At 32.8% G+C, this 57,671-nt stretch carries 53 protein-coding genes, 1 pseudogene and 2 riboswitches (2 of these 56 running past the window's edge); of the genes and pseudogenes, 11 read left to right on the top strand and 43 right to left on the bottom strand.

Translation table 11 applies throughout. The annotated features are described in order from the left end of the window. The 5 genes from LIX58_RS05990 to LIX58_RS05970 all read right to left on the bottom strand — a co-directional run. Nucleotides 1-455: the 5' portion of a zinc ribbon domain-containing protein gene (locus tag LIX58_RS05990; RefSeq protein WP_154838126.1), read on the bottom strand. 346 nt of this gene lie to the left of the window's left edge; only the first 455 of its 801 coding nucleotides appear in the window; its start codon is at nt 453-455; the stop codon falls past the left edge of the window. 90 nt (nt 456-545) lie between these two features. Beyond that, entirely contained in the window at nt 546-1,331 is a 786-nt protein-coding gene (locus LIX58_RS05985; protein ID WP_168210244.1) for a zinc-ribbon domain-containing protein, read from the bottom strand. 223 nt (nt 1,332-1,554) lie between these two features. After that, the gene (locus LIX58_RS05980; protein WP_126565695.1) at nt 1,555-2,670 is read right to left on the bottom strand and encodes a 5,10-methylene-tetrahydrofolate dehydrogenase; all 1,116 of its coding nucleotides are present in this window, start codon (nt 2,668-2,670) and stop codon (nt 1,555-1,557) included. Further along, nucleotides 2,667-3,872: a 5,10-methylene-tetrahydrofolate dehydrogenase gene (locus LIX58_RS05975; protein WP_126565696.1), complete on the bottom strand. Its 1,206-nt coding sequence runs from the start codon at nt 3,870-3,872 to the stop codon at nt 2,667-2,669. Before LIX58_RS05975 ends, LIX58_RS05980 begins: the two co-directional genes overlap by 4 nt. A gap of 96 nt (nt 3,873-3,968) precedes the next feature. Then, on the bottom strand, nt 3,969-5,561 hold the full coding sequence (locus LIX58_RS05970; RefSeq protein ID WP_154838128.1) for a solute:sodium symporter family transporter: 1,593 nt from the start codon (nt 5,559-5,561) through the stop codon (nt 3,969-3,971). A 391-nt stretch (nt 5,562-5,952) separates the two neighbouring features. Beyond that, nucleotides 5,953-6,054: riboswitch (TPP riboswitch) on the top strand. Between the two features lie 128 nt (nt 6,055-6,182). Here LIX58_RS05970 and LIX58_RS05965 point away from each other — a divergent pair. Both LIX58_RS05965 and LIX58_RS05960 read left to right on the top strand, forming a co-directional pair. Next, nucleotides 6,183-6,932 (top strand): 3-oxoacyl-ACP reductase, encoded by a 750-nt coding sequence (locus LIX58_RS05965; RefSeq protein ID WP_126565697.1) that lies wholly within the window; start codon nt 6,183-6,185, stop codon nt 6,930-6,932. A gap of 93 nt (nt 6,933-7,025) precedes the next feature. Further along, the gene (locus LIX58_RS05960) at nt 7,026-8,327 is read left to right on the top strand and encodes an LLM class flavin-dependent oxidoreductase (protein WP_154838131.1); all 1,302 of its coding nucleotides are present in this window, start codon (nt 7,026-7,028) and stop codon (nt 8,325-8,327) included. Nucleotides 8,328-8,524: 197 nt separating this feature from the next. On the opposite strand, the gene LIX58_RS05955 is transcribed toward LIX58_RS05960, so the two are convergent. The 7 genes from LIX58_RS05955 to LIX58_RS05925 form a co-directional block, all read right to left on the bottom strand. Continuing rightward, complete coding sequence (locus LIX58_RS05955) at nt 8,525-9,850, bottom strand: DUF4064 domain-containing protein (RefSeq protein WP_126565699.1); 1,326 nt, start codon at nt 9,848-9,850, stop codon at nt 8,525-8,527. A 90-nt stretch (nt 9,851-9,940) separates the two neighbouring features. Next, nucleotides 9,941-11,932 carry an ABC transporter permease gene (locus tag LIX58_RS05950; RefSeq protein ID WP_226386167.1) on the bottom strand — a complete coding sequence of 664 codons (1,992 nt, stop codon included), beginning with the start codon at nt 11,930-11,932 and terminating at the stop codon, nt 9,941-9,943. 1 nt (nt 11,933) lies between these two features. After that, nucleotides 11,934-12,683, bottom strand: a complete 750-nt coding sequence (locus LIX58_RS05945; protein WP_226386166.1) for an ABC transporter ATP-binding protein — start codon at nt 12,681-12,683, stop codon at nt 11,934-11,936. Between the two features lie 421 nt (nt 12,684-13,104). Then, nucleotides 13,105-14,001 (bottom strand): sensor histidine kinase, encoded by an 897-nt coding sequence (locus tag LIX58_RS05940; protein WP_126565702.1) that lies wholly within the window; start codon nt 13,999-14,001, stop codon nt 13,105-13,107. A 5-nt stretch (nt 14,002-14,006) separates the two neighbouring features. Beyond that, on the bottom strand, nt 14,007-14,672 hold the full coding sequence (locus tag LIX58_RS05935) for a response regulator transcription factor (RefSeq protein WP_126565703.1): 666 nt from the start codon (nt 14,670-14,672) through the stop codon (nt 14,007-14,009). Between the two features lie 41 nt (nt 14,673-14,713). After that, entirely contained in the window at nt 14,714-14,878 is a 165-nt protein-coding gene (locus tag LIX58_RS05930; RefSeq protein ID WP_168210243.1) for a hypothetical protein, read from the bottom strand. A 141-nt stretch (nt 14,879-15,019) separates the two neighbouring features. Next, on the bottom strand, nt 15,020-15,190 hold the full coding sequence (locus tag LIX58_RS05925) for a hypothetical protein (protein WP_168210242.1): 171 nt from the start codon (nt 15,188-15,190) through the stop codon (nt 15,020-15,022). A 73-nt stretch (nt 15,191-15,263) separates the two neighbouring features. Next, a riboswitch (SAM riboswitch) is annotated at nt 15,264-15,364 on the bottom strand. A 215-nt stretch (nt 15,365-15,579) separates the two neighbouring features. Here LIX58_RS05925 and LIX58_RS05920 point away from each other — a divergent pair. Further along, nucleotides 15,580-17,049 carry an alkaline phosphatase gene (locus LIX58_RS05920; protein WP_126565704.1) on the top strand — a complete coding sequence of 490 codons (1,470 nt, stop codon included), beginning with the start codon at nt 15,580-15,582 and terminating at the stop codon, nt 17,047-17,049. A gap of 106 nt (nt 17,050-17,155) precedes the next feature. On the opposite strand, the gene LIX58_RS05915 is transcribed toward LIX58_RS05920, so the two are convergent. The 19 genes from LIX58_RS05915 to LIX58_RS05825 form a co-directional block, all read right to left on the bottom strand. Then, a complete protein-coding gene (locus LIX58_RS05915; RefSeq protein WP_126565705.1) occupies nt 17,156-18,100 on the bottom strand; it encodes an LCP family protein in 945 nt (314 codons plus the stop codon). Nucleotides 18,101-18,115: 15 nt separating this feature from the next. Next, nucleotides 18,116-19,246 carry a DegT/DnrJ/EryC1/StrS family aminotransferase gene (locus LIX58_RS05910; protein ID WP_154838133.1) on the bottom strand — a complete coding sequence of 377 codons (1,131 nt, stop codon included), beginning with the start codon at nt 19,244-19,246 and terminating at the stop codon, nt 18,116-18,118. Nucleotides 19,247-19,322: 76 nt separating this feature from the next. Then, nucleotides 19,323-19,946 (bottom strand): acetyltransferase, encoded by a 624-nt coding sequence (locus tag LIX58_RS05905; RefSeq protein ID WP_154838135.1) that lies wholly within the window; start codon nt 19,944-19,946, stop codon nt 19,323-19,325. Beyond that, nucleotides 19,943-20,539, bottom strand: coding sequence for a sugar transferase (locus LIX58_RS05900; RefSeq protein ID WP_126565708.1), 597 nt, complete (start codon nt 20,537-20,539; stop codon nt 19,943-19,945). Before LIX58_RS05900 ends, LIX58_RS05905 begins: the two co-directional genes overlap by 4 nt. A gap of 18 nt (nt 20,540-20,557) precedes the next feature. Further along, nucleotides 20,558-21,763 (bottom strand): glycosyltransferase family 4 protein, encoded by a 1,206-nt coding sequence (locus tag LIX58_RS05895; RefSeq protein WP_168210241.1) that lies wholly within the window; start codon nt 21,761-21,763, stop codon nt 20,558-20,560. 73 nt (nt 21,764-21,836) lie between these two features. Further along, entirely contained in the window at nt 21,837-22,964 is a 1,128-nt protein-coding gene (wecB, locus tag LIX58_RS05890; RefSeq protein WP_126565710.1) for a non-hydrolyzing UDP-N-acetylglucosamine 2-epimerase, read from the bottom strand. Nucleotides 22,965-23,007: 43 nt separating this feature from the next. Further along, on the bottom strand, nt 23,008-24,279 hold the full coding sequence (locus LIX58_RS05885) for a nucleotide sugar dehydrogenase (protein WP_126565711.1): 1,272 nt from the start codon (nt 24,277-24,279) through the stop codon (nt 23,008-23,010). A gap of 68 nt (nt 24,280-24,347) precedes the next feature. Beyond that, the gene (locus LIX58_RS05880) at nt 24,348-25,544 is read right to left on the bottom strand and encodes a capsular biosynthesis protein (protein ID WP_126565712.1); all 1,197 of its coding nucleotides are present in this window, start codon (nt 25,542-25,544) and stop codon (nt 24,348-24,350) included. Then, complete coding sequence (locus LIX58_RS05875; RefSeq protein WP_126565713.1) at nt 25,537-26,697, bottom strand: O-antigen ligase family protein; 1,161 nt, start codon at nt 26,695-26,697, stop codon at nt 25,537-25,539. Before LIX58_RS05875 ends, LIX58_RS05880 begins: the two co-directional genes overlap by 8 nt. A gap of 16 nt (nt 26,698-26,713) precedes the next feature. Continuing rightward, nucleotides 26,714-27,826 carry a glycosyltransferase gene (locus tag LIX58_RS05870; RefSeq protein WP_154838137.1) on the bottom strand — a complete coding sequence of 371 codons (1,113 nt, stop codon included), beginning with the start codon at nt 27,824-27,826 and terminating at the stop codon, nt 26,714-26,716. 10 nt (nt 27,827-27,836) lie between these two features. After that, on the bottom strand, nt 27,837-28,460 hold the full coding sequence (locus LIX58_RS05865) for a CatB-related O-acetyltransferase (protein WP_126565715.1): 624 nt from the start codon (nt 28,458-28,460) through the stop codon (nt 27,837-27,839). Next, nucleotides 28,457-29,584 carry a non-hydrolyzing UDP-N-acetylglucosamine 2-epimerase gene (gene wecB / locus LIX58_RS05860; RefSeq protein WP_154838139.1) on the bottom strand — a complete coding sequence of 376 codons (1,128 nt, stop codon included), beginning with the start codon at nt 29,582-29,584 and terminating at the stop codon, nt 28,457-28,459. The genes LIX58_RS05865 and wecB (LIX58_RS05860) overlap by 4 nt, the downstream gene beginning before the upstream one ends. A gap of 3 nt (nt 29,585-29,587) precedes the next feature. Beyond that, nucleotides 29,588-30,697 (bottom strand): NAD-dependent epimerase/dehydratase family protein, encoded by a 1,110-nt coding sequence (locus LIX58_RS05855; protein ID WP_126565717.1) that lies wholly within the window; start codon nt 30,695-30,697, stop codon nt 29,588-29,590. A gap of 11 nt (nt 30,698-30,708) precedes the next feature. Next, complete coding sequence (locus LIX58_RS05850) at nt 30,709-31,731, bottom strand: nucleoside-diphosphate sugar epimerase/dehydratase (RefSeq protein WP_126565718.1); 1,023 nt, start codon at nt 31,729-31,731, stop codon at nt 30,709-30,711. Between the two features lie 10 nt (nt 31,732-31,741). Then, nucleotides 31,742-33,541, bottom strand: coding sequence for a polysaccharide biosynthesis protein (locus tag LIX58_RS05845; RefSeq protein WP_126565719.1), 1,800 nt, complete (start codon nt 33,539-33,541; stop codon nt 31,742-31,744). A 33-nt stretch (nt 33,542-33,574) separates the two neighbouring features. Further along, nucleotides 33,575-34,342: a tyrosine-protein phosphatase gene (locus tag LIX58_RS05840; protein ID WP_126565720.1), complete on the bottom strand. Its 768-nt coding sequence runs from the start codon at nt 34,340-34,342 to the stop codon at nt 33,575-33,577. Nucleotide 34,343: 1 nt separating this feature from the next. Beyond that, nucleotides 34,344-35,042: a polysaccharide biosynthesis tyrosine autokinase gene (locus tag LIX58_RS05835; protein ID WP_154838141.1), complete on the bottom strand. Its 699-nt coding sequence runs from the start codon at nt 35,040-35,042 to the stop codon at nt 34,344-34,346. 11 nt (nt 35,043-35,053) lie between these two features. Then, nucleotides 35,054-35,716 (bottom strand): Wzz/FepE/Etk N-terminal domain-containing protein, encoded by a 663-nt coding sequence (locus LIX58_RS05830; protein ID WP_154838143.1) that lies wholly within the window; start codon nt 35,714-35,716, stop codon nt 35,054-35,056. A 525-nt stretch (nt 35,717-36,241) separates the two neighbouring features. Continuing rightward, the gene (locus tag LIX58_RS05825; protein WP_126565723.1) at nt 36,242-36,343 is read right to left on the bottom strand and encodes an SE2200 family small protein; all 102 of its coding nucleotides are present in this window, start codon (nt 36,341-36,343) and stop codon (nt 36,242-36,244) included. Nucleotides 36,344-36,564: 221 nt separating this feature from the next. On the opposite strand from LIX58_RS05825, the gene LIX58_RS05820 reads away from it, so the two are divergent. Beyond that, entirely contained in the window at nt 36,565-37,191 is a 627-nt protein-coding gene (locus tag LIX58_RS05820) for an FMN-dependent NADH-azoreductase (protein ID WP_154838145.1), read from the top strand. A 73-nt stretch (nt 37,192-37,264) separates the two neighbouring features. Here LIX58_RS05820 and LIX58_RS05815 read toward each other — a convergent pair whose 3' ends face one another. Continuing rightward, nucleotides 37,265-37,714 carry a MarR family winged helix-turn-helix transcriptional regulator gene (locus LIX58_RS05815; protein ID WP_126565725.1) on the bottom strand — a complete coding sequence of 150 codons (450 nt, stop codon included), beginning with the start codon at nt 37,712-37,714 and terminating at the stop codon, nt 37,265-37,267. Nucleotides 37,715-37,862: 148 nt separating this feature from the next. Here LIX58_RS05815 and LIX58_RS05810 point away from each other — a divergent pair, with 148 nt between their 5' ends. Continuing rightward, a complete protein-coding gene (locus LIX58_RS05810) occupies nt 37,863-39,503 on the top strand; it encodes an alpha-keto acid decarboxylase family protein (protein ID WP_126565726.1) in 1,641 nt (546 codons plus the stop codon). Between the two features lie 118 nt (nt 39,504-39,621). Here the strand turns inward: LIX58_RS05810 and LIX58_RS05805 are convergent, their stop codons facing one another. Next, the gene (locus LIX58_RS05805) at nt 39,622-40,713 is read right to left on the bottom strand and encodes a CapA family protein (RefSeq protein ID WP_413470813.1); all 1,092 of its coding nucleotides are present in this window, start codon (nt 40,711-40,713) and stop codon (nt 39,622-39,624) included. A gap of 235 nt (nt 40,714-40,948) precedes the next feature. Between LIX58_RS05805 and LIX58_RS05800 the strand changes: the two genes are divergently transcribed. Then, nucleotides 40,949-41,248 carry an SdpI family protein gene (locus tag LIX58_RS05800; protein ID WP_126565728.1) on the top strand — a complete coding sequence of 100 codons (300 nt, stop codon included), beginning with the start codon at nt 40,949-40,951 and terminating at the stop codon, nt 41,246-41,248. 48 nt (nt 41,249-41,296) lie between these two features. Here LIX58_RS05800 and LIX58_RS05795 read toward each other — a convergent pair whose 3' ends face one another. From LIX58_RS05795 to LIX58_RS05780, 4 genes are all read right to left on the bottom strand, one after another. Next, nucleotides 41,297-42,112, bottom strand: a complete 816-nt coding sequence (locus tag LIX58_RS05795; protein WP_226386165.1) for a poly-gamma-glutamate hydrolase family protein — start codon at nt 42,110-42,112, stop codon at nt 41,297-41,299. Nucleotides 42,113-42,375: 263 nt separating this feature from the next. After that, the gene (locus LIX58_RS05790; protein WP_168210240.1) at nt 42,376-42,528 is read right to left on the bottom strand and encodes a hypothetical protein; all 153 of its coding nucleotides are present in this window, start codon (nt 42,526-42,528) and stop codon (nt 42,376-42,378) included. Between the two features lie 62 nt (nt 42,529-42,590). Continuing rightward, a complete protein-coding gene (locus LIX58_RS05785; protein ID WP_226386164.1) occupies nt 42,591-43,370 on the bottom strand; it encodes a helix-turn-helix transcriptional regulator in 780 nt (259 codons plus the stop codon). A gap of 21 nt (nt 43,371-43,391) precedes the next feature. Then, the gene (locus LIX58_RS05780) at nt 43,392-43,550 is read right to left on the bottom strand and encodes a hypothetical protein (protein WP_226386163.1); all 159 of its coding nucleotides are present in this window, start codon (nt 43,548-43,550) and stop codon (nt 43,392-43,394) included. Nucleotides 43,551-43,806: 256 nt separating this feature from the next. Here LIX58_RS05780 and LIX58_RS05775 point away from each other — a divergent pair, with 256 nt between their 5' ends. Continuing rightward, on the top strand, nt 43,807-44,088 hold the full coding sequence (locus tag LIX58_RS05775; RefSeq protein ID WP_226386278.1) for a DUF4870 domain-containing protein: 282 nt from the start codon (nt 43,807-43,809) through the stop codon (nt 44,086-44,088). A gap of 55 nt (nt 44,089-44,143) precedes the next feature. On the opposite strand, the gene LIX58_RS05770 is transcribed toward LIX58_RS05775, so the two are convergent. Both LIX58_RS05770 and arcA read right to left on the bottom strand, forming a co-directional pair. Further along, nucleotides 44,144-44,848: an alpha/beta hydrolase gene (locus LIX58_RS05770; RefSeq protein WP_226386162.1), complete on the bottom strand. Its 705-nt coding sequence runs from the start codon at nt 44,846-44,848 to the stop codon at nt 44,144-44,146. 408 nt (nt 44,849-45,256) lie between these two features. Then, entirely contained in the window at nt 45,257-46,492 is a 1,236-nt protein-coding gene (arcA, locus tag LIX58_RS05765; protein WP_226386161.1) for an arginine deiminase, read from the bottom strand. Nucleotides 46,493-47,095: 603 nt separating this feature from the next. On the opposite strand from arcA, the gene LIX58_RS05760 reads away from it, so the two are divergent. Continuing rightward, nucleotides 47,096-47,968 (top strand): hypothetical protein, encoded by an 873-nt coding sequence (locus tag LIX58_RS05760; RefSeq protein WP_154838149.1) that lies wholly within the window; start codon nt 47,096-47,098, stop codon nt 47,966-47,968. A 96-nt stretch (nt 47,969-48,064) separates the two neighbouring features. Here LIX58_RS05760 and isaB (LIX58_RS05755) read toward each other — a convergent pair. After that, a pseudogene (gene isaB / locus LIX58_RS05755) lies at nt 48,065-48,493 on the bottom strand (immunodominant staphylococcal antigen IsaB family protein); the annotation flags it as partial. A gap of 485 nt (nt 48,494-48,978) precedes the next feature. Here isaB (LIX58_RS05755) and LIX58_RS05750 point away from each other — a divergent pair. Continuing rightward, on the top strand, nt 48,979-49,377 hold the full coding sequence (locus tag LIX58_RS05750; protein ID WP_154838181.1) for a YolD-like family protein: 399 nt from the start codon (nt 48,979-48,981) through the stop codon (nt 49,375-49,377). 79 nt (nt 49,378-49,456) lie between these two features. Here the strand turns inward: LIX58_RS05750 and isaB (LIX58_RS05745) are convergent, their stop codons facing one another. Continuing rightward, a complete protein-coding gene (gene isaB, locus LIX58_RS05745) occupies nt 49,457-49,978 on the bottom strand; it encodes an immunodominant staphylococcal antigen IsaB family protein (protein ID WP_126565732.1) in 522 nt (173 codons plus the stop codon). 198 nt (nt 49,979-50,176) lie between these two features. Here isaB (LIX58_RS05745) and LIX58_RS05740 point away from each other — a divergent pair, with 198 nt between their 5' ends. Then, the gene (locus LIX58_RS05740) at nt 50,177-50,716 is read left to right on the top strand and encodes a hypothetical protein (protein WP_154838151.1); all 540 of its coding nucleotides are present in this window, start codon (nt 50,177-50,179) and stop codon (nt 50,714-50,716) included. 115 nt (nt 50,717-50,831) lie between these two features. On the opposite strand, the gene LIX58_RS05735 is transcribed toward LIX58_RS05740, so the two are convergent. Then, nucleotides 50,832-53,648, bottom strand: coding sequence for a YhgE/Pip domain-containing protein (locus LIX58_RS05735; protein ID WP_154838153.1), 2,817 nt, complete (start codon nt 53,646-53,648; stop codon nt 50,832-50,834). 195 nt (nt 53,649-53,843) lie between these two features. Between LIX58_RS05735 and LIX58_RS05730 the strand changes: the two genes are divergently transcribed. Next, nucleotides 53,844-56,072, top strand: a complete 2,229-nt coding sequence (locus LIX58_RS05730; RefSeq protein ID WP_154838155.1) for an amidase domain-containing protein — start codon at nt 53,844-53,846, stop codon at nt 56,070-56,072. A 304-nt stretch (nt 56,073-56,376) separates the two neighbouring features. Here the strand turns inward: LIX58_RS05730 and LIX58_RS05725 are convergent, their stop codons facing one another. Then, nucleotides 56,377-57,671: the 3' portion of a YfcC family protein gene (locus tag LIX58_RS05725; RefSeq protein WP_154838157.1), read on the bottom strand. The gene runs 280 nt beyond the window's last position; 1,295 of the gene's 1,575 nt are visible here — the last part of the coding sequence; its start codon lies off the right edge, out of view; it ends in the stop codon at nt 56,377-56,379.

The raw sequence follows: 57,671 nt of genomic DNA, 5'->3' as shown, positions 1-57,671 counted from the left end.
TCTATATTGTTCTTTTGCATATATGTTGTTTGAAAGTCATCTGATAGGACGTCAATTTTAGGTGGTTGTGGTGCATTATCTTTATCTGTTTTCTCTTCTTTTTCTTGTTCGGCTCTTTGTTTTTCAGCTTTTTTAGGGTCGTTTGAAATTTTATGCTCACCTTGTTTCTCTTCTTCTTTGGCAACGTGTTGAGTAGTAGTTGGTTTACTTTGTGCTTGTTCATTCCCTTTTAAGAAAAAGTGATAATACGTGAAGCAACTACTTACTATAATCGCTATAACAAGTATAGCGATAACCACAAACGGCCAAATATGACGTTTCCGCTTCGGCTCTTGTGGAAAATAATGATTTTCTTGAGTATAGCCGTATTTAAAGTTTTGGATATCACATCCACATCGATTACAAAAATGTTGATTTTCTTTTAACGGGCTACCACATTGAGGACAATATTTCATATATTCATCTACCTTTCACTTTTCATGATTGAAGGACTAAGTTGCTTGTGAAATTTGAATATGAGTGAATTAAAATAGATACGCTATTATTTATTCAGCAAGACATTGAATTTTAGCGATATATCCGTGATCAATATCAACAGCGACTAAATAACCATTACCTTTAAAGTTGTTATAAACAATTTCTGAACCACTGTAATCGTCGTAAGCAGGATAACGATCAAGAAATTCACTTGTAGTGACATGATCTGGAGAAACACCAACTGCTATGACTTTACCATCCTCGCCTTTCGTATCATAATCCACGGTTAAATTACCATACTTTGTAGACTCCCATTTAAAGCCATCTACTTTTAAAGTACCGGTAGATTTTCCGACAAGTTTTTCAACTTCTGAACGTGTCATACCTTTGCGAATACCCATATATCCACCTAGATTATTACTTTGCATATATGTTCTTTCAAAATCTTCACTCATGACATCAATTTTTGGAGATTTAACTTTATTTTCTTTATCTTTTTCTGATTCATGTTTTTCAGATTTTTTATGGTCATTGGATGATTTTTGTTCATCTTTTTGTTTTTCAGTTTTTGAAGTATGTTGTGTAGTAGTAGACTCATTTGACGTTTGATGGTCGTCTTTAATAAAGAAGAAATAATATGTAAGACAGCTTGCTATGATAATAGCAATTATAAGCGCACCTATAACAACCCACGGCCAAACTTTACGCTGTAGTTGTGGTGGTTCTGGTGATTGAGGTTGGAAATAAATTCCGCTATCCCGATACTGTTCAAATGCTTTGATATCATGACCGCATTTGTTACAGAAACGTTGATTAGCGTTGAGTTGACTTCCACATTGAGGACAATATTTCATAAATGACCTTCCTTTCACTTCTTGATGAGAGTAATAACAATGATGAGTGTGAAATAAGGTTTTTCTATTTTTAATGTATACACACATAGTATTTACGCTTAATTTTAAATGACTTTTTTGAAATTTTCTATAATTATTTTCTCGAAAAATAATTATAAAAAATAAAGCCAATTGAAGCACTGACACTTCCACTGGCTTTAGCAAACCTAATCCTACTAAATGCTTATTGATTTCTATCATTATAACGCATTTGTTGACGATAACCATACGTACTTTCTTTAATGAGTTGATCATTCAATAGACCAGCGCCAATTGCACCTGCAACAGTAGAAATTGAAGCAGCGAACCACGGAATACTAAGATATAAATCTATACCTGCAGGTCCTTTCAATCCTATTTGCTGGCCTAAGAAATTAGCCGGTAATAGCACGAGTTCTGCAATTAAGAATAATAAATACAAGATAATATAATAAATAATAATAGCAATCAATAACGTCATAACAGTTGTTAAATTGTATAACCACGTAATACGTTTATTCTTACCTTTCTTTACAGGTTCCCATAAATCATGGGATAACATAATCCATATCAACATACCTAACACCGCAATGATTGATATGCCAAAGAGGCGCCACATTGAGAATTCCATACTCATTTGCCACATAGTTGTAAATATCAAACCAAAGGCGCCCGTAGTAAAAGCAATCGCAACGATATTGCTTAAACTTGCCATCATGTTTAATGGATTGTTCGCAAAAGTCATACCACTGACTAAACGCAACATACCTGTGGTACGTGAGTTAGATAAATAACGTAAATGCTTCGTTTCTGTTTCATCTAAATAAACTTCTGTCTTTTTAATATTTGAAAAAGGAAACTGCTTACCCAACATGTGCTGAATACTATTATCATCATCGTATGATTTGTTTTGTTCTTCTGAACGATGTACTTCATTAATAATAGAGACAATAGCATTTTTAAAACGATTCTTAACTGGTCGCCAGCCAAATGCTGGATATGAAAAAATGGCTGCCCCGTTCTTTTTGTTAATATCTAAAGCGAGTACATGTTGCTGATAAAACATAGGTAAATCGGTAAGCCCTACTACATAATCCCATTGTCTCTCATCATGATAATCATGAATTTTCTTGAAGATTTCTTCTACAGATTCTGCGAAACCAGTCAGAGGATCAACCACGAGATCGATTTTCCAATTGTGTTGGTTGTTAGGTTGTTGCGACAAGATGTTTGGTAAATCATCTATTAAACTTTTGCCTAACGTTTCAGTAACGCCCGGAGCAACTACTAAACCAATCACTTTTTCATCTTTGTTACTCATGAATTATCCTCCTCTCTGTGATCTTGTTTCTTACCTTCGTATTGTTCTTCATCTTTATCTTCATTATTTGAAGCGGATTGTTCTACTTGTTGTTGCGACTCATCTTGAGACGCAGATTGTTGTTTTTCTTCCTCTTCTTGTTGTTCTTGTTCCACTTCTTTATAACGATGGTACTGACGATAAGAATACGTAATACGTCGAATTTTTTCTTCGTCTTCGACTGTAGACCCCATCGCTCCAGCTAATAAACCTAATGATGATACAAACCATAGTAGTCTTAAATAATTTCGAATAGTAAAATCTGGGTTCGCACTTGTCCAATTATTAAATAAGCTTACAGGTACAAATAATGAAATACTAATTGATAATAAGACATATAAAATGACATAGTTCATCAATGTAATTACGATTAATGTAAGCATTGTCGTAGCATTGTAGATATAGCGATAGACACGTTGAGATTTCGATGTTTTACGTTCAAATAGTTGGTGCGCATAAAGTAACCAACCTGCCATACCAATAACAGCAATCATCATTAACACAATAAAACGATAAATAGAATATTGCACACTTAATTCCCATGGCATTGAGAAGATAGATACATAAGTTCCTGTCGCAAATGCTACGGAAATAATCTTTTTAAAGTTAAAGATATTCTTCCACGGTTCATTCGCCCGCGTTAATCCTAGTATAAGTTGAATCCATCCTAATACGATGAAAGGATTGATATAACGTTGTTTTGTACTGTCATCCTCACTAGGCTCTACCGCTTTCGGACGGATAAAAAGTGACACATTCGGATGTGATTTAGGCTTATTGTAGTACAACTGTTCAATTAATGAGGTAATACTTTTAACTAATTTGCGTTCTAAATTGACCCAGCCTAATGAAGGCATCGATAACATGGCAACCTGTTGTTCATTGTCAAAGTCACTAATTACAACTTTGTTACCTGAGATACTTGGTAAGTCGGTAATACACACAACGATATCCCATTCATATTGCTTTTTTAACTCGATAGCTTTGTCTATACTTTCGTGTACATCCTCTGCTGAGCCGATTAATAAATCAACCTTGGTTTCGAAATGCCACTCAGTGTTGCTATCAATATGTTGTTGCAGTAAGGCTTGTATCTTGGGTATCGCACGGTCGACATGTTTGCGTGCCACACCTGGCGAAGGTACGAGTCCAATTGTGTACATTAGGTTGACTCCCTCCTTTTTCAAAAAAATAAACGAAAGGTGTACGTTTAAAGGTAAATTGCATCTTTAAACGTACACGCTATACATGAATGTGCTTTATTTAGCTAGCACTAATGGTGAGAAGATGATATAAATAATCACGACTAAAGCTAAAATGATACTACCGGCAATATAGCGATATTTCCAAGGTGTGATGTCCACTTTAGCGTTATTAGTATTTAAGTCAAATTCGTTAGATGGTTTCAATTTATTGAAAATAAGTACAATGATTAAATCAATAAAGAAGATGACACTAAATGTATAGAGATAATTAATTTGTGGGAATGCCAAACTTACAATGACATATAAAATAATATGTGTAAACAGTGCTATTTTAGCACCTAACTTAGAGGTACGTCTAGAGAAAAATGCTACGAGTACTAATGCAAGCACAGGCATACTATAAACACCATTAAATTGTTGAACAATCGCATATAAACCACTTGGGAATAATGAAATGAATGGTGACAGACCAACACAGATAGCACCAATAACAACTGTCGCTACGTGCCCTACGCGGGCAATGTGTTTATCTGATGCTTTCTTACCAAAGATGGGTTGATAGAAATCGTATGTGAATAATGTCGTTGTACTATTTAATGAACCAACAAATGAACTTAGTATTGCACCAAAGATTACGGCACCAAAGAGACCTAATGACCAATCTGGTAAAATGCTTTGGATAAGTGCTGGGTAGGCATTATCGTTTTTATCAATACCACCATTGAAATAATTATATGCAATGATACCAGGAATCACTGTGAAGATAGGTCCAAATATTTTAAAGATACTTAAGTAAATGGCACCTTTTTGTGATTCTTTTAAGTTTTTAGCGGCTAGTGCTTTTTGAACAATCATTTGATTTGCGCACCAGAAGAATAAGTTATTGAAAAACATACCAAAGAATAATGTTGGCCATGGTACGATATTTGAATTTACTGCTCCGAATGCATTCAGTTTCTCTGGAGTATGTTGAACGATATGATCGAAACCTTTGACGAATCCACCATCGCCCACGTGATGTAAACCAATTAACGTTACGATTAAACCGCCAACGATTAAGCCGATACCGTAAATGGAATCACTGAATGCGCTAATAGATAAACCACCTACAAAGAGGTAAAGTACCCCAATAATACCGATTGTTAGTGAAATAATAATCGTCGCTGTTGTGTCACTTACGCCTAAATAATCTCCCACGTAGAACATTTTATTAAATACTAAAGAACCTGAGTATAAGACAACTGGCATAAATGACACTACATGCGTAAAGATAAATAGGATGGATACAAAGCGTTTCGTAAATGTATCGTATCTCATCTCTAAGAATTCAGAAATGGTAGAAACACCATAGCGTAAATATTTAGGAAGGAAGACCCATGCTAGTAAGACGACCGCTACGGCAGCAGTAATCTCCCACGCCATTACCTCCATGCCTTTACCATAACTTTGACCATTTTGACCCACTAGTTGTTCCGTCGATAGGTTGGTCATGATAATCGTTGAAGCAATGGTGAAACCTGTTAAGGTATTGCCTCCCATAAAATAACCGTCTGCGCTATCGGTTTGTACTTTTTTCGAGCGCCAATACGCATAAATACTAATGCCGATAACTACGCCTAAGAATAATAGGACTGCTAGCCAATTCATACTTCTTTCTCTCTCCTTATAAAAAATTTATAAATTGCAATCATCATTCATTCTTTGCAATAAAAAAACGTTAAATCCTCACTTGCATTCAACGTTTATATTTCCTTTTTTAGATTGAAAAATGAATAAATCTTACTATATGGCGCACATATACATTAAAATAATTTCCAATACTTTTTTTAATCATAAAACTTGTTCGTTTTTAATTTTAATAACTTTTGATAAAGTTTACAAATCAACTTTTAATTAATTTAGATTAATTAACCTATGAAATTTATAATACGACGCTCATTTTTCGGTTGAAAATGAAAAACTGGAGCAAGATGACCTACTATATACAATTGCCTTGACTTCTAAATTTAAAAATTATACATTGTAAATATAGTATTAATATATGCACTAGGGGTGTTTTTTAACTGAGATGAGGCATGTCCTCGAACCCTTTGAACCTGAACTAGTTCATACTAGCGTAGGAAAGTGTGGGATAAATTTTAGATGATAATAGGGATAACACGTGTGTTAATCTCTTGCTTATATATACATATCTATTATTTACGCAACTTTCCTAACGAAGGTTGCGTATTTTTTTACTGTAAAATCAAAGTGATGGAGGCTCGTGCAATGGCAAGAACAGTATTAGTAACAGGCGGCGGCCGTGGTTTAGGCGCAGTCATCGCAAGAACATTAGTGTCACAAGGATTTCAAGTTGTCATTAATTACAATAAGAGTAAAGAAGCTGCTGAACAGTTAGCAACCAAATTAGGCGACAACGCAATCACACTACAAGCAGACGTGACACAACGTGAAGAAGTGGACCGTTTAGTGAAAGAAGCAACAGCTCACTTCGGACAAATCGATGTAGTAGTGAACAATGCATTAGTTAACTTCAAGTTCGATCCCGTTGCTCAAAAAGCATTCAAAGACTTAAGCTGGGAAGATTACCAACAACAAATTGATGGTACGTTAAAAGCAGCATTTAACGTTGCTCAAAGTGTAGTTCCTCAATTTATCGAACGTAACGCTGGTAGCATCATCAGTATTGGTACAAACTTATTCCAAAATCCTGTTGTCCCATATCATGAATATACAACTGCAAAAGCAGGTTTAATTGGTTTCACACGTAATATCGCTGCTGAATTAGGTCAATATGGTATTACAGCTAATATGGTTTCTGGTGGTTTATTAAAGACAACTGACGCCAGTGCAGTAACCACACCAGAAGTATTTGACTTAATCGCTCAAACAACACCTTTACGTAAAGTGACAACACCTCAAGATGTGGCAAATATGGTAGCGTACTTAAGTTCTGAAGCAGCCAACGGTATTACAGGACAAAACATTACAGTTGATGGCGGTTTAACAATGAACTAAACCACTTAGAGTTAAATGCGACGTTTTCATTAAGCGCATTATTCTCTATTTAATCAAAATCCCAACAACAAACTGGAGTGTTAGTGATTCATTATGACGAAAGAGAAACAGCAATTACACATTGGTATTTTAATTTATGGGTGTGGTCACCATCAGGCAGCTTGGCAACAACCTTACTCAAGTGTTGAACGTCTTGGTGATATTACCTATTATCAAGAGCTAGCTCAACTTTCTGAGCAAGGACTATTTGACGTCGTCTTCTTTGCGGATAATCAGGCCTTCAATCCAGGTTTCACCACGATGCCGAGTTTCTGGTTTGACCCCCTCATTAACTTAACAGCTATTTCCCAAGTGACACATCATGTCGGTTTGGTGCCCACTATCTCGAGTACATTTTCAAATCCATTCACGGCAGCGCGTCAGTTATTAAGCTTGGACCATATCACTGGCGGCCGTGTCGGTTGGAATTTAGTAACTTCTATGACAGACGTGGAGGCTCAGAACCATAGTATGGAGGCATTGCCTGAGCATGCTGTTCGCTATGAAAAGGCGGACGAATTCGCCCGCGTCGTTAATGGATTGTTTGAGTCATGGACTACGGAAGACTTTCAACCTCATCGTGAAGCTGGGACGTTGATGGATACGACAACGATACAACCGCTTCACCATAAAGGTAAATATTTCCAAGTACGTGGGCCACTAACAACACCACAAAGCCCACAAGGAAAGCCAGTTGCTATGCAAGCAGGCGCATCTGACCAAGGTATTGCGTTGGCTACGAAATATGCAGATGCCGTTTATTCAGTATCATGGAATTTGAAACAAGCTCAACGCTACCGTGAAAGATTAGATGCTCAAATGAAACAAAACACAGATAACCCAAGATACATTAAAGTCTTTCCTGGATTAGTAACGTATGTAGGGCGTACACGTGAAGAAGCGGAAGCTAAGAAAGCAGAGCTAGATGCTTTACTTCCCGTTGAAACGGCTTTGAAACAGTTAAGTTTCTTTGTTCAACAAGATTGTAGTAATTGGGAACTAGACCAACCCGTTCCCGAATTACCCCCACTTGAGGAATTTAGTGGACCAAAGGGTCGTTACGAAACTATCCTTGAAATCATTAATGATAAACAACCGACTGTTCGTGAATTACTTGGCTATTTAAATGCTGGAGGCGGACATTTAACCTTAGTAGGCACACCTGAAGACATCGTAGACGAAATGGAACATTGGTTCAACGAAGGTGTCGCAGATGGCTTTAATTTAATGCCACCTTCCCTCCCACATAGTTTAGAAGACTTTGTAGATTTAATCGTTCCTGAATTACAACGTCGTGGTTTATATCGCACAACGTATACAGGACATACCCTGATAGATCACTTAGGGCTAAATTAGAAATAAAAAAGACATTCATTATTATCTATATCATTTAATTCAAATTCATTTATATCCAATACCCAATTTATTAATCCATATAATAGAAATTAACGTATAAAGGCGATGATGCTAACTTAGGAGCACCATCGCCTTATTTAATTCATATAAAAAAGCGAACCTGAAAGACAGGCTCGCTCCTTTACTGATAACAACACTTAATATTTGTAAGGGTCATTATCTTTCTTATCTTGTAATTTTTTAGCTTCATCTTTTAAGAAATCATCGTTATGGTGTTCCTTTTCAAGATCTTTATTTAAGCCAATTGAATCATTATTATTATTGTGATTATATCTATCACTACGACGATAGTTGTTATCGTTGTCATGATGATTATCTTCATCATTCGTTAATGTTCTACCAATATTATTATGATCATCGTTACCGTTATCTGCTGACCACTCTACATCATTACGACGATTAAAGTCATCATCAAAATGGTTTAAATCATCACGGTGATTTGATGAACGATACTCATGACGGTCTGTATCATGGTTATAATTACGGTCATCGTCACGACGGTAACCATTATCATCATATAAATGGTCACGATTATGACGCTCATTGTCATTGCTATGACTAGAATTATGACTGCCCTCATGTACATCGTGTTCATCATCGTTTGAATAATGTTCTTTAATATAGTCCTGTTCTTTAGCTTTATCTTCTTCATCTAAAATGAAGGCATTGTTACTAGCATTTACATCTTTACGATCACTATCATGTCTGTCATGGTTGTCTCTATCGTTACGATTATCATTTCTATCATTGTGGTAATCATTGCCATGTTGACCTTGATTTGTCACGTTAGCATAACCACTGTTTTGGTTGTCATGATTGTTGCGACGACTGTCATCATTATTATCATGATGATGATTGTAATCATCTCTATTATGACCTTGATTAGTTACATTCGCATAACCATTATTTCGGTTGTTATTGTCGTTATCGTAACTATTGTTACGATTGTCATAACGGTTGTCACGGTGGTTATCATAGTGATTATTACCATAATAATTGTTGTCATGATCATTATGTTTTTTAGCTTTTCTTACTAATAACATAATACCTGCGATTAACCATAAGATAGCGCTAATCCAGTTTGTTGCTAGCGCTAAAACACCTGCGATAAGAATTAAAATACCTGCAACTTTATGTTTTTTACTAATTAAAAAGCCACCAATAATTGCTAAGATTAAAGGAATAATTGAACCCCAAGTAAGGAAATCAATAAATTTACTTAACGCATTAACACCGTTATTAATTTCATTTGTTGATACTTGGTTACCTTGTCTTTGTGTTTCAGTTATGACTTGTTCTCGGAAATCTCCATTCCCTACGAAAGGACGAATTAATAGAAATACAATTGCAAGTAACGCTTGAATTGCTACACCGACCCAAGTCAGTATGTGTTCACCAATTCGGCTCACTTTGTTATGTTCATGTCCGTTCTTCGTTGAATAATCATATGTTTGATTCGCCATAATTACGCCTCCTTTTTTTGTCCTATACCCTGATGACAATGACGTTACTCTTATTTTTTGAAAAGTATCCCCAATTTCCTTTTCAAAAAATTAAAACTGGCGATGGACAATGAGGTAGTAAATGCGAGACGTAACCCAATACATCAAGGCGTAAATAGCGATAACCGTGATAAATACACCAATATAACTTGTCGCGAATTCACCCATATTCGTTATGCTTAAAATACCTAATAGAGTAAAAATATATTTAAATGCGACTGCGACATGAACCATCGCTACTAAAATTGGTAAAGCAAAAATCCAAATAATTTGATGATTGATGGTCGATTTAATACGTTCGTCTTCGATTCCGACTTTCTTCATAATTTGATAATTACGACGATCTTCATAACCTTCTGCAATATTTTTATAATACATCATCAAGAAAGTACCGAGCAGCAATATAATTGAAACAATGATACCAATAAATATCAATCCACCATTTAATTCATATAACATGGTTGCCGTTTCATCTCTACTTTGAATATCAACTTTATATTTGTCCTCTAAATGATTCATTATTTTATTAAAATGAGAAACATCCTTAGTCATAATATTAAAATTAATAAATGTCGTTTCATAAGTACTAAGATGACGACTTGATGAATAAAGTCCATCCATATAATAATTTGCTATTTGATTGTAACGTTGATCACTCGGCGTTATGACCATTAACCCTTCTGGCATCTGATACGTATAGCTAAGCTCGTCTACTTGTTTCGCTTTAAATTGAGTATCCATTAAGTTAATCTTTTTTAATTTTTTTAATATCAGACTAGAACTAGCTAGGCCTACTTCATTGTCATTTAAGTTCACTTTATGGGTAGCTACCTTATTATAATCCTCTTGAGTCATCAATATTAAATAAGGATTACTAATGTGAAATCTTGCTGTATTCGTTTCTTCTTTATTAAATGTATTAGGAGACTGATACGTACTAGCAATCATAGCTACTGGAATCTCTTTAAAGAAATCTATTTTTGCGTTATTTTTAATCTCATGCTTTAAACCATGTACTTTATGTTGTACCGTCTTATCCGTTTTCACATTACCTTGAACTGAAATCTTATATTGATCAGGCATCAATGTAGTGATACATTGATCTATACCACGATATGTTGTAATCGTCATGCCCAAAGTGACGATTAAAAATGTGCATAGGATAGAAATACTCGCGAGTCCGATAGCATTTGTATTAATTCGAGACCTTAAACCAGAAATAACGAAAAAGTATTTCGGATGATAATATAGTTTCGGAATTTTTTGTAGCCATTCAAGTAATAAAACGCCTAATGAGATAAATAAACAATAGGTTCCTAACATGACTAGAAAGACGGCATTAAACAGTTGAAAAATTGATTGTGTTAATAACGCATCACTTAACGCAATGTTATAGCTTACAGCTATTGCAATAATACCAATAACTAATAATATATAGAGAATAGGTTTAGGCAACCGCTTCTCCGTTACTTGTTGTTGTTGAATTAACTTAATCGGACTTTGAAATAATACTCTAATATTGTTCATTATAAATAAAAATAACATCAACCCTGCTAACATTAATAATGTAATAAGCATCGATGTAGTGTTAAATGGGTAGTCTATCAACGACATATTGGTTTGGTGTAGCAATTTATTTAACAACATAAAGGTTAAGGCGCCGAACAAATAGCCCCCTGAAATACTTAGTATGCCGACAACGATATATTGATAAACCATTTCTACCAACATAATAAGCTGGAAATGTTTCTTCTCCATACCTAATATCATATACATGGCTAGTTCTCGTTGACACCGTTTCATCATGAATCGATTCGCATACAAAATAAATATGAAACCTAATACACTCATAAAGAAGTTACCTATCGCTATAAACGCCGGTAATGTGTCACTTCGATGTTGAACGTAATCATTCATGTACAAAGATAGTAGTATAAATTCAATTCCAAATATCACACTTAGCGCCAGTATAAACGGTATCATGACATGTCGTTGCATTTTGAAGTTTTGACCAACCATTGTCCATAGCATACGAAATGGCATCTCAATCACCTCTTTCATTCAGAATAGCTAAACTATCTGCAATACGCTTCTGGAAATCTTGTTGCGATTCCTCTCCACGATAAATTTCATGATATAAACGTCCATCTTTAATAAACAATACGCGCTTTGCATAAGAGGCATCCACTGCAGAATGTGTCACCATTAAGATGGTTTGATGATTGTCATTAATTTTTCTGAAAAGATTCATAATATTCTTCGAAGTCTTTGAATCTAGCGCGCCAGTTGGTTCATCGGCAAGTAACAAATTGGGTTCATTCATGAGCGCTCGTCCAATAGCAATACGTTGCTGTTCTCCGCCAGAAATTTGATATGGATATTTATCTAGTAATTTCTCAATACCGAGTTCCGTACTGATTTGGTCTAAACGCTGTTCCATAATTTTATGAGAACGATTAGCTAAGACAAGTGGCGTGAGTATGTTATCTTTATTAGTCATAGTTGGTAGGACATTAAAGTCTTGGAAGACGAAGCCTAAATTATCACGACGGAAGTGTGCAATTTGTTTGTTACGTAATTTGCGGATGTCTTGGTTGTTGATGGTAATAACGCCTTCTGTGGCTTTATCGAATGTGGCGATGAGGTTAAGGAGTGTGGATTTACCTGAGCCTGATTCACCCATGATGGCGACGAATTCGCCGTTATCTACAGTTAGGGAAATGCCGTTGAGGGCTGTGGTTGCATTTAATCCTCTGCCGAATGTTTTCTTTATATTTTTCACGTCTAATAACATGTCTTCATTCTTCCTTTCTTTGAAAATGATTTTTGATATGTATATATAACTGTCACTCATTCTGTTGTGTGCTTGCCTAGGGGATGGGTTGAGCCTTGGTCTTATAAAGCAGTTCTTAGGTAGATATTTACTTGTTTAAGTTGTGCGCTTTCCTGTGGGAAAGGCTCGTGCCTGTAGTCACTCGACACTTTCTTTTCCACTAGGAGTCGTCACAACTACACTTCGTAATCTATCTTAGAACTACTTACTTAAGTATGAAAAGATTTAAATCAATTTACCCAAGAATCTCATTAATTTCTTCTATATTTAATAAACCTAAAACTAGAATATTTTCATGTTAATTCTATGATAAAACAAAAAAGGACCAACAACATTGATATTTTCTTACAAATGTTGTTGGCTGGCTTACAATTTTGAAAGTTTAGTTTGATTGTGGGAAATGAATGTGGAAGGTTGCTCCTGCTCCAAGTTCTGATTCGACATCCACTTTGTGATGGAGATGTTGTGAAATATGTTTCACGATAAAAAGGCCAATGCCACTTGATTGATCATTAAGACGACCATTATAACCTGAATACCCTTTATCGAATATTTTCGGCTGGTCAGCTTGGCTAATTCCCACGCCATTATCACGAATGGATAGTACTTTTGTATTGTTATCAAATGCAATCCAAATATCTTTTCCTCGGGCATATTTCAATGCATTATTTAGAATTTGTTCAATCATGATGCTACACCACTGGACATCGGTCAATACTTCATCTTCACAACGTTCATAATGAATTTTTGTTTTTTGATCTATAAATTGAATCGAATATTTCATAATTAATGGACGTACGAGTTCATTAATCGTTACTTTGGAAAAGGACATGTCCGTCTCTTCATTCATCAATTTTAAATAACTTAGCGCAAGACTCGTATAGTTATCAATTTGAATGATTTCCTGACGCATACGATTAACTACATTATCTTCATTACGTTCTAATAATAGCTTCGAAGCGGTAATCGGTGTCTTGATTTGATGAACCCATGTTAAGAAATAGTTCTCCACATTGGCTTGATACTCAGTTTGACTACTCTTAACTTGTTGTAATTCATCTTCAAGATGCTCGATGGTTTCTTTCATATTTTCTTGTTCTTTAAAGCCACTCAATTGAATCAGCCAATAAATAATCATGACAAATAAAATAATCGCCATACCTAACATGAACGCACTTAAAGGTAAGCTAAATAAAAAGAATATTAGTAGAAACAATAATATTATGGTAATCACGATGATAAGTTCATTTAATATTGATTTCATAAATGCTTTAAACATAACACTTACACCTTATATCCAACATTTTTCTTTGTTTCTATCAAATCTTTTACGCCAATCGATTGTAACTTCTTACGTAAACGTGTCATATTCACAGCAAGTGTATTATCATCAATGAAATTTTCTGATTCCCAACATTTTTCAATTAGAGACGTACGACTGACATATTTGCCTTCGTTACGAAATAGCATATGCAGAATTTGAAGTTCCGTAAAAGATAATTGCACAGATTCATCATTATGGTAAAGCGTCGCTTCATCAATAATCAATTTACAATCACGCACTATAATTTCATTATTTGAAACCGCTAAATCATACGTGCGTCGTAGCAATGCTTGAATCTTTGCTACGGTTAAAGATAAGTTAAACGGCTTTTCGATAAAGTCATCGCCGCCCATTTGAATTGCCATGATCTGATCCATATTATCCGTACGTGAACTAATGAAGATAATCGGCACATTTGACGTCTTTCGAATTTCTTGGCACCAATGATAGCCATTAAACGTTGGTAAATTTATATCCAATAATACCAATTGCGGTTGATGGGTGTTAAATAAATCAAGAATATTATCAAACTGTTTCGCTACTACAACTTCGTAATTCCATTGAGATAGCTCACGTTCTAAGCTTTCTGCAATCACTAAGTCATCTTCCACAATAAGAACTTTCATATTGCTCACCTTTCGTAACTGAATTTCTACGTTTTAGTAAATTACTCTTTTTCTTTCTCATCATAATCTGGATTTGAGATTTTGTTTTTCTCTTTTTCCATTTCAGCTTTTTTCTCTTGTGTTTTTTTACTACGTTTTCTTTCTTCCCTAATTGATAATGCGATAAATCCTATAATCAATAATGGAGATAACATAATTAATATCACAGGTGTTCACCTCTATTTTTTTAATGATATTTGCTAATTACTTAGCCTCTATTTTACATCTTTTTCTTGAAAATGAATATGCATACAGTATGAGTCATATTAAAAACCCCATCACAACAGTATGATGAGGTTTGTAACCAATTACTTCCTATTTAATATATACTTTCTAATATCTTCAACCGTAATACTTTTGAAGATTTGATTTTTGACTTCTCCTATTTTACCTACTCGCAGCATACCACCACTATAACTTCTCGGTGAATAGTTCTCCCAGTAGTCTAATTGCTCAAATAGTTCTTTTAATGTTGCCATACGTTTTACCACCTTTTCAAAAAATTGGGTAAATAAAATAGCCCTCCTTAAATAAGAAGCGCTTCCAGACATCTTCTTATCTCTCAGGAATTCCTGTTGGATTTAGCACCTCACGATGAACGCAGTTGCTGGAGCTTCATAGGGCCAAGTCCCTCCACTCACTCTTAATAAGACGAACTATTTTATTTATAAATATTATAACCCACTTTCTTATTTCTGAAAAGGATTATGAAATTAATTCAAATGGAAAATATTATTAATTCTACAAATTAATAATTGTTTACAATACCTTTACTTAAAAATAACTTTATAATCATCTTAAATCAAATAAAGTTTCTTAATATAAATAAGTAACAACTACTTTATACATATTAGGGGGCTTTTTAAAAATGAGTTTCATCAACAAATTTGGTAAAACTACTGTTGCAGGTTCAATTTTAGCTGCTTCTGTATTGGGAACTACACATGTTTCATTCGCATCTGGTGCGGGTGAAGGAAATCAAGGTCAACAAGGTGAAAATGGCGCTGTCGCGTTTGGTAACACTGAAAATCCTAAAAACGTTATCTTCATGGTTGGCGATGGTATGGGACCTTCTTATAACTCAGCTTACCGTTATTTCGCAGATAACCCAGACACTAAAGAATTAGATCAAACTGCATTCGATAAATATTTAAAAGGTACAAACCGTACAAATCCAGACGACCCTAAAGAAAACGTAACTGACTCAGCTGCAGGTGGTACTGCTTTCGCAACTGGTCACAAAACTTATAACGGTGCTATCTCAGTAGACACTAATAAAAATCCTGTTAAATCTGTATTAGAACAAGCTAAAGAAGATGGTAAATCAACTGGTATCGTTACAACAGCCGAAGTAACTGATGCTACTCCAGCTGTTTATGCAGCTCACGTTGATAGCCGTGATAAAAAAGATGAAATCGCTCAACAATTCTTTAACGATAAAATTAATGGCCAACACAAAGCAGACGTTATCTTAGGTGGCGGTTCTAAATACTTCGGTAAAGAAAATGGTAACTTAACTGAGAAATTCCAACAAGACGGTTACGATTATGTCACTAATAAAGATGAATTAGCAAACTCTCAAAGCGATCAAGTATTAGGTTTATTCTCTGAAAAAGATATGCCATTACAAATCGATGCACCTCAAGAAAATCCATTATTAGTTGATATGGAAAATAGTGCATTATCTAAATTAGAAAAAAATAACAAAGGCTTCTTCTTAATGGTAGAAGGTGCGTCAATCGACAAATCTGGCCACCCTAACGACATCACTGGTGTTATGTCAGAAATGAGCGGTTTCGAAAAAGCTTTCCAAAACGCTATCGATTACGCAAATACACATAAAGATACTTTAGTTGTTGCTACAGCTGACCACTCAACTGGTGGTTTATCAATCGCTAAAGGTAAAGACTACGTTTGGAATCCTGAAGCAATTCATAAAATGAAACACTCTGGTAGCTACATGACAAAACAAATTGCTGAAGGTAAAGACCCTGAACAAGTTATCAATGATGGTTATGGAATCGACTTCCCTAGTGACCAATTAGATAAAGTTAAAGAAGCGGCGAAAGAATTAAAAGATGCTAAAGCTAATGCTAAAGACGACAAAGACCCTAAAGTCGCTGAAGCAACTACAAAATTACAAGATGCTATCCAAAAACCAATTAACGATGAATCTCACACTGGTTGGACTACATACGGCCACACAGGTGAAGACGTAAACACTTACGCACACGGTCCTGGTGAAGATAAATTCGCTGGTAACATGGACAACACTCAAAGCGCTAAAAACATCTTCGACTTCTTCGCAAATGACGTAGCAAGCCAACAAAACCAATAATATTTCATATTGAAACAGGCGCTCTCTTATGTGAGAGCGCCTGTTTTTAGTTTATATATATCAAAAAAGTGCTTCATCCACTATCGGATAAAGCACTCTTTGATGTTTAGTTAATTTCTAAATTGTCTTTAATTTTCTTTTCAACTTCATTCATGCTATTTTTATCTGGATAGAAGTAATATAATCCATCGTCGCCAACTTTATTTTGCCCGTCAATTGTTAAACGTTCAACATTATCTTGAGCTTTGTCGTAATCAGATTTGAAACTATTTAACTGTACAAAGCTTAAGTCAGTTTTCAAGTTATCTTGAGCTGCTTTAAAGATACCATTTAATTTAGTAATAGAGTTAATTGAGAATGCTTCTTTAGCTACTGCAGTAATGACTTGTTGCTGACGTAATTGACGACCTTCGTCTCCTCCAGCCCCTTCATCTTTACGACTTCTCATATATGCTAAAGCTTCTTCTCCATCCATATTATATTCTTTACCTTGTTCAAATTTGTAGTCTTTTTTTGAATCTGTAGTATTAAACGTTGCATTACTTGCTACAGTCACTCCACCTATTTCATCAACTACTGTTTTAACACCATCCATATTTATAGCTATGTAATGATCTACTGGTACATTCATTAATTTTTCCAATGAATTAACAGCCATTTTGGGTCCACCGTAAGCATAAGCATGATTAATCTTTTCAGTAGTATTTCTACCTACCATTTCAGCTCGCGTATCTCTGGGTACACTTACCATTACAGTTTTTTTATCTTTAGGATTAATAGACATTAATACAATCGAATCACTTCTTTGACCCATATTTTCTTGATGTCGTCTAGAATCATCATCAATACCATAAAGCACTACTGTCATTGGGTCCCCATCTTTTAATGATTTCTGTCTTAGTTGGGAATGATCTCTATTAAGAGGGTGATTAATAGAATTGTTCAATGAATGAAGTTTCGAAAAAACAAATATTCCTGCAGCAATAATAAGAACAATTAATACAATTAAAATTGTAATAATTACTTTAAAAGCTGTTGATTTTTTCTTCATTTATCATCACTCTTTTTATAAACTTTTAATTATTTCAATTACGCGTTCTTGTTGTTCATTCGTCATATCAGAACCTGAAGGTAAACATACTCCATGTTCAAATAAATATGCACTATTATCCTTGTTTTCAGCAATATAATCATAAGACTCAAAATATGGTTGCAAGTGCATTGGTTTCCAAACTGGACGTGCTTCAATATTATTTTCTAGCAATGTTTCTATTAATTTTAATGCGGTGAAATTTGTTTTACTTTCATCAATTGTTAAAGCTGTTAACCAACGATTTGACCTAGAATTAGGTAATTCAGGTTGGAATTTAAAACCATCAATGTCACCAAATGCTTTATTATATTTATCGAAAATTTCACGTCGACGTTTAACACGTTGATCTAAAATTTCCATTTGTCCTCTACCTATTCCTGCAGAAATATTACTTAATCGATAATTAAAGCCTAATTCGCTATGTTGATAATGTAAGGCTTTATCTCTTGACTGGGTTGATAAGAATAACGCATGTGCTATGCTTTTTTCATCATTAGAAATTAGCATACCTCCACCACTAGTAGTTATAATTTTATTACCATTAAATGAGTAAATACCAAATTTACCAAAAGTACCACTTTTTTTTCCTTTATATTCTGCGCCAAGTGATTCTGCAGCGTCTTCAATAAGAATTGAACCATATTGATCACAAATCTCTTTAATTTCATCCATTTTAGCAGATTGACCATATAGATTAACAGATACTACAGCTTTAGGTTTGATGCCTCTTTCAGCATATTTCTCAAACGCTTTACGCAAAGCTATAGGTGACATGTTCCAAGTATCCATATCTGAATCAATAAAGACAGGTATAGCATCTTGATAAATTATTGGATTAGCCGAAGCACTAAAAGTTAATGAACTACAAAATACAACATCACCTTTTCGTACACCACTCTCAATTAAAGCTAAATGAATAGCAGCTGTTCCGCTTGTCAATGCTAAAGCAGATTTAATTCCAGTGTAATTTTTTACGCTATTTTCAAATTCAGTTACATTTTCTCCTAAAGGTGCTACCCAATTTTTTTCAAATGCATCATGGATATAATCAAGTTCTGTACCTCCCATGTGAGGTCTTGATAAAAAGATTCTTTCATTTTCCATTCAAATCTACTCCTTAAATCTAAATTCATTATATTTTATATTCGAAAAGTTTATTATTACTAACAAATATTAGTCATTAGATTTCTTTTTTCACTTTCGCTGGACTGCCTACGACTAATTTATTATCTGGAACATTGTTCACCACTGTAGCACCAGCTCCAACTAAACAATTTTCACCAATTTGTATACATGGAATTAGGCAAGCACCAGCTCCAATTTGTGTACCTTCATTGATTATTGATCCTCCAGTAAGAGTTGAGTTTGGAGAGATATGGACAAAATCATTTATATTAATATCATGTCCTACACTTGCTAATGTATTTATAATGCATTGATTACCAATATTTGTACTAGCATTAATAACCGCATTTCCCATAACAACAGTGCCATGACCTATATGTACATCTGAACCTATGACAACAGATGGATGAATTAAGGTTACATACTTTTCTTTAGGCAAGTTTAAAGTTTCATAAATCTTTTTTCTAATTTTGTTATTCCCTATTGCAATAAAAAAATGATATTCTTTTACATATTTTTTAAAATTACTGATACTATCATATATTAATCCATTAGAAACTTCTTTATGTTCAAATTTTTGATCTAAATAACCACAAAGCTTACAATCATCAGATAATTTAATAATATCTGCTATAACTTTAGAATGTCCCCCATTACCTATTAATATCACTTTTTTCATTTTTTATTTCCCTCAAATCTCTTCATAGAAACTGTCTCACTTGCATTTATGTCTTTTCTTTTTAAAACATTTAAAATTGTTTTATAAAGTATATAAATATCCAATTTTAGAGATTGATTTTCGACGTATAATACGTCCAATTTAAATTTTTGTTCCCAAGAAATAGCATTTCTACCATTTATTTGGGCCCAACCTGTTATACCAGGTTTAACATCGTGACGTTTTTTTTGTTCTTCATTGTAAAGAGATAAATATTCCATTAACAAAGGTCTAGGACCCACTAAACTTATATCACCTTTTAAAACATTAATAAGTTGTGGAATTTCATCGATGCTTGTTTTTCTTACTAATCTCCCAAAATCCGTCATCCTTTCAGAATTAGGAAGCAATTGACCTTTTTCATCTCTTGCATCAGTCATTGTTCTAAATTTGTAGATTTCAAAAGGTTTACCATTTATTCCTGGTCGTATCTGTTTAAACAGTACAGGTTTTCCTAGTTTTTTTGAGATAAGTATAGCAGTAGTCAATGTAATTGGCGCGGAAATAATTAATCCTATTGAACTTACTGATATATCTAGTAATCTTTTTAACATTTTTACACCTCGCAAACTTTAATAACGATAAATAAAGTCCATCATATTTTTTACGTTGTTTTCAATTTTAAAATAATTGTTGAACATTAATTTGGAATTATTACCCATCTTTGTTCGTAACTCATGATTATTAGAAATCTCGACAGCTTTATCGATAAAATTATCAACGTTGCCATCATTAATCCAATAGCCACATTGATTATTCACTATTTCTAAGCCAATATCTGTGTTAGGATCAGTCATAGCTAATATTGGTTTACTTAACATCAAATAACTTGATAATCTAGAAGGATAATTAGGTATAGTAAATCTCTTATCTAAGAAGATTAAACCTACATCGCTAACTTTTAACAGTTCATCGTAATCATTTTTTGGTAATTGATTAAAAATATGGACATTATCAATTTTTTCTCCATAATTTTGTATTTCAGCAAATTTTGTTCCACTTCCGACAATAACCAATTGCCCATTTTCAACTTTATTAAAGTTTTTTATTACTTCTTTAATATTTTCTGCTCCTTGTGGAGCTCCCAAATTTCCTCCATAAATGAATGTTACTTTATTAGTATTTAAGTTGTACTTGGTATATAATTTCTCTTTATTAATTTCAATTTCTTTTGAAGTATCATATAACGCGTTTCTAAATATATGAACTTTATTTTTATCAATAAATTTATTATGTTTAAGTATGAATTCTTTATTCTTCGGAGACATAACACCTATATAATCAGAAATTCTATAAGTTTTTTTCTCTTTAATTCTGAAAAAGCTATAAAAAGGACTAGTTTTCTTAAACATATTTAAATCTATAGCATTTTGTGGGAAAATATCTTTCAACATTAAATATGTAGTAGCATTATTACGTTTTTTCAAATTACTAATTAGGTTTGGAAACGTAATAGGTGGAGTAGAATAAAATATTGTGTCAAAATTCTCTTTACTATAAAATTTTTTTAAGGCTTTATCATATAAACTTTCAATTAATACTGTACTTATTCCTTTTTCAATTACATTCGTTTTTGTAATATTAGGAATTTTAACTCTTAAAATATTTATATTTTTAAATTCTTTAATATGAGTTTTACTTTTATTTCTTCTTTGTATTGGGGATACAACTAAAACTTTATCATAGTATTTACCTAACTCATTTATAAAATCATGATAAATTCCTGTTTCATTTATACTGTCCATTTCTTTGATAGTCAAAAAAATCGCACTTTTCATATTATCTCTCCTAAAAATTTTAGATAAATACACTTCCATACTAATTTCTTAGTATAGAAATGTATCTATTTATTTAAAAAGAGGTTGGCTTATCTGCTCTTAATTTAAAATAATATTCAATATTTTCACAAATACGTTTTGAAGCTTTACCATCACCATAAGGGTTGCTAGCTTTGCTCATTTTTAAATATTCATCTTTATTCTCTAATAAGTTTCTTGTTTCTTCTAAAACTGACTTAAAATCAGTACCAATTACTTTTAGGGTACCAGCTTGAACACCTTCAGGACGTTCAGTTGTATCTCGTAATACTAATACTGGTTTACCTAGAGAAGGGGCTTCTTCTTGTACGCCGCCTGAATCAGTCAGTATTAAATGAGATTGATTTGCGAAATTATGAAAATCTACTACATCGAGCGGTTCAATAAGCTCAATTCTCGAATGATTTTCTAAATACTTACTAGCAATATCTCTAACTTTAGGATTTTTATGCATAGGATAAACCACTACAATATCTTCATATTCATCCACTAGTCGTTTCACTGCTTTGAAAATATTATGCATTGGTTCTCCAGTATTTTCTCTTCTGTGAGCTGTTAATAAAATAATTTTCTTATCACTATGTTTTTGAAGAATATCTGAATGATAATCTTCTTTAATAGTTGTCTTCATTGCATCAATGGCAGTATTACCAGTAACTACAATACTTTCATCAGATTTATTTTCATTTCTCAAATTATCTGCAGCATTATTAGTTGGTGCAAAATTCAAATCTGCTAGATTTCCTACCATAACTCGATTCATTTCCTCGGGGAATGGTGAATACTTATTCCACGTTCTTAATCCCGCTTCAACATGACCTATAGGCGTTTGATTATAAAATGCAGTTAATCCACCTACAAATGTAGAAGTTGTATCTCCATGAACTAGTACCATGTCTGGTTGTTCTTTTTTTATTACTTCATCTAATTTAGTGGTAATTCTGGATGTAAGTTCAGCTAAAGTTTGGTTTGCTTTCATAATATTTAAGTCATGATCGGGTTTAACATCAAAAATTTGCAATACACTATCCAACATCTCTCTATGTTGAGCAGTAATTACAACAATTGGTTCAAGATTTTCATTTTTTTCTAACTCTTTTACTAAAGGCGCCATCTTGATTGCTTCAGGACGAGTTCCAAAAATAGTCATTATTTTCTTCATTTTATACCCCTTACATATTGAATATTGTAACTGTTATACTAAATTACTTTTTTAGTTCAATATTTTTAGTTTCATATAAATTGCCATAATTAAAGTAAGAAACCTTATCAAATTTAGACTTAACAACATTTTTTGTATCAAAAATGATTTTATTTTTCATATTTTCAAATTCACTATCATCAAACGATTTAAATTCTGAATGGTCAGTAAGTATTAAAACAAGTGATGAATCTTTAGTTGCTTTTTTAATATCTTTTTCTACAAAATCTAATTCTACGTGTGGATCATAAGCAGTTACTTCTAGATTTTCTTCCTGTAATAATTTATAAATATCAAATGCTGGTGATTCGCGAATATCATCTACATCCCCTTTATATGTTAGACCAAACACTGTAACTTTAGGATTATTTATTTCTGATAAAATACGTTTAACATTTTCAACTACATATTTAGGCATAGAACGGTTAATTTTTCGTCCAGTTTGAATTAATGGTGAGTTTTCAGGATCTTTAGCAATGATGAAATATGGATCCACTGCTAAACAGTGTCCCCCAACTCCTGGCCCTGGAGAATGAATATTTACACGTGGATGTTTATTAGCCATTTCAATAACATCTAAAACATTAATACCTAAATTATTACTAATTTTAGTTAATTCATTAGCCAATGAGATATTTAAATCACGATAAGTATTTTCCATTAGTTTACTCATTTCAGCAGTACGCGCATTCGTTTCAATCATTTCTCCCTTTACAAAAGTACTATATACACGTTTACCTGCTTCAACACAGTTTTGAGTGACACCACCAATAATTCGATTGTTGTACACTAATTCCTCTAAAATTTTTCCTGGTAAAACACGTTCTGGACAATGAACTAAATAAACGTCTTCACCAATAGTAAATCCTTCTTTTTCAATAAGAGGTTTTACATGATCATCCATTGTACGTGGTGCAATTGTAGACTCGACAATAATCGTATCTCCTTTTTTTAGAGAAGGAAGAATGCTATTTACTGCACTTAATACAATTGATATATCACAAGATTCATACTCATCATCATTATTTGGTGTTGGAACTGAAATGATGAAAGCATCGGCTTCTGCCGGTTTAGTTGATATTTTTAATTTTCCTTTGTCAAGTACTTCTTCAAAAACTTCTTGTAGTCCTGGTTCTTCAATATTCACCCTACCATTTTGTAAACTGTCAATTGTCTTTTGGTTAATATCTACACCTAATACATCTACACCGTGTTTTGCAAACATAATTGAAGTCGGTAATCCAATATATCCTAATCCTACTACTGTTAATTTCAATTTCAAATCCTCCATATTTAAAGTGTATTTTGTGTGTTTATTACATGTAAAATTTTAAAATAAATTTATTAAACTGTGCTCTTTTTTGCATTTCTAAAACCAATTGTATTTAATACTAGAAATTTAATTAAATTTAAAATAAGCATTGTTCCAAAAAAGCCTGCCAAGCCATAAATATTAGTAAAGAATATACTTAACAAAATGTAAATAACAGTATGCACACCTATGTAATTAGCTTGTTTTGTAATTGATGCATATCGCGTATTAAGAGCTTGTATAGCTATAGTAACTGAATTAATTAAAACACCCAAATTTCCTATAATAATAAAGCTTTTAATATTATTTACATCTGTTTGATATAATTTAGAAACTACAAAGATAGTTAATGGATAACTTATTATCAATACTATTAGCATAGCTGCAAAACTAATGAGGTTTACATTAACGTATTGCTTAAACTTATTTAAGTTAGAATTTACTGAGATATAAGATAATAGTACATTATTAATTGGAGACATAAACGTAGCTAACATTTTCCCAATAAATGTTGCTAAAAAGGCTAATGTTACAGCTTTCCCTCCAATAATTGGCAAAATTATTAAACGATCTAAATACAAATTAATATTATTTAGGCCATTTGTACTAAATAACATAATAAAGTCTTTTACTATTGGCTTTGAATTAGAATCTTGAGATTTAGCTTTAACCTTTCTCAACTCATAAAATGTATATAATAGAGCGAAAGATTCACTAACTAAAAATATAAGAACCCAATAATGAATTAAGAAAAAGATTAAAAGTCCAATCATCATACCTACAAATTGAATAATAGCAACATACAATATTTTATTGTAATCAAGCTTCATTCTAAAAAAGACATTTAAGTATACTCTTAAGCACATCAAATAGTTAACTACTAATATTAATATTGTTTCTAAAATCCCTAAATTAAAAAACAATTGAAAAATAATGAACAAAATTAATGTTTCAATTAATACTGAAATGTGTAATACTTTGCGAAACTTCGAATAGTAATAATCAGCGGAATAATAATCGACATTAATTAATCGAATATTATTAAGCGTATTTCCTAGAACTACACTACTAATAGTGATTATTGTGTATATTGTTAGTATTTGTCCAAAACTTTTATCACCAAGTATTCTATGAATAAATGGATAAGAAATAAATTGTAAGCCTAGTGCAATCAATAACGAACTTGAAATAGTTTTTAAAGTGTCGATTATAAATAATTTCTTAGACATTTTGATTCCGTTCCTTAGTTAAAAAGTAAAATACAGCAAACCATAATTCACCCACTACTAAATAATTTGTACTAAACATTAACATTGTTATAGGGTAAATAGTAATAAAAACGACTAATAAGTCTATTGAGTTTTTATCGTAATGAGTAAAGAATTTTATAAGAACTAAAATTATTAGAAAAACTAAAATTATTAGTCCTAGAAATCCATACGATAATAACATTTCTAAAACAATATTGTGTGGTATATTATCAATCAAATGATAATAATTAAATGGGCCATACCCTATTAATGGTTTTTCAGAAATATAATGTAAACTCATTTCATAGATTGGTCCTCTGCCAGAAGTTCCATTAATATCAAAGCTACCGTTTTTTATATAAGAAAAAGTCCTATTATCTCCATTACTAACAAAAATTAGTAATGCAGCACTAGCTAAAAAAGCTACCGTGTAAATTGCGATTTTAAGATAAAAAGAGATATTTCTTTTAAATGTTATAAGTACAATTGTTAATAGAGAGTAAAGTATTAATAGAATTGCTCCTCCTCTACCTCCAGGGATAAAAACAGAAGGAAATGTAATAATTGTCATAAAAACATAAAAATTTCTGTGCTTTAAATCGCCTTTTAAAATAAGATAACATCCTAATCCAACAGTAAATGCAGATATGTATGACGCATTTTGATAATTCATTAACCCAAAAACTACTGGAGTAGGTAATTTACCAAGTAAATATGGAATTAAGATTACAAATAAAAACGTCATTGAAAAAATAATAAATATTATCTTAAAAAAACTTTCCACTTTTTTTCTAGAGATACTTTTAATGTAAATACCAGCTATTGAGGCACTAACACACCATAATATAAAAAATCTTATAGTATTTTTGGATAATCTTTCCGAATTATGTGGCGATACAAAATACGCTATTAAAATCAGAATAGATATTGTTAATAATACTATTACTCCAATAGGAAGTTTTTTAGATAATAGTATATTAAATATACAATATCCAATAGTACCAACTGTTACTAAAATCATGACTGGATAATACAACATAATTATATTTAAGTGAAAGACTTGGCTAAATAAAGTTGATACTACAATAAATAAGTTCATACTTATTATTGAGCATAGCATAAAATATTTCATTCTACTCCTTCTTTCACTAAACTGATTTTCTATACAATTCAACTAATTTTTTGCTTTCATTTTGCCAATTCAATTTTTGAGAAGCCTCAATTGCATTTTTTCTTAGTTTATTATACAAACTTTTATCATTTATTAAGCTTTGAACTGCTTCAAAAATATTTTGTGGTGTAACTTCTTCAATAACTATCCCGAAATTATATTCATTATTGAGATAATGATGCTCTTTTACAGGGGATAATATCACTGGAAGACCAGCATGTATACATTCAAATATTTTATTAGATACAGTATATTCATAATTAATAGATATTGGCTTAGTAAGTACTACACCGATATCACTTTCAGTTAATTTATCTACTAATTCTTTCACTTCAACAGGATCATCGATTTTAGCATGAGCATTTGTACTTTCAATTAAATGCTTAATCTCACTCTCTAATGGACCAAATCCTCTTACTATATATAAGGGTCCATCTCTATGATATGTAGCAGCTTTTACAAATTCTTCATATCCTCTATTAGCTACTATTTGGCCTTGATATACTATTTCATTTATCTTTTCTTTTTCCTCAAAAACCCTATTTTCTTTAATAATAGGCGCATTAGTTATAACATACGGGGTTTTTTTATAGCCTTTTTTTTCATAGTATAATTTTGCAGCATGACTAACAGTTATAAATGAATTTACTCTTTTATCAATTATGAACTTTTCAATTATTTCAACAGTTTTAGAAATAATTGAAAATTTATTGATAAAAGAATTTTTTGCATAAATTTCATGCGCATCAAAAATGATATACGCCTTTTTATAACCACTTAAATAAACCATTAATAATACGTCAAAATCATTTGCATGAATAACATCAGGTTTATATCTTTTAATTTGTCTAATAACTCCTCTGGCAAAATTTATTCTCTTTAACAATTTACTAAAGATTGAATTGTTATCACTTTTTTCTCCAAGCAATTTATATTTAAAATCTAAATTTTTTAAACGCTCTTCAGTAACATTTTTATTATTCATACCAACCATTAAATGAGTGTTAGTAATATTTTTAATAGTTTCCATTTGTTTCAAAATTCTAGGGTCTTGAACAATGTTACTAGATACTATATTTAAAATTTTCATTAATCTCTTCCTATTCCTTTGAAACTTTTAAATTATTTAGAGTAAAGTTTTCGTTTTTTAAAGTTTTAGGATTCATAGTCCACCATTTGCTTTCAAGTAACTGGGCGATAGTATCTTCATCAAATCTTTTTTTTATTATCTTTGCAGGCACCCCACCTACGACTTCATAAGGAGCAATATCTTTTGTAACTACAGAGCCTGTGGCTACTATAGCTCCGGTTCCGATTCTTACTCCATCAAGAATAATAACGTTAGCTCCAATCCAAACATCATGTTCAATAATTGTTTTTTTAGGATTTTCATCGAATTTTAAATATGCTTCTTTAGTTCCAAAAGGATTATTATTCGAATAAAATACCGGTGAACTACTGAAATAATCGACTGGATGCTTTCCTAAGCCCATCTTTACATCAGAAGAGATTGAGCAATAGTTCCCAATCTCTACATTATTAAAGTCACTACCAAAACCAATGTAACTATATTTCCCTATAGATGAATTTCTTATTTTACAAAATCGGTCTATATAATTATTTCCTTCAAAAGTTGAATTTTTAACGTAAGCTAATCTATTAACTCTTATATTTTTTTCTTTTGAAGATGGAGATTTTAATAAACCTAATACTTTATTAATCATGATTTTCTCCAAGTATTACGATTAATAATGTCTTTGTAACTTTGGATGATTTTTACCACTTTAGTTGATACATTCGTATCTTTATAATCAATAGCATCAATCATTGGTTCATCATTTTCTTGCATAGATTTAGCTAATTCAACAGATTGAACAAGGTTATCATATGAAATACCACCTACAATTACTGTACCTTTATCAAGTACTTCGGGTCTTTCAGTTGAAGTACGTATTAAAACTCCTGGGAATTTTAAAATTGATGATTCTTCAGATAAAGTCCCGCTATCAGATAAAACTACAAATGCATTTTTTTGAAGTGCATTATAATCAAAGAAACCAAATGGTTTTAATTGTCTAACTAATGGATGGAATTTAAAGTTTCTTTCCTCAATTTTTTTCCAACTTCTAGGGTGTGTAGAATAAATAACTGGAATTTGATATTTTTCAGCAATATCATTAATTGCATTCATTAATGATAAGAAATTTTTCTCATTATCAATATTTTCTTCACGATGAGCTGAAACTAAAATGTATTTTTGAGATTCTAATTCTAATTTATTTAAAATATCGCTTTCATTAATTTTATAAGCATATTCATCTAAAACTTCTTTCATAGGTGAACCAGTAACAAAAATATTTTGTTTTTGGAAACCTTCATCCAATAAGTAACGTCTACTATGTTCTGTGTATGGTAAGTTCACATCACTTACATGGTCAACAATTTTACGATTAATTTCTTCAGGTACATTTTGGTCAAAGCATCTATTACCTGCTTCCATATGGAATACAGGAATTTTAAGTCTTTTTGCTGATACTGCTGCTAAACAACTATTTGTATCACCTAAAATTAATAATGCATCTGGTTGTTCCTCAGTTAATACTTCGTATGATTTAGCCAAGATATTTCCCATAGTTTCGCCTAAATGACTACCCACAGCTTCTAAATAATGATCAGGCTCTCTTAATTCTAAATCCTCAAAGAACACTTGATTTAATGTATAATCATAGTTTTGCCCAGTATGCACTAATACTTGATTAAAATATTTGTCACAAGCTTTAATTGTTGCTGACAATCTAATAATTTCTGGTCTTGTACCAACAATTGTCATTAATTTTAACTTTTTCATTATTTAGACCTCCAAAAAGTATGTGTCTGGATTATTTGGATCAAAGATTTCGTTTACCCACATGATTGTTACCATGTCAGTATCACCTAAGTTTTCAATATTATGTGTGTAACCAACTGGAATATCAACTACTTCTAGATTATCGCCAGAAACATGATATTCAATTATTTCATTACTTCCAATTTTTCTAAAGCGTATTACACCTTTTCCAGATACTACTAAGAATTTTTCATTTTTAGTATGATGCCAATGATTACCCTTAACTATGCCAGGTTTAGAAATATTTACTGAAAATTGTCCTCTGTCAGGCGTCTTAAAAATCTCAGTAAATGAACCCCTATTATCAACATTCATCTTTAATGGATAACTAAAGCCATCTTCTGGAAGATAACTTAAATATGTACTATATAATGCTTTCTCAAATGGCTCCTTAGTATTAGGTAATGATTTTTTATTCGCAATATCTTTAAACTCATATAATAATTTAGCAATGTTACCTAGTTTCACTTCAAAGACATTTGGTACTTTTGGTTCTCCGTCTTCAATATTTGGATGACCATCAATGGCATTTTTAAACTCTTTTATAACATCATCAATATAATTTAATTGGAGAACTACATTTTCATCGTTAACTTGAATTTCTTCATCTCTAGCAATTTTATGGCAAAACGTTGCGATGACTGAGTTATAATTTGGTTTACACCATTTACCGAATAAATTAGGTAAACGATAAATTAATACTTTATTACCATTTTCTTTTGAAAATTGTTCAAGTACATCTTCACCTTGTCGTTTACTATTTCCATACGGATTATCGTTAGCAGCTTGAATTGAAGATGATAAAATCACATCTGGTTTTTTCGGGTTTTCTTTTAGAATTTCTAAAACTTTGCTTAAGAAATCTACGTTACCCTCTTTAAATTCTTCTTCTCTTTGAGGACGGTTAATTCCAGCTAAATGTACTACTGAATTAGCTTCTAATAAGTGTTTTTTTAAATCTTCAGAGCTAGTTTGTCTATTTATTTCAAGAATTTCATTATCCGTAGTCGCTTTCAAATCTTCTTTAAGGTTTTTACCTACAAATCCGTTTGAGCCTGTTATAACGATTTTCAATATAAACTCTCCTAACCTTTTTTATAATTATTTAATTCAGTTCTTACATATTCTAAAGATAACAATTTTTCTTTAATTTCTTCTACAGTTAAGATGTTAGTGTTATCTGAGTTGTATTCATAAGCTTCTGTAATTTTTTCACTGCCATTTTCATAATATTTACTGTAGTTTAAATCTCTAGAATCTGCTGGTACACGGAAGTAATCCCCCATATCTTCACATTGAGCATATTCTTCTCTAGTTAATAATGTTTCTGCTTTTTTCTCACCATGTCTTGTTCCGATAATTTTAATTTCATTATCAGCCTCAAATAATTGTAGAAGCGCTTCTGCTAAGTCTCCTACAGTTGAACTTGGTGCTTTTTGAACCATAATATCGCCAGTTTTAGCATGCTTAAATGCATGGACAACTAATTCAACTGCTTCTTCTAAACTCATTAAAAATCTAGTCATATTTGGATCAGTAACTGTTAATGGTTCCCCTGCTTTAATTTTATCAATAAACAATGGAATTACTGACCCTCTAGATGCCATCACATTACCATATCTCGTACCACAAATTAACGTTTGATCGCTATCTACATTTCTAGATTTAGCTACGAAGACTTTCTCCATCATTGATTTAGAAATTCCCATTGCATTAATAGGATAGGCAGCTTTATCTGTTGATAAACAAATCACTTTTTTAACATTATTACGTATCGCATTTTGTAAAACATTTTCTGTACCGATAATATTTGTTTTGACAGCTTCCATTGGGAAAAATTCGCATGAAGGGACTTGTTTAAGAGCAGCTGCATGAAATACATAATCAACTTCTCTCATCGCTGTTTCTACACTATGAGAATCTCTAACGTCACCTAAATAAAATTTTAATTTAGGGTTATTATATTTCTTTCTCATATCATCTTGTTTTTTTTCATCTCTTGAAAACACTCTAATTTCTTTAATATCTGTGTCTAGAAATCTTTCCATAACAGCGTTCCCGAATGATCCTGTCCCACCAGTAATTAATAATACTTTATCTTTAAACATATTAACTCTCCTATTCATTAGCTATCTTAATAATTTTTTCTTTTTTAAAGTCATTTGCTAAATCACTAACAATCGCATCTACTTCTTCTTTTGAGAAATCCCTTACTTTACCACGGTAGATTTTTTCGTATACTTGTTCAGGATGTATTTCGTTTTCGTTTAATAATTCTTCATACATCTTTTCACCTGGTCTGATACCACTAAACTTAATTGGAATTTCTTCTTCAGTTTTCCCACTGAGTCTAATTAAGTTTCTTGCTAAATCAACAATTTTAACTGGTTCTCCCATATCTAATACGAATACTTCTCCACCTTTCGCTAAGGCTCCCGCTTGAAGTACTAATCTTGATGCTTCTGGAATAGTCATAAAATATCTAGTCATATCTGGGTGTGTTACAGTTACCGGTCCGCCTGCAGCAATTTGTTTCTTAAATAAAGGAATTACTGAACCACGGGATCCTAAAACATTTCCGAAACGTACAGCAACAAAATCAGTTACACATTTTTCAGCATTTAAACTTTGGACTACCATTTCTGCTACACGTTTAGAGGCACCCATTACATTTGGCGGATTAACTGCTTTATCAGTCGATACCATTACAAACTTTCTTACACCTACATTTTTAGCTGCAGTTGCAACATTTCTTGTACCTAATACGTTATTTTTGAATGCTTCTATAGGATTGTATTCCATCAATGGAACATGTTTATGTGCGGCTGCATGATAAACAGCATATGGTTTATATGTATCCATTACTTCTTGAATACGATCTCCATTTTGTACATCCGCTATAATAGGTATAACTTCAATTTTATCTTTATACATATTTGTTAATTCTTGGTGAATAAGATAAATACTATTTTCTCCGTGTCCCAATAAAATAATTTTTTCTGGTTGGAACTTGCAAACTTGTCGACATATTTCAGAACCTATGGAACCCCCGGCTCCTGTAACCATAACTGTTTTATGAGTAAGTTCTTTAGAAATCATTGCCATATCCAATTCTACTGGCTCACGGCCAAGTAAATCTTCAACCTCAACTCGTTTTAATTGATTAACTTCGAGTTCTCCAGCTAATACTTGTTCAATATTTGGCATTTTAAATAATTCAATACCAGTACTATTACAAATATTATTAATTTCTTTTAAACGTTCTGGTTTAAGAGTAGGTATAGCAATAATTATTCTTTTAATTCTAAATCTATTTACTAAATTAGGAATGTCGTTAATTGTACCTTGTACTTTAACTCCTCCAGCTATAGTTAATTTACGCTTTTTAGGATCATCATCAACCGCTAAAACGGGTTCTAACCCCATTTCTGGACTTCTTAACATTTGTCGAATTAATAATGAACCCCCGCGCCCAGCACCTACAACTAATGTAGGCTTTTTCTTTTCTTGTTTTCCAACTACAAAACCACGCGCAACTCTCCAAGAAATACGTGAACCACCAATTAAAATTAAATGCATCATCCAAGTTATTAAATACAATCTGAAGAATGGTGGGTGGCCAGTAAATATAGGCACTAAAACCATAGTAATTAAAATTGAACAAGTCACTGCCTCAACAATAAGTAGTAATTCATTAACGCTCGCATATTCCCAAGCTCGGTGATATAAATTAAATATATATGCAAAAACATGATGCGATATTAATAATATAATTGCTGTTAGAATCAAAATTTTATTAGAGTATCCGTCGAAAAAAGGTTCTAAAATGTTATAACAAATGAAAACCGAGAACGCTACGATTAATGAATCGATTAAAATTAATATAAGTAAACGTCCTCTTGCGCTTAACTTATCCACGCATCTATCCCCCTAACTTACTTTCCTAAATTATTAAAATAAGCCAAATAATTTTTTTTGCTTAAAATCTTGAGTTGGTTGTTTTTTTGCAAAATCATCATTATTAATTACAAATTTTGCATTATTCATATACTCTTTTATGTTTTCTTCATATTTTTGTATTTTTTTATCTTTCATTAAACTGTTCATAATAAATGGCCTATTAGATTCATGATGAGCATCTGATGCTATAAAATGAGTTAAGTTATTTTCAATCATTTGCATCGAAATTTTCTGTAATTTTTTTCCATGTTTACCAATTAATGATGCGGAAGTTAATTGACTCAATGCACCGGCATTAACAAGATCGAATAACAAATCTAAATTTTGGCTGATTTCTTTATTCCTCTCAGGATGAGCTATTATTGGAACATAGCCTTTAGCTTGTAATTCAAAAAAAAGGCGATTCGTATAGTGTGGAACGCCTCTTGATGGTAGCTCAATTAATAAGTACTTAGAGTGATTCAACCCAATAGCCTCGCCTTTGTCTAATTGTGGAATTATTTGGTCGCTTATTCTTATTTCTTGACCTGGATAAAGGTTTATTCCTAATTTTTTCACTTCATCCATATCTAAAAGTTGTTGTAGTTTTTCTTTGACATTTCCGTATTCATTATCAAAACCTGGGCTAAGATGATGGGGAGTCGCAAAAATATGCGAAACTCCCTCGCTTTTAGCTTGTTTTAATAAAGCTATTGCGTCTTCTTTAGTTTTAGGACCATCATCTACATCAATTAAAATATGATTATGTATATCAATCATTTTAATTATCCTCTCCATAATAATAATAATAACTTGATGATTTATCCTTTGGCGTTTTATTAAGCACAGCACCTAGTAAATGACCATCAGCTTGATCAATTAGTTGTTTTGCTTTCTTCAGTTCGTTTTTATTATTTCTTTCTGAATCGATGATAATAACACAGTCTCTTACATTTCTAAGGTAAACTTGAGCATCTGTAACCGAAATTACCGGTGGTGTGTCAATTAAGATAAAATCGTATATATATCCTAATTTTTCTAAGATTTTTTCAAACTGCTTTGATGCAATTAACTCTGACGGATTAGGCGGTACTGGTCCAGATGTCAATAAATCTAAATTTTCAACTCTTGTAGCTCCAATTGCCTTGTCAAAATCAGATTTTCCGATTATTAAATTAGATAATCCATCGTAATTTGAAGTTTCAAAATGATAATGTTGAGTAGGTTTACGCATATCTCCATCGATTATTAATGTTTTATATCCAGCTTGTGCATATGTGATTGCAATATTCGCTGATAAAATACTTTTGCCTGCTGCTGGCTTCTCAGATGTCACTATAATACTTTTAATTTCTTCAACACCAGAAAACATAATATTTGATCTTATTCCTCGAACCTTTTCACTTACAATTGATTTAGGCTTATCTTCAACAAATAATGGTGTTTGTAGTTTTTTACGTTTTTCAATTTTTTTAGCCATAAAAATTACTCCTATTTCAGTTTTTGAATTGATCCTAATACTGGAATATTTAATTCTCTAGTTACATCTTCTTCTGTTCTGATTCTTCTATCAAATAATTGCTTAACAACAATTAATAATATCGCTAAAAGTAATCCAAGCACTAAACCAATAACAATGTTTTGAGCTGGTTTTGGTGAAACTTTTTTAGCTGTTCCATCAGCTTTTGATAGTACTGAAACATTATCAACGTTCATAATTTTAGGCATATCTTTACTAAAAACTTGTGCTATATCATTTGCAACTGTTTCCGCATCTTTTTTGCTTTCACTTTTAACATTAATATTTAAAATTTGAGTATCAGTTCCAGTTGTAACCTCTAACATATCTTTTATGTCTGAAGCCGAATATTTTTCATTCTTTTCAGCAACATCGTCGATTATACGAGGACTTTTTAAAATTTCAGCGTATGTATTAACTAATTGCAAATTACTTTGAACTTCTTGCGCCATATATTCATTACTTTTATCTTTTTGGTTAACTAATACTTGAGTATTTGCTTCATACTCGGGTTTCATTAAAAATAAAGTAATTAATAAACTGATAAGCATAAAAATAATCGGAAGAATTACAAGTAGTTTCCAATTATTTTTAATAGCATCTATAAATTTTGATAAATCCAGTGAATTTTCCATATTTACCTCCAATGATTGATTTCGATATTAATTTTATATTTATATATATGTTTTTACAACATAATTTCAAAAATATAAAAGTGTATTATATTGAGATTTTCACTTTAGAAATTTAATCAATTATTAATTTTCTAATTTAATATTATAATGCAATTAAAAAAACATTACAGTTCATCTTATCTAAAGTTTTAGAAATAACATTTAAAATTGTGTAAATATCATGTAAATTTTCGTATTTCACTAAACCTCCATTTTATTTATCCAATTAATCCGAGTGGAATAATTGGATAAGTACCTCCCGTCATTATATAATATTGCCCGGTCATCATGTGTCGTTTTAAAAGAAAATCATTAATTATTTCAATATATATAAATAAAATTAATTTGACTTTTTAGAAATATATACACGCTTTAATTCAGTTAATAATTTTTCTATTACACTAAATTTAATAAATAATATGTATATTTCACAAAATATAAAAAGCCAAGACATTTTCCATATGAAAATATCTTGACTCATTATTTTTAATATTCAATATTAGGCATTTCATTAACTTTATTTTGATATTTCTTGAAACCGACAAATGCAGCTACACCTAAAACTAATGTAATTAGTAATCCTCTCATGTCTATCACTCCTTTAAGGTTCTACACTAATTAGATCTCTTCTTTATGTAGTGAATCTAAATATATCTCTATTATACACTTACTTAGTATCTTTTTTAAAGATGCCTAAAAGAATTACATACCCCATTGGACTGATTTTTTTATGAAAGTATTGTAATAATTTAAAAATCGAATATATTAATTATATCGATTTCGAAATAATTATTTGTAGGAGAACTATTATGACTAAATTATTATATATTATAGCACACCCTTTAGATGAATTAGCTTCTAATTCTATGGCTGCTGGTAAAGCATTTACTGATGCTTACAAAGAGAACCATTTTAATGATGAAGTAAAACACATCGACTTATTCAAAGAAGATATTCCTATGATTGATAAAGATGTATTAACTGGTTGGGGTAAATTACGTAACGGTGATGAATTAACTAGTGATGAACAACAAAAAGTGAATCGTTTAAGTGAAATTCTAGATGAGTTTTTAGCAGCTGATAAATATGTATTTGTATCACCAATGTGGAACTTATCATTCCCTCCTGTATTGAAAGCATATATTGATGCGATTTCAATTGCTGGTAAAACTTTCAAATATACAGCTGAAGGTCCTCAAGGTCTTTTAACTGATAAAAAAGCATTACACATTCAATCACGTGGTGGTTATTACACAGAAGGCCCAGCCGCTGAAGTTGAAAGTGGTGATCGCTACTTAAGAAATATTATGACATTCTTAGGCGTTCCTTCATATGAAACAATTATCATTGAAGGTCATAATGCTGAACCTGAGAAAACTGAAGAAATTAAAGCAGCATCAATTGCTGAAGCTAAAGAATTAGCTAAAACATTCTAATTATTATAACTAAAGGCGAGAAACTGAAATTAATCTAGTTTCTCGCCCTTATTATTTCATCTAGTATTCAAAGTCATTCTTCATTTTTTAAGTGTTGGATGCCTTGGAAGCCTTCGCGACGGTTAGACAGTTCTTCCATAATGGCGTACCAGTCGTGCCCTACTTTTTGAAAGGTGCTTTGCATCAAATCATCTTGCGCTTTGTTTAATTTATCAATTAACTTACTTCCTTTTGGCGTCGGAAATAATTGTTTAACGCGACGATCTTCTTCTGAAGTTTGTTCAATGATTAACCCTTCTTCTTTTAATTTGCGCAATGTCGCATGTGAACCCTGTTTTGAAATTTCCAATGTTTTCAATAATTGTTTAATTGTAATGCCAGGCAATTTATTTATGAAAAACAAAAATCGATGGTGTTGTCGACTCATGCCATACTTTTCAATAATTTCATCAGCCGTGGTAATGAATGTCTTGTATGCGAAATAAAACAACATATGTTCATAATCTTTTTTATTACTATCCATAGACTTCTTTCCTTTGTATTGGGAATTATTATCCATATTATAAACAATTTTCAGAAAAAGGTCATTAAAAGGTCAAGTTTATTGACTTTAATTTAAGTACAGATTATAGTGTAAGTGTATTCTAAATATAGAAAAAGGTGGAATGAATATGAAACGACGTGTAGGACAATATTTAATGGATTCAGTACATGCAGCAGGGGTAGATAAAATATTTGGTGTGCCTGGAGATTTCAACTTAGCTTTCTTAGATGACATTGTACGTCATGATGGCGTGGAATGGATTGGCACTACAAACGAATTAAATGGTAGTTATGCAGCAGATGGTTATGCACGTATTCATGGACTTGGCGTCCTTGTTACTACATTTGGTGTAGGTGAATTAAGTGCAGTGAACGGTATCGCAGGTTCATATGCAGAGCGTGTTCCTGTTATCGCTTTAACTGGTGCGCCTACAAGAGCAGTTGAAAATGCTGGCAAATACGTTCACCACTCACTTGGTGAAGGCAAATTTGATAGTTATCGCAAAATGTTTGAACCTATTACTACAGCGCAAGCGTACATTACACCTGAGAATGCGACAATCGAAATTCCTAGAGTGATTAATGCAGCGATTCGCGAACGTCGTCCTGTTCACATTCACTTACCAATCGATGTTGCAATGGAAGAAATTGAAATTAGCAAACCATATGAAGTGGCATTAACTCCTAAACAAGATTTAAGTCGCTATGTAGATATGGTTGCAGATAAATTAAATAACGCGAAACAACCTGTCATTATCGCAGGTCATGAAATTAATAGTTTCCATTTACATGATGAATTAGAACAATTTGTAAATAAAACGAATATTCCAGTTGTGCAATTATCATTAGGTAAAGGTGCTTTTAATGAAGAAAATGAACACTACATTGGCATCTTTGACGGTAAAATTGCTGACGAAGATATTAAAGATTATGTAAATAACAGCGATGCGATTTTAAATATTGGGGCTAAATTAACAGATTCAGCGACTGCAGGTTTCGCTTATGAGTTTAATATTGATGAAGTGGTAATGCTTAACCACCGTCATTTCAAATTAGACAATATTGTTGAAGAAGATGTCACATTACCTAATTTATTGGCTGATTTAAGTAATATAGATTATCATTATGACGGTACGTTCCCTACTTTTAAAAAAGCAGAAGAAGGCAATTATGATTTAACTGACGATGCTTTAACACAAGAGACATACTTCAAAATGATGCAAGAATTCATTGGTGGCGATGACATCCTAATCGCTGAACAAGGTACATCATTCTTTGGGTCATACGAATTAGCTTTACCTCAAGGTATGTCATTTATCGGTCAACCGTTATGGGGCTCAATTGGCTACACATTACCATCAACACTAGGTACTCAAATGGCTGACGCGTCACGTCGTAACATCTTATTAATTGGCGATGGTTCATTACAATTAACCGTTCAAGAATTATCAACAATGATTCGTCACAATATTAAACCAATCATCTTCGTTATTAATAATGACGGATACACAGTTGAACGCTTAATTCATGGTATGGAAGAGCCTTACAACGATATTCGTATGTGGGATTACAAAGCGTTACCTAAAGTATTTGGCGGAGATAATGTTGCAGTGCATGATGTTAAAACATCAAATGACTTGAAACGCGTGTTTGACGAAATTAATGATGCACCTGATCAAATGCATTTCACTGAAGTTAGAATGAATTGGGATGATGCACCAGAAAAATTACGTGACATCTCAAAAGCTTTCGCAGAACAAAATAAATAGTTAGAAGCGCGTGGGGCGAGTGTCTAATTGAGCGCTTAAAAGAAGAAAAGCTAATGTGTAGAGATAAGTTTCTGCACATTAGCTTTTTTGTGTTTCTGTGAAGTAATTGCGTGTTGTCTTAAATGCTTTTTTCATTTAATAATTGATTATCAATCACCTGTTTAGTGATATCTTGTAGATGATGAATATTCCATTCGCTTTGCGGGTCATTTTGTAAACCATGTTTTCGGACAAGTTGGTCATTATAATCATCTAAATTGTAGATACGGAAGTTCTGTCGTGTGTTTTTATTGTAAGGATTAGCTTGCTCATAGTGATTAACCATACTCGTCCACGTTACATGATCTACATGCACATCTTTAGGCGTCTTCACAATATCGAAATTAATACGTCCTAACAATTGGTTATTTTCATTGCCTCCATATTGCCCATTCAGAAAATTACCTAATGAATAAGCCACAAGTGTTTTATGATGGGAAGTCTGACTTTTAACCCATTCAACAGGTTGTATCACATGGGGATGTGTACCTATCACGATATCGACACCTTCATTAGCGAAGAGTTGCGCATACTTTTGTTGTGTTTTATTTGGTTGTAAGTGATTCTCGTTACCCCAATGCGCTGATACCATGACAACATCGCTTTCTTTCTTAGCTTTGCGTACATCACGTTTAATCGTTTGTTCATCAAACGTTTTAACTGTATAAGGATATTGCGACGTCATATCATTCGTACCATATGTGTAACTTAGCACACTCACTTTAATACCATTTGATGTTATCGTATGTATATCTTGTGCTTCCTTTTCTGAATCATAAATGCCAGTGAACAAAGACTTATCTTTATAATGCTTCCAAGTTTGAATATGATTATGAACACCATCATCACCTTGATCGAGCGTATGATTATTCGCACCGTTAACTATATCAAAGCCAGTACTTATAACGTCATGGGCAATTTGACTTGGCGTATTAAACTGCTTAAACCCTGAAAACGGACGATCATCTCCACCAAGCGGAGATTCTTGATTCACAAAAGCTAAATCAGGTTGTTGAATGTCCTTCTTAACGTGTTCATACATCGGAGTAAAATCAAAAGTGCCATCTTGGCGTTGCGCATCATTATAAACTACGGGATGAATAAGATTATCACCGACTGCCACAACCGATGCTTTCTCACTAGTATCGGTCGCTAATGCCATGCCACCCATTACCACAAAAATTAAAAAAAGAGCAATGCAACTAAAGTAATACTTGAACAATTGAAAACGCCTCTTTCTTGATGAAATAGAAATAAAGCACCTTTTATATTCAGAACAATATTTTAAAGTTTATCTATATAATACTATTTATTAATTTTAAAACAGTTACATTTTATATTCAATTTAATATAAATGATGAAATGTTATAATTAAGAAAAATCGATAAATAAATGGAGTTTACATAATGTTATTATTGCCACTAGGTATTATGATGGGAATTTTTGGCTATATTTTCAAAAATTCTCCGCCAAAAGAAAGAAATTTATTATATGGATATCGTACTAAAAAAGCATTAGCAAATGATGAAAATTGGATGAAAGCTCAAATTTTATTTTCTAAATATACCTTGAAGTATTTATCAATAGTTATTGTGAGTGGAATTTTTGATAGAAATAATCTTTTTTATGTTTTATTAATAATTGAAATTGTTATTATGGTTTGGTATTTATTTATCATTTATTTTAAAGTAGAAAAAAAGCTATAGTTTTCAAACTAATTTAAAACAAGACTGCCCTGCTGGCAGCCTTGTTTATTATCTATCCCTACCTGAATCGTCCACTTGTTTAATTGCTTTATCCAATGCTTCTGAGAATTTATACATCACTGGTGACCAGTTCTGCTTATTTGCTCTAGATTTCGGTGACATATTTTCATTAATAAAAAGTGACTTTCTAAACGCAGTTGTCAATTCTAATTGCACGCCTTTATCTTTAAAATCGCGATTCACAAAATTTTGTTTCAAATCGCCACCAAGGTAAGATGGCGCAATTTTCACTGTAAAATGTTGCTTTAATAACTGTTGTTTTATCGCTTCTTTTAATTCTGTATCTAATCCACCTAAATAAATGATCGGTTTATCACCTTTCGCACCATGAATTGATACAGCAAAATCTTTTGATTTTACCATATTCAGTAATGTAGGATCATTATAATGCGAAGAAGTCACATGAAATTTTTCAGGATTCTGTTGATTTAAGACAGTGAACGAATAATAGTCATAATGATTATGGTTCGCCACCATTTTTGTTAATTCGGTTGTGCCCTTTTCAATATTACCCCCGCGAGGCGCAACAATGATGACATTACTGCCTACTCTCTTAATCTCTTTCTTCCAATCGACACCTTCCTGGCTATTCGCAAAGAGCTGCGTCATTGAATGGAAATGGTCTTTATGTGGAATCTTTGGCACAATCGGTGTAGCGGGCTCCAAATTGATATTCTCCTCTTTCCCCTTTTCATTTTCATGATTAAGAGGATGAGGTAACTTGTGCTTAGTCTCCTCTTTATGTGGCACACCTTGATGCCCCTCCTCTATAGCTTCCGCTTCCTTATGAAAAAGGCCAACCACTAACACTACCACCAATAAACTGACTACCAAGATTACCCAATTCTTCAAATACGAGAAATTGCGTGCACCTTTCATTCTCAAATTAAACATTTCCCTTCTACAATTAATAATTAAATTTGGACAATAGCCGTAAATTAAATGTCATACACATCCATATCTTCATTAATTAATATAGAAAGTATTCTCCTATTTGAAATCATCCTTAAGACTTATTATTTCAAATAGTTGAATTTAGTATTTACAATTTAATTATGAACGAACAATTACATTAAATACTTTTTACCTTTATGTATTTTCATCCATATAGTGCGACTATATATCATAGCCATGGCGTGTTCTTCGGGACTTCTTAAAAATGATGGTTTTAATAAAGCTTTAATTGCTATTTTCTTAGCTTTGTTATCTAATTTAATCATGAGAACGCCTCCGCTCGACTTATTTGTTACATATCATAACCCACTACACAGACAATTTTTGTCTATTCATAGTTAGCCATAATCCTTTTCACTTCTGCTATATGTTTTTCTTTCAAACTATTAGGTGAGATGACTTTCACTCGTGCACCTTGTGATAATAGCCACATTAAGATACCATCACCTATGACTTCGATTTCAACTACAAAGCGATTGTTTGCGTAGTCCTTTTTCAATAAGCGAGCAGTAGGAAATCTATCTAACACTGATTCAATAATGCCTCCATTAAATTCAAAGCTGACCTTCTTCCATTCGCCACCATACATGAAATAAATACGCTGCTTCAAGGCACCCTCTCTAAAATAAGGTGAATTAGGTTCCTTAAATTTATCTTCAACTTTCATATAATCTTGAATACGATCTATTCTGAAAATGAGTACTTGTTCCTTATCATTCACACCTACTAAGTAAAAATAAAGTTCAGAAAATGTAATATACATCGGCTTAATTGTATGAATACGTCCTTGGTTCATTGCATTAAAATATTCAAATTTAATCGTTTTATTCTGTTGAATGAGTAAGTTAATCTCCCATAATTTATTTAATAATGGCTCACCGTGATTCATAGGTTCATAATGAACTAATTCAGATTGAATCGCTTTTTCAATAATACGTTGATTCTCTTCAGTAATATGATTCGTTAAGTTATTAATAATTAGATGTATTTCCTCTTCAGATAATCCTCTTGTTGAAATCAGTATTTTTAAGATTGCTAAGATTTGCGTATCATCAAATGTTTCATTCTGTAAACGTGTCATTTCATATTTACGATCAGTCTGATTCATGACTATTCTTAAGTGTTCTATTTATTGTCTTGTATCAAAAAAGTCATTCAAGCTCGCTATGTAACGTTGTACTGTACGATCTGATTTCTTACCAATAATTTCTCCAATTTGTGTTTTAGTAAAGCGTTCGCCTGACATGAATCTAAAATATAAATCAAGCATATCTGTCGCTTTTGCCATGATATCGCCCCTTCATTTTCAAAAAGTGTTCTTTAATAATTCTATTTAATTAAACTATAACTCTTTAAAAAATGTAAGATGCATATTTAGTGAAAATGACAAAAATTGTCGTACACATTGGATATACTAAGGTCAAGAAGTTCAAAACACGTAGAAAGTTGGGAATTGAATAATGAATTTGCAAAACCAGTCTAAAAACCCTCATGCATTTGGCGACGTATCACAGAATGATAGAAACATGGCAATGTTAATATGAATCCTATCTTTATTAACAAGTTTTATCGGTCCTTTGGTGATTTGGTTAATGAAAAAAGAGGAATCTGAGTATATTAACCAACAAGGCAAGAATTACTTTAATTACGCGATTAGTTACGCTATTTATGGTATCGCGAGTTACATCTTAATTATTGTGTTAATCGGTTACTTGGCATTATTTGTTGTTGCCATCGCAAGCTTGATTTATTGCATTTTAGGCATTATTGCCATGAATAAAGGTGAAGATTACGTCGTGCCATTTAGTTTACAACTTATTAAATAGATAAAGTTAACCCTCTAATGTGAAGTCGTCTCACATTAGAGGGTTTTTTCTAGCATTATTCTTCTACTAACCATTCAATTGTGCGCTTAATCGCTTTATCCCAGAATGCATAGTCATGATCGCCAGGGCCTTCTTCATATTGATATTTAATGCCTTTGTCATCTAAATATTTCATAAACTGTTGATTATCATCGTATAAGAAATCTTCGGTACCACATTGAATCAATAGTTGCGGTAGGTCGACCCCATTTTCAACCGCTTCATCTACTAGATGATATGTATCTAATTCAGTTCCTTTAAAGGTTGTATCTTGCCCAGTGACCGCTTGTGGTGAGAAGTCTGTCCACTCAAGATCTATTAACCCTTGCGCCTCGAATACAGCTGACAATGGTGCTGCCTTTGAAAATAACTCACTCTGTGTCAAAACGAATTTCATCGTGCCATAACCACCCATCGAATGACCTGCTATGAAGTTGTCTTCACGCTTAGTAGATAATGGAAAAACTTGATGCGCATAATTGTAAATTTCCAAAATATAATCATAATAACTATGACCATACGTCATATTAGCATATCCACTATGGTCCGCATTCGGCATAATCACTGCCAATTGATGTTCTTCAGCATAACGCTCAATACTTGTAAAACGCGTATAAGATGTCGCATCGCTCGATAAACCGTGTAATAACAATAACGTCTTTAATGGCTTCGCAGATTGTGAACGATTAAAAAAGGTATCATCCTCAGGAATAATCGCCACAAATGATTAATTCATCCCAATCGTCGGAGATTTATAATTAATAGTCATTAACGCCATGTTGCTTCTCTTCCCTTCAATATAAACTAGAGTATTATCACTATTTTACACTTTTTTACCATTAATGATAATCTTAAAACGCCTAAATAAAAAAGACGCTAGTAACCCCATACTAACGTCTAAAATAATAATTTAGATTTAGAAAGATTTTGGTAGATTAACACTTTCCACATTCCTAACGTACTCACAATATCTCCTCGTTGTTTCACGTGAAACCCCAGACAAATCACTTAGCATATGAAACAGTTGCGTCACCTTCTTCATTGAATGTTTCACGCAAAACATTTCCCGATGACAACCAAATATATAGGTAAATTGATCCGAGGTATAATATAGCCCTTGCCCTTTTCCCTAAATGTCTTCTCTAAATAATGGTTGGCTCATACATCTCGGACCCCCACGTCCACGCACTAACTCACTACCCGTAATTTCAATTACTTTAATTCCTTTATCACGTAACAGTTGATTAGATACATAGTTGCGGTCATACGTTACAACTACTCCTGGACGAATGCATAATGTGTTTGAAGCGTCATTCCATTGTTCACGGGCACCATCAATGACGTCTCCATTACCAGTTGGAATAAATTCGATGTGATCGACACCTAATACATCCGCCAATGTCTCACGTAACTGATGTGATTGTGTAATTTTGATATCATCTTTCGCTTCATCATATTCAATGGTAAAGATGTTCATATTATTTTCTTCCTTAAAGATAGCTGCATGCACTGTGAATTTATCATAGTCAATCATTGTAAATACCGTATCTAAGTGCATAAATGAACGACTATTCGGAATCTCTATCGCAATGACTTTCTTGAATGTTGTAGACTCATCTTTGAAAATGTTGCGAGCCAAACGTTCGATGGCTTGTGCTGACGTACGTTCAGAAATACCGATCGCTAATGCCTCTTTAGATAAAATTAATTGATCGCCACCTTCGATATTGAATGGTGAATGACGATCTAACCATACAGGTATATCTGCATCTTTAAAACGTGGATGATGTTTTAAAATATATGTGAAGAACAGTGATTCTCTACGACGTGCTCTCCAATACATACGATTAATTGTCATTCCTCTACCTACAGATGCTTGAGGGTCACGTGTGAAATACAAATTTGGCATAGGGTCTAAATAGAAGGGGTATCGATCATCTAAATATTCCACTAAATGTGTTGTTTCTAATTTAATTTCTTCTTTACGAATACCAGCCATAATTTTATAGATTAGTTCTTGATCTGATAATGTGTCGAAATATTTTTTAATTTCCTCTTCATGACCTAGAATCGTTTTTTGAGATTCTGCTAAAATGTCGTCAATAAATTGTTCGCGTACCGCTTTATCCGCAATCGCTTCAGCTGCAAGTTTTTCTAAATAAACAACTTCCACGCCTTCATCTCTAAGTGTTTGCGCGAACTTATCATGCTCTTCTTGCGCTACTTTTAAATAAGGAATATCATCGAATAACAACCCACTTAAGTGATCTGGCACTAAATTTTCTAACTCTTTACCAGGTCGTTTTAACAACACTGTTGTTAATTTACCGATTTCACTATTTACTTGAATTGGTCCTTGCGTCATATCCATTTCCTCCTTTATTTATCTACAACCAAGTTATAAAGCGCTTTCATTTTTGTATATATGATTTATTTCGTATTATCAATTTTCATACTTTTTGACTATTCAATATGCCTGTTCATTAGAATATACAGTTTTACATAGTATTAACTGTGTATATTTCATTCATCTGCCTATTACTATTTGCACTAGAAATTTTTTATTCAATATTTTGTATATATAATCATTCCCGATTTTTAAGTTTCTTTTTGAAAATGAAAATATTAGAAATACTTATTTAACAGTATTTCATAAATAAGTATAAAGAAGATTAATTTATAATTCCACCAAAAATATTATGCATTAATTCGTATATTTATAACAAAATAACTTATATTATATATTGTGTGCTTTATCATGCGACGAAATCAGTGTCATTTGCATGTAATTACTTATCCATTTCATGAACGGTTAGTTCAAATTTAGATTTATTTAACATTTAACAAATTTTACACAAACTAAACGGAAGTAATATTGCACTTTTTGTAATACAAATGTAACATTGTAATCAAATAGTAATACTTTTCAAAAGACCTACTATTTAAATTATATAAAGGAGATTTGACTATGCACAAATTCACTAAAATTACTTTGTCATCTGTTATTGCACTTGGAACTGTATTAGGAGCTGGATATCCAACTGAAACAATTCATTCAAACGAAGCACATGCTACACAAACACAATTATCAAATACTCAACTCGAAAACATCGTTAGACAATATTTTAAACAACGTCACATTGAAACAGACAACAGTTTTGGTATTAAAGTAGTTAAAAACCCTTCTCTTTATACTGATTTACCTAAAGGTTATGTTCCTGTTATCTACGCTGAAAGAGGCGCTAATAGTTCAGCAGCAGTTTATGTTAATAAAACAACTGGTAAAATCATCGATCGCAACACGCATAATATCGGTAATTATGATAAAAACAGACCACTTTCTAACGCTGAATTAGTAAATATTGCGAAACAATATTTTAATGTTCATCAAATTAAATTAAATAAAAGCGTAGGCGTTAAAGTGGATAAAGAGACATTCCTTTATAACGATCTGCCTAAAGGTTATATTCCAGTCATGTATGGTGAACAAGGCGTAAACGGTTTATCAGCCATTTACATCAATAAAACAACTGGTAAAATTATTGACCATAACATTCATAACTCAAGCAATTTTAACCATAAAAGACAACTTTCTGATGTTGAAATTATGAGTGTTGCGAAACAATACTTCAATAGCCATAGCATACAAATAGAAAATAGTATGGGTCTTAAAGTGGATAAAAATGTATCACGCTATAGCGATTTACCTAAAGGTTACGTTCCTGTAGTATACGCGGAACAAGGAAGCAATGGTGCATCAGTCATTTATGTCAACAAAACTACTGGTAAAGTGATCGATCACAATACGCATAATGTAGGTCATTACGGCAATAAAAAATAACATTAAATATGCATTTTCCACGCATTATTTATGGAATTAAAAAAGACAAATCTAATGGCGGTTTAATCCACCCTAGATTTGTCTCTTCCTTATATTCTAGTTCTTTTTCATAGCTTGTTGAGTTGTACTATAACCCATCACTACACGGTCAACTTTACCTTTATTTAAATCAAACCATACCGTCATACCATTTTGATTAGGTTGGTAGAAATAAATTCCAGTAGTATTGTTTTTACCGTTATCAATTTTTTGTAAGTCTTTGCCATATAATTTGTTCAGTTGTACAAGTGACATATGACCTGTTACTTTCATATCAAGTAAAGATGCTGTCTTACCATCTTTAAATACATTTCTGAAATATTGATCGTATTTCTTAACATTTTTTGTAGAATTTGTATTTTTTAATTTAATACCGTTAAACGTTACATTTTCAGCTTTAACTGCATTTTTGAAGTTTTTGTCTAATACGAATGACACATCATGCCCGGCATAACCATTATAGTTGTAATATGCTGAAGTTGCTGCGTGCGCAGTATGTTACGTCACTTCACCAGTTGCACCCATACCAAATAACGTACCGAATGCCAACGTTGTTGCTACTAAAGTTTTTGTTGTTTTTTTCATCACTTTCGCCTTCTCTCTCTTTAACTACTCAATATAGTACTCCATAACTCATATTTAGACAATTTTTATTATTTTTGAAAATGGAAACCAAATACTTAGTTATATCATTTTATTAAATTCCATAATGAAAACAATATTTTTTTATATAAGTTGTGCTATACTAAATGTAGGAGTAATATCCCCATTAACTCCTTCACAAAAAGTTATATTATGTAATGACTACAGGTCATAAGTTTACTTCCCCTTTGTTAGACTTATGACCTTATTTTTTTATTTTCAAATAAAAATTCATTATATTCTAGAAAATATATAACATTTATTTATAGTATAGGAAACCTCTTCAAATATGCGAACATATGTTCTATAATAACAATGAGGTGGTTAAAATGATTCCAGAACAATACAAAAATGAAACAGATTATCGGAAAATTCCTAGAGAGTACCTAGACCCTAATATCCCCCAAGGTCGAGGTATGGTAAAGTGGGCGCCGTTTACGACAATGCCTGAACAATACGAGCGTTTACGTGAATTTATTGAAGAACAGAATAAAATCAGTATGCCCTCCCTGTCAGAAGATCAGCTGGATACTTTGAATCGTCAGTTAACTCAGAAATACACGCAACGCCAACTTGCTATGATTAGTTATTGGAGAAATGGCTATATCCATTCAATTGCAGCATACATTCATCGCATTGATATGTTAAACCAATGCATTACTATTAGTAATGAAAATGGCACCCAAACCATGAAACTCGAATTTGGAGTTATTTGTAATGTGGAATAACCACTAAATGAAAAACAGCAATGTCTATGATATAAAATAGACATTGCTGTTTTATTCATTTTTACTTTTCAAAATAATATTATTTACTAGTTGTAAAGCCAGCATAACTAATATCTACTTCTACTACGTGCCCATTGTTGACAACAAATGTAGTAACTAAACCGTCTTGAACAGGTCTATATTCAAAAATACCACCTGTTTTGTCATTTACGTTTCCACTAACTTTCTTCAAATCTTTACCATATGCTTTTTTAATTTGCTTTAGTGATAAGTCCCCTTTAACTATAAATTGAACTTTATTTGCTTTCTTACCGTCTTTAGTTACGCCCGTAAATTTTTGATTATACTTTTCAACCACTTTCGTAGCTTTAGTAGGTGCAAGTTTAATTCCACTGAATGTTACATTCTCATGTTTAACAGCATTCACAAAGTTTTTATCTGTTAAAAATTTAGCATCTTTATCGATGTAACCGTTATAAGAATAATACGGTTTAACAGCAGCGTGTGCTGTATGTTCTACTGGTAATACCGTTGCGCTAACGCCTAGAAGTGTTCCAAATGCTAGAGTTGTTGAAGCAATAGTTTTTACTACTTTATTCATGATAGTCCTTCTTTCTGTATTGGATTTATATTACATCTTTATTATCGCATAATACTCATACACAGACACTGTACTTTAGATGTATTTAGCATAAATTTTAGTAAACAAAATGTAATATTATAAAAATGTGTATATACTATCTATTTTATGAAATTTCCTTATAATAAAATAAATGAAAGAAAAACGGAGGACCATATTTTGAAAAAGGTATTGGCAGGTATCGTCATCGTATTACTTATTGTTGCTTTAGGTTTCTCAATATTCTTCGCAACAACACATAAAACTTCAAATACAAAAGATGACAATCCAACTGAAAAACGCGAAACAAAAGAGAAGAAACATAAAAAAGAAAGTATTACAGAAGAACGTACACAAGAGCAAGACAACACAACAGATAATGGCGAAAACGCTCAAACAGAACCAGCAATGCAAAATACACAAAATACACAACAGAATTATTCAAACCAAGATAATTCTAATAATACTAAAGTAGACAAAACACAAGAAACACCAAAAACCCAAGAGCAATCCAGCACAGAGAATAAAACAAACAATTCAAGACAAAATAGCTCAGAAAGCGCAACAACAGAAAAAAATACAAACCAGCCTTCAACATCTCAACAACAAAGTACACAACAAAACAGCACACAGCAGAACAGTCAGCAAAACAAACCACAAAGTAATTCAACACAGACGAATTCAACTCAAAGTAGCAACCCAAATAACAAAACCAATTAAAAACAACCGCCTAATACGTAGTTATCACAACTACCCATTAGGCGGTTTAAATTTACCATTAATTAAATTAGGAATGAAACTCAACATGATGAAATTCATATTGAAATACTATAAGTTACTCAGTCACTTTACTTTCATCCACACGTTTAGAAATCTTACGCATTACTGGATCTAGCACTGGTTTTCCTAATACACCTGCTATAAAGAAACCTAATCCGAATAATGCTAAAATAATGAGCTTCGTAATTAGAATTTCAGGTACAATACCACCTACTGATTCACGTAGTGAATCAATCACGTGCGTAAATGGTAAATATGGCGAAATCGTTTGGAAGAACTTAGGCATTGTCACTACTGGGAATGTACCGCCACCCCCTGCAATTTGTAATACCAACATAACAATCGCAATCGCTTTACCTGGATTACCAAGCAATGATACGCAGGTATAAACAATCGTATTAAAGACAATTGCTCCAAACAATGCTACTAGAATAAACAAGACTGGCGATTCTACTTGTGCTCTCAAAATTAATAAATCGCCTACTACTACAGTGAAGGTTTGAAGTAAGCCCATTGTTATAAAGAATGCACCTTTACCTAAATAAATTTGTCGTGTTGTTAACTCATCTCTCAAACTTTCATGTTTATTATCAACAGATAATAAGCTCACTGATAACAATGCCCCTACCCATATTGATAATGATGTATAGAATGGCGTCATGCCTGAACCATAATCTTTAACTGGGAAGACGTCCACTTGTTTCTTATCGATTGGGTTAGCAATAACATCTGCTTGTTTTTTCAAGTCATTTTTCAGAGCATCAATGACTTTATCGACTGCATCATCTTTGTCTAATTTCTTAAAGATGTTATTTGCTTTGTCTAAATCTTTTTCAATATCGGGCAATCTATTTTGCGCAAAGGTCGCCAAGTTCGCTAATGCTTCTTTTGCACGTGGTTGGTTTTCATCTAATAAATTAACTGCGTTGTCATATTTATTAAATAATGTTGGCAAGTTAGCATTAACGGTTGCTGTAGCATTGGCTAAGCGTTGTTCTAATTCAGGTAAATCATTGCGTACAAAGTCTGCTGCTTTCGCCACATTTTGCTTCACAGTTGGGAAGTAAGCTTGTGCAGTTTGCATTGCATTGATATACGCTTGCTCTAATGCTGGCAATTCACTTTGAATAGCAGCCACACGTCCTTGACCTTCTGATACAATTTGCTGTCCAGCAACAATCACTTGGTTGATTGTATTTAATCTAGATTGGACGTTTGATAACGTATTCTGACCTTCATTCAATTGTTGCGTAATGTCGTTAGATAACATTAATAAACGATTATTTAAATCTTGTTTTAAAAAGTCACGATACTGGCCTAATCCTGTGTTTAAATCTGGTAAGCCACGTAGGACATTAACCGCTTCCGCTTTCCCTGAACTGCCGTTACCTAATGCATCGATAAGTTGATTAATAGAACGGACAGAACTATTGATACGGTTGTTTGCAATCTCAACTTCTTTGATTTCAGATGATAAATCTACATGTTCTTTGTTCTCTAGCTCTTTTAAAATGTCTACAAGTCGTTGGTTGTTTTTGGATTCATTTTCAAAGCGAGCCTTAATATTACGCAATGTGTCATTAAATTCAGTTGGTCGATTTGAACCAATGATGCCATAAACCACGTTCTTCAAGGCTTTAATATCAGATTGTGTTGCTTTCGTTTGTGTGTCTGCATTATCAGATAAGGCCAATAATGCTTCAGCAAGCGCGTTATTCATCGCTTTCACATCATCTTTAGATACAATTTGGTCTTTGTTTAAAGCATCTTTATTATTATTGTTACTCAATGGTTGCACTTTATAGGCAGGCATGCCTGATGTACTTTGTTGACGTAGAGCATTGTTTGCTTGACCATTAACTTCTTGGGCACGGCTTGCAGCTTCTTGATAGTCACCGACACGTTGTTGTGCCATAGTTAAATAACCTTGTGCGTCATTCAAGCGATTATTCGCTAAATCAAGCCCTTGACTCGCAATATCTACGCCTCTATTGAGACGTGGGAATTGAGCTGGAATATCGTTAGCAGCGACATTAAGCACGCGTTCAATATTAGGCATATACTCATTTAGTGCTAAAATGAGTTTCGCTTTCTCATTCAATGATGGAATCGCAGCGTTGACGTCATTCATTTTCTGTTGAGCATCTAAAATATCGCCTTTGTAATTACCTAATGAACGGAAACGATTGGCGTACGCATCCAATTGATCTTGGTGTTCATTCAGATAAACAATACGATCCGCAATTTTGTTCAATTGTGGTAATGATTGATGCGCAGCATAAACAGCATTTTTTATCTTGTTAATGGTTGGCACTTCATCTTCAAGTTGAATCCCTACTTTATTGGCTTCTTGAAGAATCGCTTTCGTAACTGTCGAATTAAATTGTTTATTCGCTTCATCTACAATGACTGTTGACCCTGTATCTGTCATTTTTGGTGCTACAGCATTGATTTTTTGGTTCACTTTATATTCTATATCTGCTTTTTGTGGTTTCTTTCTTAATGTACCGGTGATTTGATGAGAGAATTCTTTAGGTATGTATATGCCGGCATAGTATTTACCCATTTTAATTTCATGGTCTGCCTTTTCCCGGCTTACGAATTGCCAGTCAAATTTCTTATTCTTCTTCAATGTATCGACTAGCGTATCCCCGACATTAATTTTTTTGCCTCGGACTTCGTCACCTTGGTCTTCGTTGACAACTGCTACTTTTACATGGTCTGTATTACTATACGGATCCCACATCGCCCAAAGGTTGAACCAAGCGTAAAATGACGGCAAGATAGCTAAACCTAGGAGAATTACCCAAACGGCAGGAGTTTTCGCCACACGCTTCAAGTCCGTTTTATATAATTTTAGTGCGTTTTTCATTGTCACACTCCTACGAATGAAATATTAAAATTTGATATCAAATTTAAGTTAACCGTTGTTTTTTTATTTATAGAGTTAGTATAATACTTTTATTAAGCAAAGTAATAATTAGTTGATAAGTGTTAACTATTTTTTCTAATTAGCATTATAACAAATAATTAATTATTCGCATACTAGTAGGAGGAAAAGCAAGCAATGTCGAAACAGAAATTAATGGTCTATTTATTAACTACTACTCTCGTCTTTCCTACCTTTACGACGAGTCTTGCACACGCCGAAGACACGACTGACGAAAGCGAAGCGTCATCATCACGTGCTCACAGTAATGAAGATGCTCCATCAACCGAAGAAGCTAAAACTCAAGAAGGTGCTAGCACCAAAGATGAAAACAATGATGATTCAACTACCTCACAAGAAGAATCAGTGAGTACAGAAGAAGATAATTCAGAAGAAACATCAGCTTCTCATAAAGAAACTGCGCATAAAGAATCTACTAACGATAAAACAACTAAAAAAAATAAGACAATGCGTTCAAATCGTCAGCAAATGAATCAATCATCATCTCGTGATAATGCGTTTTATCATACGCCATTAGCACCATTATTTGATATTCCAAATTTAACTGGTAATCATTCTTCTCATTTCTTAGACCCTAATGTATTTGATAATGGTTTCAGTTTAACGAATTTAATCGCTTCATTATTTAACTTTGATAGTGATATTTCTGATTATGAACACGTTGAGAATTCTAAAGAGACTTCTGATAATGCTTCTAACGATGCTTCTTCAAAAAATCATTCTAAGACTAACGACTTAAATCAAAACGCATCAACACCTCAATCAAGCTCAACACACAGTGGAAATAGTACACAAACTAACGATGCTACATCTGAACAGTCAGGCTCAACTGAGATGCCACAACAAGAAAAGGAATCAGATAACACTGGAGCGAATGCGACTTCAAATGGAAATAAAGATGATGCAAGCATTAGTAAAGCATTAGACGCAATTGATGACTTAGTGACAGATGCGACTGATACTCAAAATAGTACAGACTCAAATCAAAGTAGTAATGAAACTACCTCTAATGAAGACAGTCATTCTTCTAGTGAAGCTAAATCATCTACTGAAGATACTCATACTAGTGAGCAACCATCTTCACATGCATCATCTCAATCTGATAGCGAGTCTAAAGGGGACAGCTTTTCAGATTCGGTATTAGATTCAGTGCTTGATCAATATAGTGAAGATGCCACTAAAACACATAAAGATTATGAGTCTTCTAAAGCAAGCGGAAAAACAGCTGTGAATAATGATAAAGGCAAACCATCAACATCTGTTAACACGCAATTACCTACTAAAGAAGAGCTGGCACATAAAACTGCACCAGTTCAATCATTCGAAGAGACTATTAAAAGAAATAATACGCGCTCAACTAGTTTATTCCAAATGTTGCCACAACTGAACGGTAATAGTATTAGCGATGGCAATATAGCAGTCGTTGAAAGCAAAGATACACGCGATTTCATCAAATCTATCGCAAAAGATGCACATCAAATCGGTCAAGACCAAGATATTTATGCTTCAGTCATGATTGCGCAAGCGATTCTAGAATCAAGCTCAGGACAAAGTGCACTTGCACAAGCGCCAAATTATAATTTATTCGGTATCAAAGGTGCTTATCAAGGACAAACTGTCAACTTTAATACGCTAGAAGCTGGTAGCGATAATTCTATGTTTAATATTATGGCTGGTTTCAGAAAATACCCTAACACTAAAGCGTCATTAGAAGATTACGCTAGTTTAATCAAACACGGCATTGATGGTAACCCTAGTATTTATAAAGGAACATGGAAATCTGAAGCACCTACTTATCGTTCAGCAACAAGCCATTTAAGTAGAACGTATGCAACAGATCCAAATTATGCGACGAAATTAAATAGTCTGATTCAACATTACAATTTAACAGCTTTTGATAAAAAATCGATGCCGGATTTAGATAAATACGCTAAATCGACTTCAAGTGGTCAAGATGTTTCAGGCGGAGACTTTAAACCTTTCGCAATCACAGATGGTGCAACTCCTTATCCTCAAGGCCAATGTACTTGGTATGTATATGAGCGTGTGCAGCAATTTGGTAAGCATGTAAGCGGTAATTGGGGTGACGCGCATCACTGGGATAATCGCGCTGAACGTGATGGTTATAGAGTTACTGGAAGTCCGAAAGCGCATACTGTAGCTGTGTTTGAGTCCGGTCAAGCTGGTGCGGATGCAACGTATGGTCATGTTGCTTTTGTTGAAAAGGTTAACGAAGATGGTTCGATTATTGTGTCTGAATCTAACGTTAAAGGTTTAGGTATTGTGTCATATCGTATGATTGATGCGGATACTGCACAAGACTTGCATTATATTGAACCGAAGTAATTAGATTTTAGGGTAGTTCTAAAATGAATTCTCATTTCACTTAAGTTGAGACGCTTGCCTAGGGGGCTGGGTCGAGCCACGGTCTCGACACTCATCCTGATCCCTCAGGCGTCGCTCAACTACGTTCCATTATTCATTTTAGAACTATCTATCTAACTAAGTACTTTAGTATATAAATTCATTTATATTTAGCATAGCTACCTTACTATCTCTGTTTTAGACGTACTTAGGTAGTGTGTGTTATATATTTTCATATTAAAAAAGGTGGGGCACTCGGGGTGCGCCACCTTTTCATTTTCAAAAATTAAGAATAGATTAATACTTGTGTGATGAGCATGCCACCACCAAAGATGAAGACGAAAGCTACAATTGGCCAAACGAATTTCAACCAGTGTGAATATTTCATATCTAACATTTGTAGTGTCGCCATGATTAAGCCGGTTGGTGCTAAGAATAACATCGCGTATTGTCCAAATTGATAGGCTGTTACGATGACAAATCTTGGGATGCCGACTGTGTCCGCAAGTGGTGCAAAAATAGGCATCGATAACACGGCTAGTCCTGATGATGACGGAATGATAAATCCTAAGAAGAAGAAGATAATTAATAAAATAACGATAAAGATGGGTCCGCTAACACCTTGCACAAGTGAAGATGAGAAGTTTAATATTGTGTCTGAAATCAAGCCTTCATTCATAATCATATTGATACCACGTGCTAAACCAATGATAAGTGATACCCCTACTAAGCTAGATGCCCCATTTACAAACGCATCTACTACTGCTTTTTCACCTATACCATTTTTACCTAACGCTACGATAAGCATGATAATAATTGTAAATGCTAAGAACATTGAAGCCATGATTGGGAACCACCAACCCTGTGTCATAACGCCCCATACCATAATTGGAAACGGTAAGATAAATAAGATTAAAATGATTTTTTTACGGAAAGTAAAGACGCTTTCTTCACTATCATTTTTAATGACTGACCATTGTTTTTCAAATTTCGCTTTATCTTCATACGTATAAGACAGTTTTGGGTCTTTTTTAATACGTTTTGCGTACCATGCTAAATAACCTAATGTGAAGATAGTCGCAATAATTAAACCGCCAATTCTCCAATATAGACCATCGACAAACGTTGTACCTGCAGCATTTGAAGCGATAACTACTGAGAATGGATTAACCGTTGAAAATGTACTACCTACAGAACTTGCGAGGAAGATTGATCCTACACATATGATGGAGTCATAACCCATAGCTATAAAGATTGGCACAAGTACCGGATAGAATGCGACCGCTTCTTCTTCAATTCCGCAGAGCGTCCCACCTAAAACCATTAATACTGAAACCATAAAGACGAGCAAGAATTCATGCCCTCTCGTCTTTTTAGTTAGTGCTAGGAGCCCTGATTCAAATGAGCCACTAGTTTGTACGACACCTATTAAGCCCCCTAGTACTAGAATAAACACCATGACATCTACCGCTTCTATCGTTCCGTTGACCATACTTGTTGTAATTTGATCTGGCCCTGCAGGATGTTGCTCTAAACGTTCATACGTCCCTGGAATAGAAATGGGTTTATTAATCGCCCCAG

Source organism: Staphylococcus sp. Marseille-Q1834, assembly GCF_916858875.1.
In the GTDB taxonomy this organism is placed as follows: Bacteria; Bacillota; Bacilli; order Staphylococcales; family Staphylococcaceae; genus Staphylococcus; species Staphylococcus pragensis.
This window is presented reverse-complemented; position numbering and strand designations above follow the sequence as displayed.

What these genes read in the sequence shown, in the direction of transcription:
- wecB (WP_126565710.1), bottom strand. Translation starts at nt 22,964, where the DNA reads ATGAAGAAAATAATGACTATTTTTGGAACTCGTCCTGAAGCAATCAAG.
- LIX58_RS05970 (WP_154838128.1), bottom strand. Translation starts at nt 5,561, where the DNA reads ATGAATTGGCTAGCAGTCCTATTATTCTTAGGCGTAGTTATCGGCATT.
- LIX58_RS05730 (WP_154838155.1), top strand. Translation starts at nt 53,844, where the DNA reads ATGTCGAAACAGAAATTAATGGTCTATTTATTAACTACTACTCTCGTC.
- LIX58_RS05935 (WP_126565703.1), bottom strand. Translation starts at nt 14,672, where the DNA reads ATGAAAGTTCTTATTGTGGAAGATGACTTAGTGATTGCAGAAAGCTTA.
- LIX58_RS05950 (WP_226386167.1), bottom strand. Translation starts at nt 11,932, where the DNA reads ATGCCATTTCGTATGCTATGGACAATGGTTGGTCAAAACTTCAAAATG.
- isaB (WP_126565732.1), bottom strand. Translation starts at nt 49,978, where the DNA reads ATGAATAAAGTAGTAAAAACTATTGCTTCAACAACTCTAGCATTTGGA.
- LIX58_RS05920 (WP_126565704.1), top strand. Translation starts at nt 15,580, where the DNA reads ATGAGTTTCATCAACAAATTTGGTAAAACTACTGTTGCAGGTTCAATT.
- LIX58_RS05875 (WP_126565713.1), bottom strand. Translation starts at nt 26,697, where the DNA reads ATGAAATATTTTATGCTATGCTCAATAATAAGTATGAACTTATTTATT.
- LIX58_RS05915 (WP_126565705.1), bottom strand. Translation starts at nt 18,100, where the DNA reads ATGAAGAAAAAATCAACAGCTTTTAAAGTAATTATTACAATTTTAATT.
- LIX58_RS05805 (WP_413470813.1), bottom strand. Translation starts at nt 40,713, where the DNA reads ATGGGTGGCATGGCATTAGCGACCGATACTAGTGAGAAAGCATCGGTT.
- LIX58_RS05835 (WP_154838141.1), bottom strand. Translation starts at nt 35,042, where the DNA reads ATGGCTAAAAAAATTGAAAAACGTAAAAAACTACAAACACCATTATTT.
- LIX58_RS05785 (WP_226386164.1), bottom strand. Translation starts at nt 43,370, where the DNA reads ATGAATCAGACTGATCGTAAATATGAAATGACACGTTTACAGAATGAA.
- LIX58_RS05815 (WP_126565725.1), bottom strand. Translation starts at nt 37,714, where the DNA reads ATGGATAGTAATAAAAAAGATTATGAACATATGTTGTTTTATTTCGCA.
- LIX58_RS05790 (WP_168210240.1), bottom strand. Translation starts at nt 42,528, where the DNA reads ATGATTAAATTAGATAACAAAGCTAAGAAAATAGCAATTAAAGCTTTA.
- LIX58_RS05820 (WP_154838145.1), top strand. Translation starts at nt 36,565, where the DNA reads ATGACTAAATTATTATATATTATAGCACACCCTTTAGATGAATTAGCT.
- LIX58_RS05750 (WP_154838181.1), top strand. Translation starts at nt 48,979, where the DNA reads ATGATTCCAGAACAATACAAAAATGAAACAGATTATCGGAAAATTCCT.
- LIX58_RS05910 (WP_154838133.1), bottom strand. Translation starts at nt 19,246, where the DNA reads ATGGAAAATGAAAGAATCTTTTTATCAAGACCTCACATGGGAGGTACA.
- LIX58_RS05955 (WP_126565699.1), bottom strand. Translation starts at nt 9,850, where the DNA reads ATGGCGAATCAAACATATGATTATTCAACGAAGAACGGACATGAACAT.
- LIX58_RS05735 (WP_154838153.1), bottom strand. Translation starts at nt 53,648, where the DNA reads ATGAAAAACGCACTAAAATTATATAAAACGGACTTGAAGCGTGTGGCG.
- LIX58_RS05965 (WP_126565697.1), top strand. Translation starts at nt 6,183, where the DNA reads ATGGCAAGAACAGTATTAGTAACAGGCGGCGGCCGTGGTTTAGGCGCA.
- LIX58_RS05760 (WP_154838149.1), top strand. Translation starts at nt 47,096, where the DNA reads ATGCACAAATTCACTAAAATTACTTTGTCATCTGTTATTGCACTTGGA.
- LIX58_RS05880 (WP_126565712.1), bottom strand. Translation starts at nt 25,544, where the DNA reads ATGTCTAAGAAATTATTTATAATCGACACTTTAAAAACTATTTCAAGT.
- LIX58_RS05780 (WP_226386163.1), bottom strand. Translation starts at nt 43,550, where the DNA reads ATGGCAAAAGCGACAGATATGCTTGATTTATATTTTAGATTCATGTCA.
- LIX58_RS05905 (WP_154838135.1), bottom strand. Translation starts at nt 19,946, where the DNA reads ATGAAAAAAGTGATATTAATAGGTAATGGGGGACATTCTAAAGTTATA.
- LIX58_RS05975 (WP_126565696.1), bottom strand. Translation starts at nt 3,872, where the DNA reads ATGTACACAATTGGACTCGTACCTTCGCCAGGTGTGGCACGCAAACAT.
- LIX58_RS05895 (WP_168210241.1), bottom strand. Translation starts at nt 21,763, where the DNA reads ATGAAAAGTGCGATTTTTTTGACTATCAAAGAAATGGACAGTATAAAT.
- LIX58_RS05825 (WP_126565723.1), bottom strand. Translation starts at nt 36,343, where the DNA reads ATGAGAGGATTACTAATTACATTAGTTTTAGGTGTAGCTGCATTTGTC.
- LIX58_RS05900 (WP_126565708.1), bottom strand. Translation starts at nt 20,539, where the DNA reads ATGTTAAAAAGATTACTAGATATATCAGTAAGTTCAATAGGATTAATT.
- LIX58_RS05960 (WP_154838131.1), top strand. Translation starts at nt 7,026, where the DNA reads ATGACGAAAGAGAAACAGCAATTACACATTGGTATTTTAATTTATGGG.
- arcA (WP_226386161.1), bottom strand. Translation starts at nt 46,492, where the DNA reads ATGACGCAAGGACCAATTCAAGTAAATAGTGAAATCGGTAAATTAACA.
- LIX58_RS05850 (WP_126565718.1), bottom strand. Translation starts at nt 31,731, where the DNA reads ATGTTTAAAGATAAAGTATTATTAATTACTGGTGGGACAGGATCATTC.
- LIX58_RS05985 (WP_168210244.1), bottom strand. Translation starts at nt 1,331, where the DNA reads ATGAAATATTGTCCTCAATGTGGAAGTCAACTCAACGCTAATCAACGT.
- LIX58_RS05840 (WP_126565720.1), bottom strand. Translation starts at nt 34,342, where the DNA reads ATGATTGATATACATAATCATATTTTAATTGATGTAGATGATGGTCCT.
- LIX58_RS05925 (WP_168210242.1), bottom strand. Translation starts at nt 15,190, where the DNA reads ATGGCAACATTAAAAGAACTATTTGAGCAATTAGACTACTGGGAGAAC.
- LIX58_RS05800 (WP_126565728.1), top strand. Translation starts at nt 40,949, where the DNA reads ATGTTATTATTGCCACTAGGTATTATGATGGGAATTTTTGGCTATATT.
- LIX58_RS05940 (WP_126565702.1), bottom strand. Translation starts at nt 14,001, where the DNA reads ATGTTTAAAGCATTTATGAAATCAATATTAAATGAACTTATCATCGTG.
- LIX58_RS05810 (WP_126565726.1), top strand. Translation starts at nt 37,863, where the DNA reads ATGAAACGACGTGTAGGACAATATTTAATGGATTCAGTACATGCAGCA.
- LIX58_RS05870 (WP_154838137.1), bottom strand. Translation starts at nt 27,826, where the DNA reads ATGAAAATTTTAAATATAGTATCTAGTAACATTGTTCAAGACCCTAGA.
- wecB (WP_154838139.1), bottom strand. Translation starts at nt 29,584, where the DNA reads ATGAAAAAGTTAAAATTAATGACAATTGTTGGTACAAGACCAGAAATT.
- LIX58_RS05980 (WP_126565695.1), bottom strand. Translation starts at nt 2,670, where the DNA reads ATGAGTAACAAAGATGAAAAAGTGATTGGTTTAGTAGTTGCTCCGGGC.
- LIX58_RS05945 (WP_226386166.1), bottom strand. Translation starts at nt 12,683, where the DNA reads ATGTTATTAGACGTGAAAAATATAAAGAAAACATTCGGCAGAGGATTA.
- LIX58_RS05865 (WP_126565715.1), bottom strand. Translation starts at nt 28,460, where the DNA reads ATGATTAATAAAGTATTAGGTTTATTAAAATCTCCATCTTCAAAAGAA.
- LIX58_RS05830 (WP_154838143.1), bottom strand. Translation starts at nt 35,716, where the DNA reads ATGGAAAATTCACTGGATTTATCAAAATTTATAGATGCTATTAAAAAT.